Genomic DNA, 52,920 nt, shown 5'->3' on the forward strand with positions numbered 1-52,920 from the left:
CGTCTTGATCACGCCATCAGGGTTGATCACGAACGTGCCGCGCAATGCCAAGCCTTCTTCAGCAATGTGCACGCCGAAAGCGTTGGTCAACTGGTGGGTTGGGTCGCCAACCAGGGGGAATTTGGCCTTGCCGACGGCGTCGGACGTTTCGTGCCAGACCTTGTGCGAGAAGTGCGTGTCGGTGGTGACGATGTAGACCTCGGCGCCAGCCTTCTGGAACTCGGCGTAGTTGTCAGCAGCGTCTTCGATTTCGGTGGGGCAGTTGAAGGTGAAAGCTGCGGGCATGAAGATCAGCACGGACCACTTGCCCTTGAGGTTGGCTTCGGTCACTTCGATGAAGTCACCCTTGCCGTCGCGGTTGACGAAAGCGGTGGTCTTGAAGGGCTGAACATGCGTGTTGATCAGGGACATGGCTGTTTCCTTAGTGGTTGATTAACTGAACAAGGCTGAAGTCTAGGCGCTTTGAACCCATCAAACCAATTAATTGATTGCATTGAATCAATTGTCTATGACTATGTTGCGGCGCATCGCCAATGCCCGCAGTGCGGCATTTGGGATGTTTCACCCCTCGAAGTGCGCCCTCGTCCTGCCGCCAAAAACGGCGCATCCAGGGCGCATCAACAGCGCACGCTTGCCCAACCCTTGCGGCATATCAAACATTCAAATACAACTGATTCGCATTTAGTCATATCATCTGCCGCACTGCAGCAAAGCCGCTTCGGCCTCTGCGTTGCAGCGGCAAGGCCGTGAACACGCGCCATTCTCAAAAATATTGGTCAAAAAGGCCTGCAGCGCTTTATTTATAAGCGCTAGCAGCTCATTAATTTATAGCAAAGACCTGAATTCACCATGTTCCAAACACTGCTCATCTGTTTCCGTGAAGGGCTGGAAGCCCTGCTGGTGATTGCCATCGCCACGCTTTACCTGCGCAAAACCGGGCGTCTGAACTTGCTGCTGCCGCTGCGCGCCGGGGTGGGCGTCGCCGCCCTGTTGTCTTTGGTGCTGGGCTGGGTGCTGTCGCAGGTGGGCGCCGTGTCGCCCGCAGCCGAGGGCGGCATGGCACTGGTGGCCGCCGCTACCGTGGCCTGGTGCGTGGTGCACATGCGCAGCGCGGGCAAAGGCATGGGCCAGGAGATTGCGCAGCGCATGGACCGCGCCAGCGTGCTGGAGGGGCCGCGCGCTGGGCTGGCCGTCTTCCTGTTCGCCTTGTTCATGGTGGGCCGCGAAGGCGTGGAAACCGCCACCATGCTCGCCGCCCTGGCCCGCAGCGCGGAGCTGGGCTACATGGCCTGGGGCGGCGCCGCGGGCCTGGCGCTGGCCATTGCGATTGCCTGGGCCTGGACGCGCTACGGCCGGGCGGTGAACCTCGGGCGGTTCTTCCGCGTGACCTCATGGTTCATGGCGGTATTTGCGGTGCAGTTGGTGGTCTATGCGTTTCATGAGTTCACGGAAGGCGGCGTGATGCCGGGTATCGACAACGCTTACTGGCATGCGGCCACCGAAGAGCTGGCGGAGGGCAGCATTGCGCAGGCCATTTCGCTGGCGTTGGTGTTGGTGCCGACGGTGTGGCTGGGTGTGGCGCATTGGGTGGAGCGGCGCCGCAGCGCGGGTGCCCATGCCCACGGCACCGCTGGCGTCAACGCTGCGCGATAGCTAGGCAGTCAGGCAGTCAGCCCGAGACAGCTGGCAATTTACCGGCCGGCTCAGCCATCGCCTTGTTGACATCCACGCTCAGTATGCGTGGGTCCCGTTGGGCAAACAGCTTTTCAAGCTGGGGTCTGGTGACGAAAAGGTGCACCAGCCCCATGTGCGCATCGGCCGCTGAAAGCACCGGCGGCGACTCCACCCCGGCGGCTTTCAGAATCTCGTTCAACGCGCGGGTGTGGGCATCCATTTGGTATTTGCGCGCCTTGGGGCTTTGGTGAGGGGAATACGTATAAGTCTCGCCACCTCGCAGGAGGATGTGGATTTCCGCGCGGCCTTCTCTTGCGGCGACCCGCAGCGCATCCTCGTGCCAGATGGCCGACGGCTGGCGCACAAAGCCCCGCAGCCGCACCGCGCGCACATGGACGCTGTCCACCAACGCAAAAAACGCCACCCGGTCAATTCTTGCCTGCACGACAGGCGCAAGCTGGGGGTTCTGGCTGCGGTCGATGCCCTTGATGTGCTGCGCAAACGGCTCGGCGAGCAGGCGGTCCAGCATCTCGCTCACTTCCGAGGGGCCATCGAAACGGGTGCTGCCATCGGGTAGCAGGGTGTATGGCGGCTCTTCGGTGGCCAGTACCAAATCCACCTCCACAGTGGGTGCGGCAACGAGCGCATCGTCGATGGCTTCGAAGCTTCCATCCCCGGCCCGTTCACGCCCCCAACTTCTGCCCGTCGGATCTATGAAAAACTTTTCGGCCCGTGGCGTGCGCGAAAGGATGGCGATGCCCGCCGAGTTTGTATAAAACCCAATCCACCCCAATCCGCTGTTGCTGCGACCGGTGGGGAAAGCGGAATCGCCCAGTTCTGCATACAGACGGTCGGCCAGGGCTTGCAGCCGCAACGTCTGTTCTGCTGACCGCGTGTGCCAGGCGCTGCGATCCAGGGTAACCATGACCCGCACCCAGCCTGTACGCTGAACTTGTTGCTGGAGCGTTGCGAGTTCGTAGGGATGAATCTCTGCAGAGGTGGCTTGGAAAGCCACTGTGGCCAATGCCACCAGTAGACCTATGCTGCGCGCCCGCATGCAAGCGACGCCGCCAGAAGCCAAAGACAGGAAATGGGTTGATGGTTCCATGAATGTGCCCCGAATGTTGCGCTGCGTACGTTCTTTCTACTGAGCCACATTTAGCCCGGGGCGACAACCATTTTTTGGCCATCGGCTGCGCGCTGGAGGGCCCAATGCGAAAGCCTGAACGCGAACACCTATCAACCTCACACGCAGCCAGCGCGCGAAAGCAGGGGCTTGCCTTGCACGGGTTGATATTGATCACGACAATCGGGGCCGAATCAACACAACAGAACAAGGAGTCCCCCATGAAAGGTGACGCACAAGTGATTGGCCATCTGCAGGCCCAGCTCAAGAACGAACTCACGGCCATCAACCAGTATTTTTTGCACTACCGCATGCTCAAGCACTGGGGCTTCGACAAGCTGGCCAAGAAGGAATACGCAGAATCCATCGGCGAGATGAAGCATGCCGACTGGCTGATGGACCGCATCTTCACGCTGGACGGCCTGCCCAATCTGCAGGACCTGGCCAAGCTGCGAGTTGGCGAAGACGTGCCGGAGATTCTGGCGTGCGACCTCAGCTCCGAGCAAGGCGCCCAGGCCACCATCAAGGACGGCATTGCCCACTGCGAAACGGTGCGTGACTATGTCTCGCGCGACCTGCTGCAAAAGATCCTGGACGACACCGAAGAGCACATCGACTTTCTGGAAACCCAGATCGACCTGATCGCCAAGGTGGGCCTGCAGAACTACCTGCAATCGCAGATGGGCGAAGCGGAATAACACACAGAGGAGCGCGCCCCACGGCAACCAAAAGCGCAAAAACAAAAATCACTCAACGGGCTTCGGCCCGTTTTTTTGTGTCTGTGTAGTTTGAGGCGGCAACGTAACCCTGCTCTCCAGCACACACAACATCCGCAAGCTGCGCGCCTGTTGTTGCAAACGCACACAAATCAAAACACTGTGCGCATAAACGAATGAGAATCCTTCTCAACTAAGTAAACTACTGCCTTCAGCCAGCAGCGCGATGTCTCCTTGAAGCCGCAGCCGGACCATTCGGCCCCTGCCCAGCTGAAGCGCGCCGCGAAAAATCAGATGCCTGTGCTGTGATAAATCGCCTTGGTCTGGGTTTCACCCGCTGTAACGAAATTGCAGTCCACGTCAATGGCTAGCCTGACGCGCTAGGTCGGCGACCTTTTCCCCCAGTTTCCTGCTTTCCTCCGGGCAGTCGTGACAGCACCATGGTGGCTTCTCAACCGTAGGAGGCACCATGCCCACCCAAATCACTTCAAATCACCTTCGTGACAAGCTCATCCACACCCTCGGTGAGGACGACCGCACGGAAGGCAGGATGCCTCAGATTGCGGCTGCCATCATCATCCAGGAGAGGCCAGACCTCCTCACGGGCCCCAACTGGGACCTGTTGATCTGGTCAGCTATCAATGGCTTGCCACCCGAATGTCAGGCGGCGATTCTCGACGCGGTGAGCGAGGCGAAGGTCGAATATCGCATCCCTGCCCACGTTCTTGGCAGCAGCGCTTTCTAAAACAAGCCTGCCGGTTCTGCCTGGTGATCCCAGTTGTAGATCACCAGCTCGCCCCGTTCAACCCTGTTGGCTCCGCCTCCAACGGTGTAGTCCAGCTTGAGAGCCTCCATGCCGAACCCGGCGAAGCACTCTCGGATAGCCGGGTGGTCGTTGATAGAAACGACCGCCTTGCCTTTGATCTGCCGAAGCTTGGCCGCCATGGCCACGTACTGATCCCACGGGAAGGGCACGCCATAACCCTCGGTCTGCCAATACGGCGGATCGAGATAGAACAAGGTGTGTGGGCGGTCGTAGCGGTCGATGCATGCCGCCCAGTCCAGGTTCTCGATGTAGGTGCCGCTGGCCAGGCGCAGGTGCGCAGCCGATAGGTTCTCTTCGATGCGCAACAGGTTGATGGCCGGAGCCGTAGTGGCGGTACCGAAGGTCTGGCCAGCGACCTTGCCGCCGAAGCTCTGCTGCTGCAGGTAGAAAAAACGGGCGGCGCGCTGCACGTCGGTGAGCGTCTCGGGTCGCGTCTCCTGCAGCCACTTGAACACTTGGCGGCTGGTGAGCGCCCATTTGAACTGGCGGACAAACTCCTCCAAGTGGTGTGTGACGACCCGGTACAGATTGACCAGGTCGCCGTTGACGTCGTTCAGCACCTCGACGTCGGCCGGGTTGCGGGCGAAGAAGACAGCCGCGCCACCGGCAAACACTTCGACATAGCAGCTATGGGGTGGAAACCGGCTCAGGAGCAGGTCGACGAGGCGGCGCTTGCCGCCGATCCAGGGAATGATGGGTGCCATTTGGGCCTTGCAGTGGCGCTCCCTGGCGCGCTGGTAAGGGGCTCGCGGCCCTCAGAGTGTTCATGGCCCCACAGCGGGGGCACTTGATGGTGAGGACGGTGTACTCGCCCTCGCCCAGTTTTCGGCGGCAGGCGCCGCATCGGATTTCATTCATTGCAAGCCGGTTTCCATGGGTGAAACATCCGATAGACTCGCCGCACTCTGTACAGGGTGGCGGGCCTTGTCGGCTTGCAGGCTCGTTCTGCAGGTTGGGGCTTGGCCAGGTGTTACCGCACCTGGCCAGGTCGCCCGTCTTTTTTACTGGCGCTCCCTGTTCTCCGCCTCCACCACGTGGCGCAAGGTGGCAGGGTCCAGGCGATACGCCTGCTCAGGGTCCATGCCCCCGGCTTCGGCTACAAGCTGGCTGCAGACCGTCTTGCGCTTTGATGGCGGCCAGATCACCGTCACCAACCAACCCACGAAGCCCAGGATCAGGCGCCAGCTATAGGGCTCGCCCTCGCGGCGCTTTACGCGCTCTGCTGCCTTGACGGGATCGCGGTGGTACGGCTGCAGGTGCCAGTGCTCAGGTTTGAGAGCGATGCGCTTGAAGCGAACGCCTCCACGTCGGTCAGCTCGGCGCGAGTGCGCGGGCAGCTTCTCCCAGGCCACGCTGCTTGCACACCACAGGGCGCCTGTGGCGTCGGGCTGGCAGCTTCCGTCCGGCATCAGGCGGTCCACGCCGTCACCAGGCTCGAAAACAATCTCTGAGTGGCTCTCCGGTGCCTGCAGGCGGAACTGGATCAAGCGGTTGGCAAGGCCTTGGATGCCGGGGCGGATGCTGATATAGGAAGCGAGCAGCATGTCAGGTCAGTCCCTTGATGTGGCGTTCGTACTCCGTGGTCGGAGTGTCCAAGATGGCGCGGCGCTTGGCCTCGGTCATGGGGCCGCTGCCTGGCCAGATCGGATTTGCCGTTGGGTGGGCCGTGGCGATCAGAACCCCCATCATTAGGGCGATGCGAGGGTCTTTGAGGTCGATGTACTTACGCCCCTCGACCATGCCCACAACGCCCTTGCAAGCGTCGCTCGTGCTGGCGTAGATGGCGGGCGCATCCATACCCAGCCGGTCTTTGAATGGTCCCAGATCAATCCACCACATGCGCGGGTCTCCAGCTGGCTCCGGCGCAGGCGGGGTTGCCACGTAGGGTGCGACCACCCAAGCCACGCCCGTCCAGTTCGAACGCGGCGCGCCGATGGTGCTCGCCACCGACTTGTTGGCCGGTGCCACTGTGGTGGTGCGCAGACCAGGAGTGATCGCCTGGCCCACGTACCACCCCCACAGGTCGAACTCATAGTTCATAGAACAGCTCCTTTGCCGCCAGGTTGATCTCCAGCGGCGGCCCTGAGTTGACCGCCGTGTTCAGAAAGAACGTGTTGGCGCCCACCCGCCGGTACAGGCCGGGCGCGCTGTCCGATACGTTGATGTCGGCATGCGTGCGCCAGGTCACCCCGTTGGCCGTGCTCAGCAGGAACCCGACACCCCCGGCGCGGGCGCTGACGTACAGATGGCCGTCGAGCACCACCGCGTCCGGGTTCACGCTGCCAAAGAACCGCCCCTCGAAGAACTGCCCATAGGCCGCCCCTTGCTGCCAGGTAACCCCGTTGTCGTCGGAAAAAATGGTGGAAAACGTGGTGCCAGACAGGGCCACGGCGATGAACCGTGAGCCCAGCGCATAGATCGCGCTCGGGTTCGCGGGCAGCTTCACCCGCTCGGCTGCATAGCTGGCGCTCATGGTGAAGTCCGCCCCGTTGCTGCTGTACGCCGCCACGCCGTCCACGCTGAAAGCCAGCCAGCCCGCACCGTTGTGCACGACCCCGCCCCAGGTGGCCGCCGCCGGGAAATTCTTGTTCGTCATCACACCGGCTGTGGTGAAGTGGATGAACGCCGCCGAATTGCTGGGCGTCAGGAGGTATCCCAGGCCCCCGGCCGTGTGCATGACGGCCTGGGTGATGCCGACACCGCCCAGGTTTGCCCAGCTCGCTCCGTTATCGGTGCTTCTGTTCAAGGCCAGCGAGCCGCTGAACGCGCTCAGGCCAAACAGGTTTGCCCCCACCGCCAGGCCGCGCATGTTCGTGGAGCCACTGCTGAACACCCGCGCGGTGAAGGTCACCAGGTCCGGCGACGTGTACCAGGTATTGGTGCCGCCAAACCCAAGGTACACGGTCCCGTTGTGGGTCACAGACTCCAGGGCGATCCCCGCCGGGCTGGTCTGCTGCCGGGGCCGGTAGGCGTTCATCTGGCGCACAAGATGGCCAGGAATCGCGCGGTCGGCACCGGTCCAGATCAGGCGCTGGCGCACTGGCACCCCCACACCACCTTGAATGGCGTCGATGTGCGCCTCCAGGGCATTAACTGCGGCCCCCACCTCGCCCACACCCTCCGCCACGCCACCCACGGCCGCATTGACGCCGCTAACGGCGGAAAGCACTGCCGCTCCAACACGCCGCAGCTCGTTGTAAATACCTACAGCCAGGCTCATGGCGCGTTCTCCACTTCGTTGGCCACCATACCGGTCAGCATGCCGGTGTCAGGGTGGTATTGATAGGTCTCGGTGCGAGTGGCGCCACCCGCCACCGTGTAGGTGGACGTGGCCACGCGTCCCTGGGCGTCGAAGGTGAACGTGGTGGTGCGCGCCTGCCCGCCCATCGTTTCGGCAATGGCCGTGATGCGCCCCTCGGCGTCGTAGGTGTACGCCGCCGAGGAGGAACGGGCGCCCGCCCACTCCAACAGGGCCAGACGGGCAGACAGGGCGTCATCGCGGCTGTCCATGTCCAGGCCCATGAGCTGCAGGGCGGTGTCGATCAGCACGAAGGCGGCGCGCAAGCGGGGCACGTCGTCTTCGTGCCAGTTGTCGATATGGGGCAGCGGTAGGTCCAGCGCGTCGGTGCGCTGGTCGATGGGCTCGCCTTGTAGTGTGTTTGGCATGGGCTCCCCTTACAGCACCACCACGCGCAGGTTGTGCACGCGCGGCCGGGCCGTGGTGCTGCCTGTGAGCGTGAGGCGAACGCGGCACCCCGTGGCGGCCGCAAAGTCTTCGAGCTGGTGCGTGATCTCCCGGGCGCCCGCCGTGTTGGTGCTGGCCGACAGGTAGGGCACCAGCACCCACGGCGCGCCCTCGGCGGTCGATTGCACATGAACCTGAACGGCAGAGCCGCCGGGAATGTCGCCCTCGTAGACCACCACCACGCGGGATTCACCCGAAGCAGTGACGGTGCGGGTGATGTAGTCGCCCTCGGGCTCCAGCGTGGCGGCGATCAGCTGCACACCGGGCTGCAGGATGGCCGCCGAATGGGCATCGCCGGTGATGCGCGCGCGCACCTTGAGCTGGCCGGTGAAGGGGGCGGCCAGCCAGACGATCTGGCCGTCTGACAGGCGGGCCACCGCACTGTCCAGCGCGGGCGGAAACTCCACCTCAAACGTGAGGTTCGCCGCAGCGCTCGGCCGCTCGGCCGCGCCCAGGATCATCAAGTCCGTGGCGTTCACCAGGTCCGCCGTGCCCAGGTCAATGACCCGCTCGGTCTCGGTGAACTGCGCGGCCAACAGGCTGAACGTCAGGTCGCGGTCTTGGTGCGGCGTCCATGTCGATGCGTTGGAGCTGGAAAGCAGCACGCCCACCTGGTAGGGTTGGCTGGTCACATAGCCCGCCGTGGCGTCTTGCTTGCCCAGCTCGGCAATGGCTACCGCCGTGGTGCCATCGTCGCAGCCCACCACCAGCGCATATTCGCGCTGGGCCTGCAGCTGCACGGGCACCCAGGCCACGCGGGTGGTGCCACCGATCACGATGTCAGCGGGTGCAATGCGTTGGTCAATCACCACGGTGGCCGTTGGCATGCCATTGACCGTCTCCCGTATCTGCACAAAAACCGGGCTGTCCTTTGCTTCGAAGCGTAGATCCACGCCCGCGCACATGCAGGCTTCGTCGAGCATAAAAGTCTGCGCCAATGGGTCGTAAACACCAATCAGCGACAGCGCAGCCACGCACTGGCTGGTGTTTTGCGCGGCTTGGCCGTTGGCGGGTGGCCCAAAGATGGGGCCGCTGGTGGCGCCGGAACTCCCACCCGATCCCCAGCCCGAGCCATTGCCGTTTACCCAGGTCTCGGTTCGCACGTTCTGGCTGGTGCGCAGCACCGTGGTGCCCTGGCCCACAAACGTCTGCTGGCCCTTGGAGCCCAGCGTGCCGGTGAAGGTCACCACCTTGGTGCCCGCCGTCACATCAGCAGGAATGGTGAACTTACCCGACAGCACGCCCGCCGGGGTAGCCACCAACGAGCCCCCGTCCAGGGGCGCGGCCACCACGGAGATGCCGTCAAACGTCACAGCAGAGAGCGGCTCGCTCGGCCCCCAGCCGCCAAGCACAAAAGTCACATCTACCGGTCGCAAGAACTCGATGGGCGTTGATGCTTCGGACAGCACGCGCGTGGAGTTCGTCCAGTTGGCAAGGATGGTTTCCCGTCCGCTACCGATGTCCAGGCGCTCGGTCGTGGGTGATGCCCAGGCCGTGTTCACCACCGTCCAGCGGTCCACGTTGGGCACCAGCGTGACGGATGCGGGCAGCGGGTCAAAGGCTTGATACGGGTTCACCTTCATCGACCCGGTGCGCAGCGGCTGCGACAGCACCACGCGGTAGTTGTGGGCAGGTGCCATGCGCCCCGTCACGGCGGCGCCCAATTGGTGGACCGTGGGCGTCAGGGGCAGCTGCAGGGCACCGCGCACCACAGCGGCGGTCTGGGGCAGGCCCGCATCGCGCTGGTTGTCCGACAGGAACGGGTCGGCAAACAGGCCCTTCTTGATGCCGGAGTCGATGCCCTGGGCGCTGGTGGCCAGGCGCAGTTCGGCCAGGTCCATCACCACGGCATCTAACCGGGCGCGCTCGCCCACCAACTGGTACATCGGGACCGTTTTAACGCCGTCAACCATCACGCGGCGGTTGCTGTCCCAGGTCTGGTACACGCTGGCAAGGCCCAGCATGTCGTCAGGCACCACGGGCGCGGTGGGCGCCCAGGCGCTGGAGACACCCCGCACCCAGGCGAACGTGCCTTCGCGGGTCAGGCACAGCCGGTCGATGCGGGGCAGCTGCTGGTCATAGGTCACCAGCACCATAGTCCCGGGGATGGCGCCGGACACCGTGAATCCGCGCGAGTCTGGGGCTGTGGGCACCACCACGGCCATGTAGAGGTACGTCACAGAGTAGTTGCTGCCCGGTGCCGGTTCGGCACCGGTCGGGCTCCAGTCCACCTGGCCCGCTGTCAGTTTGAAGTCTGCGGGCGCGTGGTACGTGGTAGCGCCTTGCTTGACTTCCTCCACCTGCATCACGCTGGCATCGGGCAACGGGTCTGCCCCGCCGCCAAACCCGCCACGCACCATATTAATCGTGCGTCGCGCCGTGATACGCACCTGGGGCACGCCCAGGCAGGGCGCGCGGCCCAGGTCGATGCGCTGCGCACTGGCGGTGGCCGACAGGTGCGGCTCGCTGTCGATGTGCAGCAGGTCAGCCACCGCTGCAGACACGATGCGTCTGTCGGTCATGAGCTGGAACGGGTAGCCTCCGACACGCGCGCGGCCTTCCTCCACGGTGTAGACCTGTTCGCCGCTGGGTAGGTCTGCGGCCATGGCCACGCGCAGGCCGCTCACGATGTAGTGCCCGCCGGTGCTGTCCTCATCGTATTGGGCAAGGGCACGGGTGACCGCGTCCAGATTGGGCGGCGCTTCCTTGGCGCGCACATACCCGTCTTCGATCACCCATACGGGGAAGAACTCCCCTGTCTGATCGTCGCCAGCAAACCCCCACACTGGCTGCACCTTGCGGCGCCATGCGCCTGGCTCCTGATAGGCGGGCGTGCCTGCGGCCGGGTTCAGCAGAGTGGTGTCTTCCAGCTCCGTCACGGTGGTGGTCTGCAGGTAGACCCCAACGTTGACCACACCCACCACGGGCACGACGAAGGCACCAGGCGGCACGCCGCGAACTTCACCCTGCAGGTAGACGGCGCCGGATTCGGCTTGCACAGCGCCGGTGTCGGCGTTGACGATGATGCGGGCATCGCGCTGCACATCGCCATCCCGAAACAACGCGTCGGCAATGCCGCGCACGCGGTGGGCGGCCATGGCCTGCATGTCGTTCAGTTCGGCGGACTGCAGCACCTTGTCCTGGCGGAACTCGATGGCGTCGAAGTTCTTGGCCGGGTCGAATCGTTTGTGAATGGTCGTGGTCATGGGTGGCTCAGAAGGGCAAAACGAATTCCTGCACCTGGCGGGTGCTGCCGTTGCGGATGGCGGCCTGCTGGCGTTCCAGCGTGTACAGCTCACCCGGCTCCAGCACCTGGGCGGCGGTGAAGTAGCGCTGGCCTGCGGGCAAGCCCGCCTGCAAGGTGCCGCCAATGAACACGCCCAGCTCGCGTATCGTTTCTCCTGCGGCGTCGGCGTAGTCGAACGTCCAGCGCGCATGCACCCACTTGCTGGGCTGGGCGCTGGCTGTGAATCGGGTTTCATCTGGCAGCTCGATCTCGCCCTCGGCATGAGGCACCACGTACTGCACGGCTGTGATGAGGCGGCGGCCGATCTCGTCCACCAGGGTGGTGGCGGTAGTGGGCTCGGGCGGAGTTGCTGCGTCCCAGGCAGGCAGGCCACGGCCCCAGGCCAGGTAAAGGGGTTGCGCGGCAATGGCGCTGGCCAGCGCGATGCGGCCACGGTCTTGGAGTACGGCCATCAGGTTTCCTCAGTTGAAATAAGTTGGAAGTGCTCGCGCCAGGTGCCGCCCCACGCACCACCCCAGTGGTGTGGGGGGTGCACCGGCACGGCGGATTGATGCGCTGTGGTCTGGGTGGTGGCGCTGATGGGCGCGGGAGCGATCCAGGCGGATGCCCTGGCCTGCGACTGCGAGCGCACGCGCACGCCACCGCCCACGGGTGGCGCGGTGGTGGTGTACTGGGTCAGTTCCATGGCACCGCCGGACAGTGCCGACAACACGCGCGAGTCCAGGCGCCAGGCGTCAAGCACCGCCATGTCGTCGTAGCGGGACACCGACACACGGATCTGGGTGGCGGCGCCAACGGGCCGACCAATGGGGAATGCGTCTAGCGTTGCGCCGCGCCGTTCGCCGAAGGACTCGACCACGCCCGAGTCACCTGGCACGCCGCTGAAGCCGTCAAGCATGCCGGTGTCGAGGGCTGGACCTCGATCCAGCACGATGGGTCGCACGTCGTTCAGGACGTTGTACAAGCGCACGAGGTGTGCACGTGCGGGCGCGGCGAACTGCGCCAGGGTGACTATGGCCGGGACCTGACCCACTTTTGGTGGATGCTGAAGCACCAATTCATAGGCCGCCCACTGGGTAGGCAGGCTCCGCAGATCGTCTGGCACTGCCACCACGCCGATCCAGCTCAATGCCTCGGTAATGGACCACGGCGTGCCCTTGGCCTTGTGCCAAGCGATCGCGCCTAGAATCGCGGCCCGTTGGGCTGCCTCGCCCTGCAAGTGCTGCCACACGGGCCCGGCGATGTTGAACTGCTCGGCCAGGTACGGAAGCGCGGACGCCGCCACGTTGGCAACGTCATAGACCAGCAGCGGGCTCACGTCCAGGTCGGTGATCCGCTCGGGCAGGCGGGCAAGCGCTGCCAGGTTGGCGTCCTGGGCCAGGGACGGCTGTATCAGTACGTCAGCCATCGGACAGTTGCCTTCCGAGCGCCACCGTGAGTCCGGTGAGGCGGGGCCATTCGTGGGCCTGCAGCACGCGCTGGCTTGGTGCCAGCACCTGCATGTCGTACACACCCGCAACGCCGCCCCCCGCAGCGATCACCTGCGCGGGTACCAGGTCGCCACCCAGGCGGCTGGCCTGCTGGCCCGCCCAGGCACGCAAGCGCTGCTCGACGGCGGCGAGCACCAGGTCGGGCACATGACCGGGCGACACATCGACACGCACTGAAATCGCATAGTCCACCGGACTCGCGGCATAGACCGTGATGCGGTCCCCCAGCATGCGGGCTTTGGGGTCGTCCAGGGCCGCCTGTACCTGCGCCACGATCTCGGCACCCGGCACGCCGTCTGCGCCCAGCAGCACCACGCTAATGGAGCCATCTGGCCGAGGGCTCCAAACGCGCACGTCCAGGAGCGACGGCGCTGCCGTCATGGCCGCGAGCCGGTACCGGCCCTCTGAACCCCAGGAAAACGCCTCGGGCGCCATCTTGATGCGCAGGCGGTAGCGGTCGTCCGCCTCTGCAGCCGTGCCGCCACGCGTCACCGATACCGTGCGCAGTGCCGTCAGGGGCGCGGGCGGTACATCGACCGCGCGCAATAGCGAAGGTGGCCAGCCATTGGTGCCCGTGCCTGGTTCCTGAGCGCGAGCCACGAACTCATACACGGTCGTGCCCTGGGCAACGTCGCCGCGCACGTCGGTCACGAACACTTGCCCCGAGGGCAACTCCACACGCCAGCCTGGTTCCAGCGTAGCCGCTTGCACCAGCGGCTCCTGGAACTCCATGCGCACAGTGGCGTAGGCGTTGGAGGCGGCAAGCCGGGTCACTCCCAGCAGCGCGCCCAGGTGGTCCAGAAAAGGGGCGCGGGCGAAAGCGGCCAGGTTCTGCAGCGCCGTGTCCTGGATCAGCTCGCGCGTGAGGCTCTCACGGTAGGCCACCAGGTCAATGATCAGCCGCTCGATCTGCGCCGGGTACAGCGTGCGCCCCGTCATGGCCTCGTACTGGGCCACCAGGTCTTCCACTACCTGCTGGGGGTCGCGGTCGATGAAGCTGGGGGCGCTCACAGGGCCACCTCTGCGTTCTGCGTGGCCCCTTGGCCAGCGACGCGCCATGCGATGGCCACGACGACCTGGTGCGGTTCATCGCCTTGCCGGGGCTTGATGCTTTCGAGCGTGACGCGCGGCTCCCACAGCGTGATCGCATCCCAGCACTCCCGAACCAGGTGTGGCAGTGCCTGGGCAATGGGCCAGTCCACGTACTGCCACACGTCCGAGCCGAAGTCGGGCCGCAGCGGGTCGCTGCCCTTGGGTGTGGTGAGGATGACGCGAAAGCACTGCGCGATGTCGGCCAGGCCGGTCAGGGCCTTGCCGGGCTGGCCTATTGCGAGTTGCCAGTCGCTGGCGGTGATGGTGTGGATGGCGTCCATGGGAGCCCTGATGGTTCCCGTGGACGGCCCCGCCGTATATATGAACGGGGGCACAATTTCAGGCCGTGCCCCCGGCCCATGCACCCTAGTGGGTGTGGTGGTTCGAGTTGCCGCCTTCGTCCATCAAAGTGCCTTCCACATGCACGTTGCCTGTGAACCGCACGGACGGCGCGCGAAACTCGATTTCTTGGGATGCTTCCACCACCACGCGCTCCACGCCACGCACCGTGAGAGTATGCGCCGCGCGGTCATATGCCACCTCGGCGCCATCCTTGAAGCGCACCATGCGCAAGTCCGGGTCATCGGTGGGTGGGCTGTCCTCGTCGGAATAGATGGCGCACACCACCACGCCGTCCTCTAGATTGGCGTCCATGAGGCAGGCCACGTGCTCGCCCACATCGGGCATCCAATAGTCCTTGTCCTGGTGGGTCTTGCGCTGCCCCACCGGGATCATCGCTGTCTCCAGGCCGTCCAGGTCGTCGAAGCGCACGCGGGCCTTCACCCCCTTCGGGTCGATTGCCGACACGACGCCGGTCTTGTACACGGCCTGCTGTTCCTGCAGCTCGTTCATTGCAGCACCACCTTTCCGTCTTTGAGTGCGGCCACCTTCAATTTGCCACCTTGGCCCCGGTTCACGGCCGCAGCGCCTGCCTTGACGCGGCGCAGCTCCAGCTCGGTGGCATAGCCGCTGCTGCGCTCGATGCGGTGGGCGGAGCGCGCTACCTGGTAGAGGCCCGAGAGCTGGCCAAAGCCCTCCAGCGCCACGTTCACGCCTGCAACCAGGCCGGGTGTGCCCCAGAGGGTGCAACTGCAGACCGTGGCCTGGTCCTGGGCTCGCTTGAGCGCAGCACCCGCCTTGGCCTTTGCCTGCCGGGGCGACTCGGCGCGCGAGGTGATCTTGAGAGAGTCCGCCGATGCGCGGGGCACCACGGCGCCCTCGGCGTCGAGCTCGTAGGCCACCACCGCCTTGGTCTTGGGGTCGTGGTACTTCACCGAGGCGCTGGCCGGGGTGTCCTTGATCTTGTCTCGGAAGCCGTAACGGGCCATGTCGCCTGGCCGCAGCACCGTCACGGCAGCCGAGGCGCGCAACCCTTCCAGCGGTACAAAGGTCAGCAGGTCGCCGCGCACGTTGAAGGCGTAGCCGTATTCCTGCGCCAGGCGCTTGAGGAACTTCAGATCCTGCTCATGCGCCTGCGTGATGCGGCGCACGGGAATGTCCTCGATCTCGCCCACCACGCGCAGCTGGTGGCGCGCGGCTACCTCACGCACCACGCCGCCCAGCGTAGTGCCCTCGTAGGCATGGCCCTTGTGGGTGCGCAGCGTCTTCATCACGCCAGCAGCCAGGGCTTTGATCTGTACCACGGCGGGCGGGCCATCAAGCCCGATTTCGTCGATCTCGAAAGCGCCGCACGGTACGAGGGCGCCGCGATAGCCAATGTGCACCTGCAGCTCGTCGCCCTTGACGGGATACCAGCCGCCTTGCCAGCGCCCGTCGCTGTCTTCCAGAGTCAGCTCCATGCTATCGGCCTCGTCGCCGTCGAGGTCGGCCGTCCAGGACAGTGAAATCAAGAACGGCGTCAGGTCGGCGGTGATATCGCGCTTGTTGTAGGCCACCGTGAAAAGCGGCTCGGGGACTGCTAGCGCATCCATGGCGGCAGGTCCTGGGCGTCGATGGCCTCGGCGTCCTCGATGAGGGGCACGCGCACGGGCAATCCGGCGGGCAGCACAGGTAACAGCTTCAGATGCCCATTGGCCTCGGCCAGCGGGCTGATGAGGGCGGCATCTCCGTAGTAGAGGTGCGCGATGGTGTCCCAGCGGTCGCCCTCGCGCGTGATGTGCTCGATGTGTTCCATGCCTTACCTCGTTACCCCGGCGTGCGCTTGCCGTCGTCGTTGACCCAGCCCCGCCCGGCGCCTGCAGGCCTCGCTGGCACGGTGGTCGCGGACTGCTTCGGCGCGGCCGCGCGGCGTGCGCGGGCGGCGCCCTTGACCTGGGAGCGGCGCGTTTCCAGCGTGATGGGCTCGACGTACTCCCGCAGCCACAGGGACGCCTCCAGCGTCAGCAGGTTGCCCTTGGAATCGGTCTGGCGGCTCATGGCCTGGGCCTCCACCGCCACGAACCAGCCCTTGTTGATGCCGTTTCCCAGCACGAACTGGCGGGCTTCGCGCGACCGCACCAAGCCCAGCAGCTTCTGCATCTCGCCTTCCGGGCTGCAATACGCGGCGTGGAAGTACATCTGCAGCCGGTACTCGTCGAGCCGGTCGCCCGTCCATTGCAGACGCGGCTTGCGCCCGATGAGGGCATGCTCGGCATATTCGGCCGCCACCTGCAGCTCCATGCCTTCAACGTAGGTGATCAGATCGAACTGCACCGTTCCAAGGACTGCGAACATCAATTGCTCCTGCGCTGCTTTTGCGCCTGCACACGCTCGATGAGCCGCTCCAGCTCGGGTAGGGAGAGCTGCAGGGCCTCGGTCACTGCGGCTTTCGCGCCAGGTCCGCCTGGCACGGTAATGGTTGGGCTGAAGTGGATGACGACGCCAGCGCCTGGCCCGCCCCCTGGCCCGCCCTGTGGCTGGCTGGCGCGTGACGCCGCTGCGCGGGCGGCCAGCACCTGCTGCGCTTTCGCCTGCGCACCGCCTGCAGGCAGCGCTACGGGGGCCGCGTGGGCACCCGCTGCAGCCGCAGCCAGCGCCATGCCGGTCACCGCCTTTGCCGCCATGGGCGAGGTGCGCTGGATGCCAATGGCAGCGCCCTGGACGATGTTGTCGCCATAGCCCATGAACACGCGGCTGGGCGAGTTGATGCCCAGAGCTGACTTGAACCATCCCTTGATGCTGCTGCCCAGCGCCATCACCGTGTCACGCGCTGCCGCCAACTTGGCCGAGACGCCCGCGATCAACCCGTTGATGAGTTCGCTGCCTGCCGTGAAGAATTGGTTCTTTAGGCCCTTGAGCCAGCCCCAGGCAGCCACAAAGGCGGCCTTGATGGTGCCCCAGTGCTTCCACACCAGGTAGGCGGCAACGCCCACGGCTGTGATCGCCAGACCGATGGGGTTCATGAGCATGGCACGGCCGAGCCACAGCACCGCCTGGCCAGCCAGGCGCAGACCCATCACCAGGCGCCCGCCGAGCAGGCCGCCCAACCACAGTGCGCCCTGGCCCATGAGCTTGAGCGGCGTGAGGAACGTCATGGCCACACCGCGCCCGAAGAGCATCGCATAGCGGCCTACGGTCATAAGGCCGCCGCCGATGGCCTTCATACCGGCGATGACAGGGGCGAATCGACCGGCCTGCCATAGCGCCTGCAGGACGGTCCAGCGGGCCGATACAGCGAGCAACACGGTTTTCATGCCCACCAATGGGGCCATGATCAGGTTCACGCTGTACATCACGCCCAGGATTGCCAGCTTGCCAGCCAGCAGACCGCCCACAAGGCCGATCACACCCTTGACCACCCCGGGGTTTTCCTTCGCCCAGGCAGCAAAGGCGCCCACCACGGGCCGGACAGCCTGCAGCACCTCCATCAAGGGGGGAAGTAGCGCATCGCCGATGGTGATGCCCAGGTCCATCATCCCGACCTTGAATGCTTTGAACTGCTCGGTGGCAGTTTGCATGCGCTTTTTGTAGTCCTCATCGATCACACCTTTGTCGGCCGCGTCGATTGAGCCTTGCTTGATGGACTCCATCTCCTTAGCGTTGGCAATGGCGGGCCGGATGAAGTTCATCGCCTGCATGTCCTGGAACAGCTCGCCCAGAGCGTAAGCCTCGGCCAGCCGCGCAAGGGCCGCCTCGCGCTCTTTGTCGTCCTTGATCTCCAGGGCCTTCTGCATCTCGCCCGCCGCCGCTGGGCCCTTGCTGCCCATGTACGCCGTGATGGTGCCCAGCATGGCCTGCATGGGTGTCATGCCCTGAGCGCGCAAGTCGAGCATGCTCTTTTTGAGGTCGATGCCCGCCTTAGAAAAATCCTTGAGGGTTTCGGGAGAAGTCAGTTTCGCAAGGAAGTTGCGAAAGTTGTTCGCCGCCTCGTCGTTGCTGCCTGCACCCATACGTGCCACCTGCAGCGCCGCGCCAATTTCAGCCACTGCTTCTTTGCCCGTCACTCCTAGTTGCTGGAACGATGGCGCCAGCGCAGGAACCCAGCGCGCCATGTCACGGATCTCGAACTGCCCGCGCTTGCCCGCATAGGCCAGCATGTTCAGCGCGCCGTCCAAGCCCTGTGCAGAAATGCCTAGGCTCTTGTTGAGCGCAATGGCCACGCTGCCCAGGTCTTCCATGCTGGCACGAGTGGCTGTCGCAGTTTTGGCCATCACCGGGGCATAAACCGCCAGTTCCTTAGCGTTTTGAATGCCCCCGGACACCAGCACACCGACGCCTGCAGCCACTTCGGCTTGCGTCTGGTTCCACTTCAAGGCCGATTCACGGACGGCTGCGCCCACCTGGGCTTCTTCCTTGGCGCTGAAGTCGCCCGTGATGGCGATATCGCGCATGCGGTCCTGGTGGCCTGCCGCCAAGCGTACGGACTGCCCAACGGGCGCGCCCAGCGCAATGGCGGTACCTGCCGTCTCCATGACAGAGCCGCGCAGGTCTGCCCGGTGCTGCTTCAGCGCCTCGCCGCGCGCCATGCTTGCGGCCAGGGCGGTTTGCTTGGCAGTCACGCGGTCAATGGTGGCGCCCAAACGCTCGTACTGGGTGCGCAGCGCGCCCACGTTACGCATGGGGTGGGCCAGCGCCATCGCCATAGCGCTGCCCATGCGGTCGTGACGGCTCTTGAGCAGGTCCACCGTCGCCCCGAGCTGGCCCAGCGTTCCCTTGGCAGAGGCGAACGCGGCCTGGAACGACCCGGCCAGCGCGGCACCGATCTTGACGCCAACAATCAGCTCATTTGCCATGTGTGCACCTGGTTGAGTTTTGATCTATGCTTCGCGCCATGTTTGAACGCACCTTCACCGCCCTGTACTGGACCGCAGCCGTCGTTGCTGGCGCCTGGCTTGCCTGGCTGTGCTTTACCAACATGCCCTGGTTGATGGCGCTGTTGGTGTTCCCACTGGTGCTCGGGGTGGCAGCCGCAGCCCTGGCGCCTGCAGTGGCCGCCGCTGCCGCCATTGCGGCAGGTGCCGCCACGGTCGCAGCGGCGGTCATCCGCGCGCTGCGGCGTCAGCGCGTCGCTTGAGCTCTCGCTCGGCCACGCCCGCCCAGCACCAGTAGTCGTCCATCTCCAGCGCGTCGATCTCAGACGGCTGGATGCGTAGCACCAAAAGCAGCACCTCGTCGATCTCGCGCAGCGCGGCGTCAGTCGCCCACCATGCGCCGAAAGGAGTCTTGCAGCACCTTCGAGTCCGCAAGATCGAGCGCATCGATATCCTCCAGTGTCAGGCCCGTCAGGCGTGCAAACAAAAAGTCTTCCTGGTCGGCATCGTCTTTGCTGTGCTTGGCCGCCGCCTTCATGTCGGCACGTTTGCCGCGACGCATGGTCAGCTTGTCGATACGCTGGCCACCGGACTGGATCGGGAACTTCAGGGGGATTTCGACCGGAGTCGAATCGGGAGGGGTCTGTGCCGTTGTCATGGTGGCTCCATAAGGGGTTGGGGAGCCCCGATGATTCCGCCAGCACACACACCCGTCTATTGAACGCGGGCACAAAAAAAGCCCGCGAGCTGTGTGCACGCGGGCTTTTCAGTTCAGCCTTCTCAGGCCTGGATCAAGGCGTTACGCGGATGGGCACATTCGCCAACCCTTGCTCACCTCTGGACGCACCCGCTTCGCCTGACGCAAGACATATGCCCCAGCAGCCACAAACGCCACGCCAGGCGCGGGCAAGTGTTGCGGCTTGGCAAAAGCCTTGGCGACAGCGTCAACGCCACTCGCAACGAGCGTGCGTGCGGCTTTGTAGGCAGCTTTGACGGCAGACAGCACCGGTTGAGCCATATTGACCACCGCCAAAGCCATGGCGGAGGCTGCGCAAAGCAAGAGCCCGATCAGATGGGTTTTTTTCATCGACAACTTTCAAAGGGATGATGCCTCGGCTACTGGCGGGAACCCCTGGCCATAACGGGGAAACTCACGCGTCGGCCAGATCAGCCGCCGATGTTGGCCCGGTATTGCGCCAGCAGGTCTTCGCCGCCCACCTTGAAGATGTTGGCCATGTAGTCCAGCTCCAGCACGTCCTCGCCGTCGATCACCTGCTTGATGTAGGTTGCACCGAAGGCGGCAGGCAGTTCCACGTTGTCGTGCTGCTTGAAGGTGCCCATGGGGTTCTTTTTGAACGTGACGGTGAGGTGCGTCACCAGCGGCAGTTGGGATACCCGGCCGCCAGAGCCATACACGTCGATGCTGGAGCGGCACTGCAGTTGCAACGCCTTGAACGGGTTTGCCATCATGCGGGCTGCGTCGCGGTAGTACGAGTTCCACTTGATCTCGCCCTCCAGCTTGTCGAAGCCGCTGGGCAGTTCGATCTTGCCCATCATGCCTAGGGCCTTGTGCTCGGCCATCATGGCGCTGACGTCGGGCAGCTTGATCTCCTCGGCACGGCCGAGCAGGTTGTTGCCTTCGATGTAGATGTTCGCGTTGGTCACGCGGTTGATTTGGATTTTCGACATGGGTAACTCCGTTGCAGCCGGTGAAATTCTTAGCCAACCAGCTGCTTGAGCAGCTCGATGTTGATGAACGACTCGAACGTGATGCGCTCGGCCGGAGTGGGCGACATGAACTCGATGTCGAAGGTCAGGTGCCCCAGCGCCACCTCCGTGGTGGGGTTCTTGGTGGGGTCGTACAGGCACTGTCCGTCCACCAGCGCCCCCCGTCCTATCAGCGTGCGAATGAATGCGTTCACGCTTTCCTTGATGGCGTCGATCAGTGCGTTGTTGATCGGCATGTCGATGAACTGGAGCATGGCGTACTCCAGCGACTCGTGCAGCACGTCGGCCGTGCGGCGCACGCTGATGAAGTTGCGCGGGTGCGTCACGCTGGGCCAGGCGGCCGAACGGTTGCCCCAGGTGCGCAGGCCGGTGCCAAAGCTGCTGAACACCGTCACGATGCCCGCCTCGTTGAGCTGGTTCACCTCGCTCTGCGGGTCGTTGATCATGGCCGTGAGCTGGGTTTCCACGCCCACCACGCCCTTGATCTCGGTGTTGGACGGGCTCCACCAGTAACCGCGCTCGTTGTCCTTGGCGGCTATCGAGCCCGCAAGGCGTGGCGACATGGGCTCCAGGCGATTTGCGCCCGTGGCCATGTCATACACCTGCAGGTGCGGGTAGCACAGCACGGCGCGGTCGCTGCTGGTGTTGAAATTGATCACGCCTGCAGGCCCGCGCCCGGCCAGCGCCTGTGCAAAGGTGGTGCCCACGGGCGCGTCGATAAGCGGCACCGCGCGGAGCTTATGCGCCATGGCGATCATCTCCGTGGACACCGCGTTCAGCGTGCAATAGCCCGGTGCAATCAGTATCTTGGCGAAGAACCCCATCAGGTTGTAGGTGTCCAGCAGCGCCTGCATGCCTGTGCGATTGCCCGCGAGGTTCATAGCCCCGATCACGTCCGCAGCCGTCACCTTGGCGGGGTCGGCATAGGTGTAGCCCACCGAGAGAGTGGCACCAGGCGGAATCGCACCGCCCGCCACTCGCCTGATCTGGCCGGTGAGCGGGTCGGTGGTGTAGTCGGTGCCGAGCACGTGCGTCACAACGCCAGCCTGGTCCTTGACCGTGGCGGCCCCGATCCATGCGGGGTTGTCGGTCTTGCCGGTGTCGCCATCCAGCACCACGACCTCGCTGGCCACTGTGGTCTTGTGCACAGCAGGGTCCAGCACGTTGATCACGATCACCGTGCCAGCGCCTTGGTCGAAGATGGCGTCCAGAGCCTGGGGGATGCTGAAGCCTGGCACCTGCAGGCCGCCGAACAGGGCGGCCTGCTTGTCCGACAGCACCAGGACGGGCGAGTTGGCTTGCCCCACTGGAGCTGTGCCGATCAAGCCGATCACTGCGGTCTTGACGATGCGCACGGGGCGCGGGCCTTTTTCGATCTCGATGGACTCCACGCCGTGGAGGAAGTTTGCAGCCATGGTTCAGCTTCCGGTGATTGGGGTTGAGGGGGCGGACTTGGGTTTAGGCGCCCTCGCGGCTTTTGGGGCCTGGGGCACGGAAGGCACGGGAACAAGATGCTTGCGCGCGATCAGCGTGCGCGTGTAGTCGTGATCGGCGGGCAGGTGAACGGTGGCGCCGGGAATCAGCACTACCTCTTTCCCGTCTGCCAGCGTCACGCCTGAGAGCGGTCCGCTGTAGGTGTATGGGCTCATAGCGGATGGTCCTCTTCGGTGATGAGTCCAGACGGCTGTTTCACCGTCTCGGTGCGGTCCAGTGGCCCCAGGCGCGTGACATGCCGCAGCAACGGCGCGCTGGGGTCTTCTGCGTCCACGTCTTCAACTGCCATGGCCGGAGCCTCGAAGTCGATGTCGTACTGCCACAGCCCTGCAATCTGGCCCAGGAAGCGGCTGCGCTTGGCCTGAAGGCCGCCCGTGGTGTTGGGTAGGCGAAAGCCCAGCAGCGCCCCGATCACGTCGTCCAGCGCGATCACCGCGCCATCACGGCCATGGAGCTGACGAAACACCAGCGTCACGGTCACCACCGCCAGGCGCTCCTGAGCCTGCATATCGCCCAGGTTTGCCGAAGCGCCATAGCGGCTACCGCCGTAGCCAACCAGCAATGCGCCGCGTGGGTGGTTCAGGCGGTAGTCGCCCGGCGCTTCGGGGAAGTACTCCACCGCGAAGCCTGGCAGGCGAACGCTCAGCCGCTGCACAGCGGCCTGCAGCATTTGCCACGTCAAACTCATACCACCCCCCAGGTGGAGGAATCGGGCAACCCTCCACGGCGGCGGGGCGCGCGCACCTTGTAGGCTCCGGGCTCGCGCTGTGGCGTGCTGGTCACCGGGTCGCCGATGGTCAACTTGCCGTCTCGAATGGACTCCAACAGACGCAGGCTGGCCTTGTAGGTCTGCACCACCGCCTCGGGCAGGCCGCTGCCCTCGGGCCGACGCGCATACAGCGCATGGCGCGCGAGCTGCACCACGATGTCCTTGATCACCGTAGGAACGGGATCGAGCGGCAGCGTGTAGCGACCGCGCAGGTGCGCATCCGCCAGCTCTTCGGCCTGACGGACCGCGTCCTCGACCACCGCCTCGTTGATGTCCACGGCCTGGCTGTCTTCGTTGGACAGCCACACCACGGTCTGGCGAGGGATGGACAGGAGCAGGTCAGCCTGCGTGCAGTAGCGCATGGCGGGGTCAGGCTTCCAGTTCGATCAGCGCTTCAGGCGCCGTGCACATAGCCAGCGGGTTGGACTGGGCTTCCAGGTCCCAACCCTTGCCCATCTTGCGCGCCTCGGACTTGGCGTAGAACGGCTTGCCCAGGGTGTTGACGGTCTCGTTGTAGTTCGCGGGCGCGTTGTACAGCTTGAACAGGCCACGCACCACCGGCACAAGGCGGGCCTTGCCCAGCGGGATGAAGCGCTTGTCACCCACAGCGGCGTTGCATTCGATGTGCTCGATGCCGCCATACACAAAGCCCTTTCGAACGTCGCCGCCCAGGCGGTCAGACGCTTCCTGGTAGTTGGCGTAGGCCTTCTCAACATTCGGGTGCTTGACCAGGGCGTCGAGGTAGTCCTCGGCGCAGTACGCGCGCCACCCCATGATCATGATGCCGGGCAGCTTCTTTTCAGCGTGGCGCTTGGCTTCCATGAGCTTGCCGCGCACGTCTGTACCGGCAGTGGCCAGGGCTGTGACCACCTTCTTGGCGGTCACGTCGAACTCGTCGTACAGATCGAAGAGCACCGAGCCATCGGCGTCCAGAATCTTGCCGCTGATAGCGCCCACGCGGTAGTACTCACGCGTAGCTTCCAGGCGGTCGTTCATTTCCTGCAGGCGGTCGTTGATCACCTTGGCCTGGCTGTCCACGGTTTGCTCCTGGCCAAACCCTGCCAGCCCCTGCAGTTCAGTCGGCAGCACCTGGCCCCCTGTGGGAATGTGCGGCACCTCAAACGTGCGGCGCGAACGGTTGGAGCGCTTGGTGGGCGTGGGGTCGTCGTTGCGACTGACGGCGGGAACCAGCGAGAGTTGGCCGTTCTTGCATTCAACAATCACCGAGGTGCTGCTGATCCCCTTCTCTTCGAAAAGGCCCGAAGCCCCCAGCAGGCTAGGGGCTCGGGGCAGCAGGTTGATGGCGTCGGTCAGGCTCGACAGCGTGAACAGGTCGTCCAAGGTCATAGATGTCTCCAGAAGTGAGGGGGTCAGATGCGAGCCACGGCGACGATGCCGCGACTTTCGAGTTCAGCCAGGGCGGTGGCCTTTTGCGCGTCAGTGATGCCCGCTGGCCAGATCAGCTCGCTGATGTCCACCGTGGCGCCGCGCGCGATGGTCAAGCCCACCGTGTCAGCGCTGGTGGCATCGACACGCTCTGCGGCCACGGCGACGGACACCTTGGCCGCGCCCGCACCTGCAGGGTCAAGCGCCAGGAGCTTGCCGGTCACCTTTGCCAGCACGGTGCCCATGGGGTAGTCCGCACCCGAGGCAAAGGTGGCGCGCTGCTTTGTCCAGTTGGTGGCCACCTCCACGATGAGCAGGTCGGCGAGCGTCTTGGGTTGATTGAAAGTAGGCATGGGGGTCTCTCGGAGTGGCGGGCGTTACTTGCTGGCGGCGCGCTGTTGTGCGTCGGCCGTCAAGGGGTTGGCATCGGTGCGGGGCGCGGCGCGGTCACTGCGCGCCTGCTCGCTGAAACTCACCACGGGGGCGCAATCAGCCAGGAACGCGCGGAAGGCCTCAGCCAAGGGCTTGCGGCCATCGCCCTCACCGAATGAAACGGTCTGTCCATCCGTGCCCGGTGCCTCTGCAAAGTCGAGGAACGCAACCACGGCTTCTTTGTGGACGGGCTTGTACTTACCGGCGTGCTGCTCGGCAAAGGCCACACTGGTGCCGTGGCGCTCGGCGGCTTGCCGCGCTGCGGCCTCTTGGCGCAGGCGCTGGTTCTCGACGCGCAGGCGTTCGGCTTCTTCGGGTTTCACGGTGGTGGTCTCCAGGGGTGGTTCGGCGAACGCCGGGGATGGAGCGCTCTCGGCCTGCTGGGCCTGGTCGCGCAGAAAGTCGATTTCGTAGGCTGGCAGCACCTGGTCGGCCACTTCCATTCCCTTTTCGCCGATGAGCCAGTCGCGCATGCGGCGCCAGAGGCCGGAATTGCTAGTGGCCGCCCAGTCGGCAAACTCGACCACACCAGCGGCGCCGTCGGCAAAGGCCACCGAGCGCAAGCCCTTTACGGCGGGCGGTTGTGCGCCGAGAAAGCCGACGTGCTTGAGGTACCACACACCCGGAACAGGGTTGGCAGTGGCATCGGGGGCGTAGAAGCTGGAACTGATCTTCTTGAATCGCCCTTGCTGAACCATCTCGGCAAACGCTGGGTCAACCTGGGCCGGGTCAGCGTGCAAGTCCTTGCCTTCGGCGAATGCCGACGACACCCAGCCGTAGGCCGGGTCATCGGTGCGCGGGTGGCCGACGACAAGGGGCGCTTCGTGCTTTGCCGGGTCGTAGGCCGCAGCGCTGGCCGCGATGTCGGCGGCAGTCAGGGTGACCTTGTTGCCGCCTTGGTCGGTGTGTGTACCGGCGCAAAAAATGTGCAGTCGCTTCATGCTGCCGATGATCGGCAGCTCAGGCGGTGGCGTCTTTTGAACCGGGGCAGAAATTCGCTGCCGAAAGAATGGGGCGCTGGGATGGGTGCGATGGCAACCGGGATGCCGACCCACGAAGCCCCGACAACCCTTTTATAAACGTTTACAGGCTGCCTGAAGGCTGCAGCCCGGCCAACGGTGGCCTAGCATCCCTGCGGCGCCTTGGTGAGGGACTGGTCCCACGGCCTGCATTATCGGCGCGCGGCGCGCTGCAGGTGGTCGAGCATGAGGGCGAGTATCTCGCGCTCGTCGGCGCCATTCAAGCCCACGAAGTTGCGCGCGGGGATGTCGCCCCACAGGTGCGGAAAGTCCTCCCTCTTGCCGCCAAAGTGCATCATGGCCGCCTGCACCTTGTTGCTGCCCACGGTCACCCCCGAGGGATTCACCACAGAGTGGATTTCCGTGGAGAGCAATCGTGTTTCACCAATGAGCGGTTTCTTGCTGGCCACGCGCTGCTCGCCGCGCTTGTTGAGGGAACCATCCTTCTTGCGCATGTTGGCGCCGATCAGTCGGCCCATGGTCACTGGGCTGTTGGGTTCCCATTGCGTGCCATCGGGCGCGGTGCTGGTCTCGAACCGCCGCAGTGTGGTGTTGACCACTTCCTGCCCTATGTCCTCGTACACCGGCAACAGGTTGACGGCGGCGTGTTCCAGGTTGCGCAGCCCTTGGGAAAATCCCGTAGCGTCCAGTCCGATGACGATCATGGTGCGCCCCCTTTTTCCAGATGCGTGCGCAGCGCTTGTGCCAGGCGCGCGGGGTAGCGCACCAGCTTGGCGTCCACCATGGACTCCAGGCTCACCCCCCCGGCCGCTGCAGCGCCGGGCGCGTAGTCCCACCCGTACTGCACGCCCTTGGGAAGTGTGACGATCTCACCCGTGCCTGGCACGGTGTGTTCATAGGTGCCGTCCTGGGGTGCCTGGTCGGGGCCGGTCTTACCCAGGCGCTGCAGCTCGCGCTCGCCCACCGCCTCTACGATGCACTGGCAACCCCAGCCGTTGGGGCCATAGTGGGTGCGCCACCAAGCATCCGTGGCCAGCAGCACGGTGCCGTGCCAGGCCTTGTGCTCCAGGCGCGGGTTCTCGATGGAGCGGTGCACGTAGCGCCAGTACGGGCGTGACTTCAGCACCTCGGGCTGGGTCATCTGCGCCCAGCGGCCCGCTGCATGGCTCACGCGCAGGTTGGTGGTGTAGATGGTGCGTGTGCGCCACGCCACGCCCTCGGCACTGCCTTCACCCGTCCATCCCGTCCAGCCGTGGCGCGCAACGATGCCGTCGAACTGGGCGCGGAACCAGCCGATGGTCTTGCCGTCGTCAATGGCCTGCTGTACGGCTGCATGGAGGTCGGCCACCAGGTCCGCCCGCATGGCACCTGCGACCACAAAAGCGCGGTCATGCGCCGCACCCATGATGTCGTCGTAGTCTTCAGACGGCAGCGCCAGCTTGGCGCGCATGAAGCTGGCCTGTTGGGCGAAGGGCAGGCGGAACGCCGCCTGCAGCAGCTCATTCGCCATCGGCCACTTCGGCACGGCCCACGAGCTGGGCGCAAGACAAGGCCAGCGTCATGGCGTGCACCAGGTCGGCGTCGTTGAGCTCGGCAAACTCGGCCACCAGTGCATTGGGCAGCTCGGCCAGGCTGGCGGCTTTGTTCACTACGCCCCGGATGCGTGCCACCCATGCGTCCACGGTGGCCTGCCCCAGCGCCGCGAGGGCGGGCGCCACGGTATCAGCGTAGTCGGGTATGTCCTGCGGCTCTGCGAAGGCCACCGCTCCGGACACCTCGCCCACAGGGGTGGTTGGCACTGCAGCCGGAGGCAGCAAGTCGCCTTCCTGCAGTTTGTAGGCGCGGGCGAAGTACTGCGGCGTAAGGCGTGCACCTGCTTTGGCCAGATGCTCGTCGCGCTTGGCCATCACCTGGTTGACCTCGTCTTCGGACCACATGCTGTACACGGGTGCCTCGCCGCCCCAATTCAGATCTACCGTCCAGGAGATGAGTTGGTTGATCGCTGCGCAGGCGATGCCTGCGTCTGCATCGCGGATGTCGTCAGTCACGTCCTGGCCAGCCGTGGCGCTGGCGTGGTTGGTCTCGGCCTCGGTGGTCTGGTTCTGGCCCAACAGCGCAATGGATACCTCGCTCCGCATGTGGGTCAGGAACTCGCGGTACACCTCGGCTGAACCAGCCTTGCCTGCGGCCTCCACGATGGTGATGGATGCATCGTCAGGAATGACAGCCACAGCGTCCTGAATCATCTGTTCCAGCACGTCGAGCAGCTTTTCAGTGGCTTCGTCGTCGCTGCTGCGCGGCTGCTTGCCCACCAGCCAGGGCGTGCCGTACTTCTCCAGGAAGCGAAACCAGAAGTCCATGCCGCCCTGCTTGAACTTGGTAGCCCAAAAGGTGCGGGCTAGGTCAGGCTCTCCATAAGGGTTTTCGTAGCTGGGGTCTTGGCGCGGCAGCAAGAACTTGCGCTCGTCCACGAGTTCACCCAGTCGCCCAGCCTCACGCGACATAAAGCGCAGGCGGTTCTCGGCATCAAAGGCAAACCATTCGGGCGGCTTGCCCACCACGTCCACCGGCACGATCAGACCGCCCACGCGGCCCCACATGACCTCCAAAGGCTGGTAGCCGTAGAGCGGTGCGTCCAGCGCCTCGCCCAGGATGCGCTCCATGTTCAGGTCGCCCAGCAGCGACTCGACCGATTTGGCAACGCGCGACTGGGCTTGGTTGCGGTTCAGGCCGGTTTTCATGCCACGCACAGAAGCCTTGCGACGACGCACGCACCCGCCCACGTGGGCATCGGTGCGCAGATCACGGTAGACCTGCATGTTCTTGCCCAGCTTGCGCAGCACTGGGTCAGGGTTGGGCAGCACGCTCAGGTCGAGAGCGAAGCCCGTGCCGGGCCCAGTGGCTGTGCGGCGTGTGGCTATGGCGGAGCCAGTCAAGGCTTTGCGCTGGGCAGATTCGCTAAAAGAATGAAACCCGCCGTCTGGCAGATAGAGGCCCGTGGGCGAGCGTTTGAGGGTCATAGCCAGCGGCTTCCTTGTGATTGTTTGCCGCGCTTGCGCCGCGACTTGGCTTTGACGGGGCCGAGGTTCACGGCCACGGTGGCGTACCACGCGAGAGCCAGCGCGATGGCGAAGTCCCCGTGCCGGAAAAGGTCGGCGTCCTTGAGGTCTTCCCGGCGCACGGTGGAGACCATGGGAATGCCGTCCACGTCTTCGATGGAGCGCAGGTCCTGCTGGTGGTTGTCATCGCGCGGGATGTCAATCACCGAGTCTTCGAAGGCGGTAATCAGCTTCTTCATCCACTCGCCGTACCAAGAGCGCGATAGCTGAATCTGCGCGATGCGCGGGTGGCCAAACTCGTCTGCGGTGTACTCAGCCAGCGTCTGACCCGAGCCGCCCGCGTCCATGCCAGCGCCCACGAAATTGGGCAGGCCACGAATCAGCGCCCACAGAATCTGCTCCTGCTGGCGGGTAGGCACGTTGTGCATCTCGACCACGAACGGCACCACGCGGCGCAGGTTCATGGCAATGAACATGGGCACGATCACCGAGAAGTCTCGATGCCGGGCGAAATCCTCCCCGATAACGTGGCGCAGGCTCTTGTCGAGCTTCGCCAGCTCTGGCGCCAGATAGCGCTCGATCCAGTCCTTCGCGTAGGATTCCCGCTCGGCTGGGCTCTTGAGCGCGAAGTCATCATCTAGCGTGAGGCGCAGCACGGCCCTTTCCTCGCGCATGGCGTTCTCGATCCAGACCCCGGGCAGCATGACGCCGCCGCCATCGCGCGGGATCGCATCCAGCTCCTCCCGCATGGCCGCCTTGCGGGGGCCGTAGCCGCTACGAATGCGGGCATACCAAGCAGCCTTACCCTCGACGGTGGGCTTCTCGCCCTTCATCCAGCACACGCGCTCGTAGAGGCCGTTCGCCACCGCGTCGTCGAACTTGACGGTGTACACCGCAGCATCCGTGCCGTACAGCCCCGCCTCGATGTCTTTGCAGAACTGCGCGAAGGGGTTCTTGCGACCGTTGTGTGAGCTGATGACCGTGATGCTGCCGCCCCAAATCAACAGCGCGGTCGATGCGTCGATGACGCCTTGAACGTCTGGGTGAAAGGCGGCTTCGTCGATCACGACATCGCCCTGCAAACCGCGAATGTTGGCGGGCCGACTGGACAGCGCGCAGATCTGGTGCCCACTGGCGAAGCGGATGCGGTAGGCCGTGATGTGCCGGGTGTTGCCGGTAACCGGGTCCTGGTCCTCGAAAAGGAACTCCTCGATCCCCGACACCTCCCCTTGGGCGCGCGCGATCACTCGGGCGAACTTGGCGCAATACCCAATGGCCTCCAGGCCTTTTTCTTTCGTGTCGCCGATGTAGTAAACGTTTCGCCCGCCCGCTTCCCTGCTGGCCGCTGCTACCAGCGTTTTTCGCAACATCATCGCGAACGTGATGCCGGTGCGGCGTCCCTTGGGCACGGCCACGATGGATTGCTGTAGCTTCACCACCTCGCGCTGATGAAGCATCAGCACGCCCTCGGCCACAGGGTTGAAGTTGCTCGGAATGCCACGGGCACGGGCTGGCAATTCGTCCCATTCGACGATGCGCACCGTGCTGGCGAGTGGCTTCACTGCGGACATCAGCGCACCCCGAGGAAGTCTTTGATCCAGAAATCGAGCTGCTCTTGGCTCATGCCCTGAGTCTTGGCGATTTTCTCCAGATTGGCCTGCTGCTCGGCCAGCAATTTCTTGCGCGTGGCTTCCTCGACCTTGGCCTGGAATTCCTTCAGGTTGATGCTCGACCTGGTCAGCGTGGCGATGTTCTTGGCGGCCTTACTGAGAAGTGCTACACGCTCGCCGGGGTCTGACTTCTCGCCGCCTTCGCCAATCTCATCGGCTTCTTGCAGCGCCAGGATGGCTTCGAACAGCTCGGTCTGCACCATGGCCGTGAGGGCCTCGCTGCGGGCGTCCTTGTCATCGCCCGCGTGGGCCTGAATGATCTTGGCGGCCTCGGTGCTGGCGCGGATGGCATTGAGACGCCTCTCCAGCTTCTGCCCGTATCGACCGACAGCGGAGCGGCTGGGTAGGTGGCCGGAGCTGGCCGCGACGGGGAAGCGTTCCTGCAGGTCGGTGATCAACTCATCCAGGGTCACGCTGCCAGAAGCGAGCATGGCCAGGATGTACGCCTTGATCTCCGGGTCGAGCCGGTCAATGCTGCTTTTGCGGGCCATGGCTTACCAGTACTTGGCGGGCCGGGCAATGCCTGGCTCGCAGGGGATCGTGTACTCGGCCAGGTCAACACCAATGCGGGTGAGCTCGCCGAACCAGCGACCGGAGGGCTGCTTGTCCACCGTCACCAGCTGGCGGCCTCCCAGGTAGTCCAGCTCGCGCCGCAGTTCCAGCGGAGTGGCGTCGGGATACTCGGACTGGGCCACGCTCAGGATGGGGCCTTCAAACGCGCCGATGGGGCGGGCGTTGTTCAGGGTCAGGATGATCAGCCAGCGCAGGTTCTCGCGGCGGATGCGGGCGGTGTCAATGGCGGTGCTCATGGGCTCCCTCGGTCTTTCATGGATGCGCGCAACTGCGCGTTGTCGATCTTGGTTGCCAGGCCATCGAGCTTGGCTTCCACGATGGATTGGCCGCGAACGTAGTCCTCGCGGCGGACATAGTTCAAGGGCATATCTGCCTGAAAGCGCAGGAAATCCCGCTCCAGATTCGTAATGCTCATAGCCTCCAGTTCTCGCGCACGCTGGAGGGCATCGAAGCGTTCGTTGGTCCGTGCTTCTTCGGCCACCCGCTCAACGCGCATGGCTTCGAAGCGCTCGGATATGCGCTTTTCAAACTGGCCCGCAATGATCCTTCCGGCACCAAAAATGATTGCGGCGAAGCCGCTGAGCAGCGCTGCGCCGAACCCCACCAACTGCCAAAATTCAGCTTGTACGGTCACGGGTTCCTACTCCTCTCGCGGCGCGCTTGGCACGCAACACACATCTGGCAACCAGGCACGGCTTGGCGCCGCGTCTCGGGGATTTCCTCGCCGCAGCCCCGCGCCTGGCAGTGCTCGGCTGAGTCAGCGGCTGTCTTGCCCGCAAGGCCTGCACGGCGAGCCTGATTGCGCAGCGCATCGGAGAGCAGTTCAGCCTCGCGATCGCTGGCGCGGTCAACGTCATCAGTCAATGGCGGCTCCCGAAGTCCCGGCGCGGCACACGTCCTGGGCGAATGCCTGCAGGCCGGTCACTTGGTCTCGGAGCTGGTCAGCCTCTGCTGCCAGTTCTTGATACGCACCTGCGCTTTCTCCGAAAAGCTCTCGGGCGGTGGCGGCTTCGCCAGCGCAGGCGGCAAGCCCGGCATCTGTTGCTGGGTAGGGATGGGGGCGGTCGTTGAGGCGGGCAATCTCGGTGTGCAGGCTGCGCATAGCAGCGGCAGCAGCAGCGTCACGAATGCGGCGCGCGGCCTCGCGTTGGGCGTCTTCATTGGCGGTTCTTTCAGCGTTGCGGAACTTGGTGGCGTTGTCGCGGGCGGTGGCCTGGCTGCGGGCCGCTTCGTCGCGGTCCCAAGCAGCTTGAACACGACCGGCGCCTTGTGCATCGCCCTTGGCGATCAGGTGGGACTGCAGGGCCTTGGCGCCAACGATGGCGGCGCATACAACCAAGCCAAGCCCGAGCACGCGGATGGTGGCTGCGTTCATAGGCCCGGCCCCCATTGCAGGTAGCGCGGCTGCAGCACCACCAGGATGCGATAGGGGTAGCCCAGGTTCTCTTTGCAATGCACGGCCGCGCGGCGGGCTTTGCCGCAGGCCGTATCAACCTGAGTCAGCGTTGGCTGGACCAGCCCGGTACTGGCGGCCTCCGCTTGCCAGTGGCCTAGCCCGCCGTTGTAGCTGCGCAGTGCCACCCACATGCGCTCGTAAGGTGAGTAGCGCTTGGGTGCACGGTCGTAAAGCCAGAGGTCATAGGTGACCAGGGCGCGCAGCGCCCATGCCGGGTTGTAGGGTTGCTGCGCGACTAGCTCAGGATGCAGGCTAGAAATCCAGCGGGTGGTGGCAGGCATGAACTGCGCAAGGCCCTGGGCGCCAACGTGCGACACCGCATCGGGGCGCCAGGCGCTCTCTTGATGCACCTGGGCCGCGAACACAGCCACGGGGGCATCCAGGCCCCACACAGCGTGGGCAGTACGGGTGAGCAGCGCGCGGTGCTGCTGCGCGGCCTGGGGCACCTGCGCATGCGCAGCACGGGGCGCCAGAACCATGACGGCAAGTACCACCAGCAGCACGATCTGGGCGCCTAGCGCTGCGCCCAGGCCCCACAGCACCGCGCGGCACTCGCGCTGCAGTGCGTCGGGCGCATCGGTTTGGCCGTGCTCCATCACAGCCCCGCTGCCATGCCCAGCACCACGGCACCGACCACGAGGGCGCGGCGCAGCATGGCGGCGGTGAAAACACGGATGTAACCCGCAACCACGGGGTAATCCACGTCTCCCTCGGGCTCGTCGGTGCCGTAGCGCCAGTCGCGCGCCAGGTAACCGTCAGGCCGCGCGTATGGGAACAGCGCGCGGTCGAGCCAGTAGCCCAGCACGGCGGCCAGAGCAACGAGGGATGCTTTGTAGAGCACCACCGGCAACTGCGGTGGTGCGATGAGGGCAATGATGGCCAGCAGCAGCGCGGCCAGCACAAGCCAGGTGGTGGTGCGCGGTGCGCGCAGCCACGCGGGGATGATGTCTCTCACGGGCACTCCTTGCAGGATGACGACAGTTGAAAACCATCAGTCTTCCCGCGCGGAGATGCCGCGTCTTTGGAACTAGGCCACTATTTGGGGCTAGCTTTTGCAGTGCGCCGGTTTCGGCTTCGCCACAACTTGGCCGTTTTTGTCCGTTGTGAACACCGTGAGGCACTCGCGGCCTCCGCCAAAGCGCTTCTGTAAGTCTGCCTCCTCAGCCGCGATCTTGGCAGTAATTTGCGCGTCGGTAACAGCCAGTTCTTCGATGCATCGCTGCTTAACGCGCTGAAACTTTCCTTCATCCTGGCGGAAGTACTTCAACGTCTCGGCTGTCTGGGTCTTGTTGGCCGTGTGTGCGAGCGAGACAAGTCGCAGCATCGCATCTTGGCAACTGGAAAAGTGCTGCCGCTGATCGTCCACGTGGCGCGCCATCAGCAGGGGCCAGCGTTCGGATTCTTGCTGCAATGGATTGAGCACCAGCTTGTACAACCCAGCACGATCCGATAAGCGCAAAACATCAGCAAGGGAGTCTTGGGCCTCGTCGACGACCTGCAGCGTCCGTTGAGCGAAGCGCCGCGCATCAGCGCGCCCCATAGGCGGCCACTCGGCTATTTCGGCCTGTGCAGGCTTCGGTGGGGTGACCGCCACTGCAGCAGCTTGCTTTGGCGTGATGGATGCAGACGGCGATACGGCGGTTTTTTCGGCAGCGGCCTCCGCTTTTTCGCCACCGCCGGAGCACATGGTCATCGTGACTGCAACAGCGACCCCCAACCCTACTAAACCAACCAGAGCCTCTTTCAGGCCCGCGCCAGGGCTAGCGACTCCGCAGTGCGGGCATTTTTTCGCGCTGCTTGCGACTTCCTTCTTGCATTCTTTACACGCTACGAGTGCCATTCGCTCCCCCTCTACTCACTTATTGGAAATCTGATCATTCATCACGTCGTCGGCCATCTGGAATATTTTTTTATTGGCCACCACGCGTGCACGATTTCACTTGCGGCGACGAAGCACCAGCACGATCTGATCAATTTCTTGCTGAGCAGCCAGCATCACGTGCCCTTCGATTCGACGCAATTTCTGGAGCCAGTACGCAAAAGGCAAGGCAACCCCAACTATCGCTAACAAGAACAAAAAAGATGGCAAACCACTCTCGACTGGTGTCGTGATGGTTATTCGTAGATGCATTAACTGGCTGATCCCAAACCACAGTAGGCCTAGCGTCCACAACATCAATATCACCCCAGGCGTATTGAACCAAAAGCGCCGCCATGCTCCCCAGCGTTCACTACGGGCTTTTCGTAGGCATTGCTCTAAATCATCAATGCTCAAGTCCCACCATGTCAGCTCTCTATGCAGGTTTGTATGTTCGACGATGGTGATATCTCCCGCTGCGACATGGCCATAGACGGGCGCGTGAATATTTTGGGTAACGACTTTCAAGACTTTCCTCCTCCCTTATTAATTATGTTTCCCCCGGCCACCCCACCGCTGACTGCTGCACGGATGTTTTGTGTGACGGTGCGGTCAGCAAGTGGGCCGCCTCCAGACAGTCCCGCACTCAAAAGCGCCGCAGTCTGAATTAGGTTCACGCGCGCCTCGGGTTTGCAACGGCGATAGCTATCCAACAGCACCCGCTCGGCCGCATCCAGCGCGGGCATGGTCGGGTTGCGCTCGCCCGTAAGGATGTAGAGAACGTCGGCGCCCGCTGCCGCTATTCCCGTCAAGCCCTTAGCCCCTGGCTCTGACCCGCTCTCGTATCTCGCCCACATCTCGCGGCGAATGCCTGCCGCATCCGCAGCTGCCTGCTGTGACCAGCCTAGCCGCTTCCGTTCCTCCAGGATGCGAGCGCCTCTTTGTGCATCTAAATCCACAAAAACCCCTTGACTTGTGCATTTAAATGCACAAAAATCCATACCAACAAGTTTTAAACCCTCATCACTTGCTTCAACAAGTGATCACAAAACAGGACGCACCACCATGCCCCTAAAAACTCGCCAACAGGTCCGCGAAGAGTTCGCCAGCCGTGGCTTGGCATACGCAGACTGGGCACGCCAGAAAGGCTACTCGCCCACCCTCGTCAGCATGATCGTCAACGACAACGAAGGCGCCCCCCAGCGCAAGTGTCTGCGCGGCGAGAGCCACAACATCGCCGTGGAACTGGGGCTGAAGCAAGGCACGGTTTCTCAGCCAATGACGCGGCCTCGTATTCAACTGGCGGCGGCATGAGCGATATGTCCAGCGCGCATCTTACTGGCGCTACCGCTGCCCCTGAGGTTCGCCGGGTGGACGTGGCCTTGCGTGTCACGTTTTGTGGCTGGCACTGGTCGGTGCAGCACTTGCCTGGCGTGCACGTGGGCGACTTGGTGGCGTGCGTTCCAGCGACACAAGGCGACGCTCTGCTTGTTCGAGGCGGGAGTGGATGGCAACAAGGCATTTGGGCATCACGGCTTGAGCCTGTTCACAGTTGCCTGCATACGTGCCGACCATCTTGCACTCGTGCGAATTCGGACAGCTCGACCACTTGGAGTGGGCCACCGCGTGGATGTTCATGCCCTGCGCCTCGTGTTGGGCGCATATATCAAACGCCACATTCCACCATTCCTGCGGATAGCACGCACAGCCGCATGTCGGGCACAGCAGGCGCGGCACTTGGCGCTGGTCCCATTGCCATTTCTGGGGAGGCAGCACAGGCACCGTACTTGTTGCCTGCGTGCCGCAGCCCAGGCATTGATAGACCACAGGGTTCATTGCATTTCTCCATCGGGGGTGAGTCGTGATGGCTGAACTTTACGGCTCGCAAACCCTTGCGGCGCAAGGCAATTCGGCTATTTGTTTGGAAGTCCGGGCAAGGGGGTACATCCAATGACGCGCCGGAATTGGAAAGCCCTGCAGCCCACGAGTCTGCGCAGTGCCCTGGAGCTCTGCAAGGACCACGCCCGCGAGAAGCTCAACAAGTCGGTGGAGCGGATCGCAGAAGAGATGGGTCTGGCCGATCACTGGTCGCTCTACAAGTGGCTGCAAAACGGTCGTATGCCCCTGGTGCTGCTACGCCCCTATGAGCTGGCGTGCGGCATCGACTACGTGACGCGCTGGATGGCCGCAAGCAATGGGCGGCTACTGGTCCAGATTGCCACGGGCCGGAAGCTGACCCATACCGACATCACGGAGCTGCATGAGCACTTCGCCAAGGCAGTCCAGCTGCTCACCAGCTACTACGCCAAGCCCGATGACCCCTTGGCAACGCTGGCCGCCCTGACCACCCACATGGAACACGTGGCCTGGCACCGCCAGAACGTGGTCCAGCACCTCAACCCGGAACTGGAGCTCTGACGATGGACTACTTTGACCAGATAGCCGCTGGCGTGCGCCCCCCGCCGCCACTCAGCACCCAGACCAATGCCGCGCGCCCCATCTCGGAGAAGGAGCTGGATCTGAGCTATGCACTTGCCAAGAAGTTGCCCGACATGGTGCAGCGCGGCTTCACCATCGAAACCGCCTATGGCGAGATCGTGATCGAGCCCGGCCACCACGCCGATGCCATTGCCGCCGCCGTGCGCCGGGTGTTGGAGGTCCAGCTCAAGGCCGCAGCCCTGACACGCCGCGATGCAGCGCCCGACGGGGAAAGCGCATGAGCGACGACAGCAAGACCGGCGCCCAGGTGCTGCGTGCCTTGGACATGCTGGACTGCCTGGCAGGCCGCGTGGTCGATGGCATGAGCAACAAGGACCTGGCCGCTGCCATGCGCTGCCCGCCGCCCTATGTGTCGCGCACTGCTGCCGTGCTGATCGGCAAAGGCTGGGTTGAGAAGGACCCGGCCACCGACCGCTTCCGCATCACCACCCGTTTCAGCCGCCTCACGTTCCGCGTGATGGCGGACTTTGACCGCGCAAAGGCCGACCTGGAGTCGGTACAGCGCAACTACACCTTGACCAACTAAGAGAGAGAACATGGCGCGCACACCGAAGGCAATCACGCCCCCCGCAGAGGGACCTGCATTTAACGAAACTGCCCTGGCCACACTGGACACGGCGCCCGCCCAGCTCGTGGCCGCGCAGGGGGCCATGGATGAGGTTCTGGCCGCTGGCATTGACCTTGGACGTCTTGAGGCATTGGATTTTGTTACGACGGTCGTAAATTCCGCAACCCTCGCAATCTACGAAAACGTAAAGAAATCAAAGGCTTGGCGTCTTCTGAAGAACCCGAAAAGTTCCGACGGTCGTAATTTCGAGAGCCTGACCGAGTTCTGCCAGGTCAAGTTGGGGAAGTCGTACAGCCGCCTCCAAGAGCTTGCATCTGTACGCAATGCCATCGGCCAGGATGCGTTCGAACAAGCCGAGCGCCTGGGCCTGCACCAGCGCGACTACAACGCCATCAAGGCCCTGCCAGCGCCTGACCAGGAACTGGTGCGCCGCGCGGTGGAAGAGGCCACCACCCGCGAGCAGGTGCTCGACGTGATGCATGACCTGGCCGCCCGCAATGTCCAGCGGGAAGCGGCGCTGCAGAACGATCTGCAGCAGGCCAAGCAAGACGCGGACTTTGCGGGCGAGCAACTCCAGAAGGAGCGGCAGCGCGCCGATGAAGCCGAAAAGAAGCTGGCGGGAAAGCGTCCTGTGATGGTGCCTCTGGATGAGCGCATCAGCCCTTTCAAGGAGGAAATTGGCAAGCGGCAGGACCTGATCGAAAAGGGCATTGCAGCGCACCACGAGGCCGCTCTGGCCTTGGAACAGTGGTGGACCGATGAGGTGACCCAGGCTGAGGGCTATGACCCCCAAGCGCCCGCCCCGTTGCCCCGCAGCGTGGCCCTTGTGGCCCTGCATCTGCAAGACAGCATCAACCGCCTGGCCGAGCTGGTGGGCGCGGCGCAGCACGCCTTTGAAGAGCGCTTTGGTGACGATCTGGCCCAAGCGCGGCAGTACCTGATGCAAACGCCCGAGGCTGCTGATGCAGCCGCATGAGGTGAGCGACGACATGGCCGCACTTTCCCCCGAAGCCTGCGACTACGTGCGCCAGCTTGCGCGCCGCCTGGGCGATGCCGAGCATGGCAACGGCACGGCCATGGTGCGCGATGCGGGCGACTTCCTGGGGTTGTCGGTGCAGACGGTGTATCGGCACTTGAAGGCGGTTGCGGGCTGGTCGTCGGGCCGTAAGGCGCGCAGCGACAAGGGCAGCACCAGTGTTTCGACAGAGGTGCTGGTGACCTTGGGCGCGGCGCAGCGCGAGGCGGTGCGGGAGAACGACAAGCAGACGCTGTTCACGACCACGGCACGGGGTTTGCTGGAGCAGAACGGCTATGCCTTCGGCGTGACCAACGGGCACCTCAATCGCTTGATGCGCGACCGCAAGCTGAATGTGGCGGCGCAGCGGGTGGCTGCGCCTGTGCAGGCTTTGCGGGCGCCTTTCCCGAACCACACGCACCAGGTGGACCCGTCGCTGTGCCTCGTGTACTACCTCAAGGGGCGCCAGTACATCATTCGCGATGACGAGTTCTACAAGAACAAGCTGGACAAGATCGCCCAGCTCAAGTTCAAGGTGTACCGGTACGTCTGCTATGACCGGGCGTCGGCCTCGTTGATCCCTTGGTATTGCGAAGCGGCGGGGGAAAACCAGCACAACCTGTTTCGGTTTCTGATGTTTGCGTGGGGCCTGCAAGGTGGGCGCCCTGTGCATGGCGTGCCGTACCACTTGCTGTGGGACAAGGGGAGCGCTAACCAGTCGGAGGCGATCAAGTCTCTGCTGGATGCCCTGGGCGTGAAGCACCTGACGCATGAAGCGGGGAACTCTCGCGCCAAGGGTGGTGTTGAAAACGGCAACAACATTGTTGAAACCCAGTTCGAGAGCCGCCTGAAGTTTGAACCGGTGGACAGTGTGGAGCAGCTCAACGCGGCCGCGTTTTCCTGGGCGAATGCGTACAACGCCAATCTGATTCCCGGCCAGGACACGCGCTTGCGCCGCCCCGGCCTGGTTGCGCCGGTTGCCCGGTTCGATCTGTGGCAGCTGATCACGTCCGGGCAACTGCGCGTGCTGCCGCCATTGGAGGTTTGCCAAGCATTTATGCGCAGCAAAGAGGAGGAGCGCAAGGTGGGGGGCGATCAGTCGTTCACCTTCCGGCATCCGGCTGCGGGCCGCACGATGGCTTACAGCCTGCGTGGCTTTGATGGCATCAATGTGGGCGACACGGTGCTGGTGCGAGGCTTGGTGTATGGCGACTGCGCTGTGCAGGTGCAGGTGCCGCGCTACGACGGCGAGATGCTGACCTACCGTGTGGAGCCGGTGCAGGGCTTTGACCAGTTCGGCCAGCTCGAAGCCGCCGCAGAGATTGGCGCGGAGTACAAGTCTGCGCCCAGGACCGAGGCCGAACAGGCCGCCGCCACGATGGATGGTGCCGCGTTCCCTGGTTTATCGGCAGACGAAGTGAAGAAGGCCCGGCAGAAGCGGGCCACGCCGTTCGAAGGAAAGCTCAAGGCACACAGCTATTTGCACGACGTGGAGCTGCCTACCTATCTGCCGCGCGCTGGTACCGAGATTGCCACGCCTCAATCGGCAACCGCTGCGCCTTCAATGCTGGAAGCCACTGACGCGATGCTGCGCATCGTTGCTGCCACCAAGCAGCGGCTTACGCCTGACCAGAACGCATTCTTCATGCAACGCTATGCCGATGGTGTGCCCGAGGACCAGATAGACGCGCTGATTGCGCAGTTCACCGCGCCTGCGGCCGATCAACCCATGCGCGCCGCTGGTGGCCTGCGCTCAGTGTGAGGTGTCCGCAATGATGAATTTGCCGCAAGACCTCGCCTATGTGGGCAGTAACCAGTCGCAGCTCGCGCGCCACATCGGCATTTCGCGTGCTGCGGTCACCCAGATCGTGAAGTACCAGATATGGCCCGCAACGCGCGGCCTGAGCGAAGTGCTTCTCAAACAGCGGATCACCGCGTATCTCACAGCCAAGGGCTTGCCTGCTGAACGGCTGGCAAGGACCTTTGACGAAGCACCTGCAGCACCGCGCGCCAACGCGGAGCTGCAGGCGATGGCGAAAGCCACTCACTCCGGCCCACAGCCCGGCAACAACCAAGAAGAGGACCCCTTCATGCTACTACGCAAGTACACGATCAACCGAGAGGCCCGTGCGCACTTCAAGATAGCGCGCGACCCATTCACCGATGAAATGGCGTGCGAAGCCGATGTTTTTGTCAGCGATGACATTCGGTATGTTCGCTCTGCGATGCGCCAGACGGCCAAGCATGGCGGCATGCTGGCGGTGGTGGCAGAGTCGGGCGGTGGCAAGAGCACGCTGCGCCAGGACTTGGCGGAATGGATCAACACCAGTGGCGAGCCCATCACGGTGATCGAGCCGTATGTGATTGGAATGGCCGCCAACGAACGGGATGGCCGCCCGCTGCGGTCTACGGACATTACCGGGTCGGTGATTCGCGCTGTGGCGCCCGGCGCCACACTGCGTGCCAACCATGGCGACCGCGCCGCCCAGATGCACAACGCGCTGCGGTCGAGCGCCCAGATCGGCCGCAAGCATGTGCTGATCATCGAAGAGGCCCATGCCTTGGCGGTGCCGACGCTCAAGCACCTCAAGCGCTTTTACGAGCTGCAGGACGGCTTCAAGAAGCTGCTGGCGATCATCCTTGTGGGCCAGACCGAACTCGACGGCAAGCTGTCGGAAAAGAACCCCGAGGTGCGGGAGGTTGTGCAGCGGTGCGAGGTTGTGCACCTGCCAGCAATTGACAACCACGTGGAGGCGTACCTGCGCCACAAGCTCAAGCGCGTGGACATGGAATATGACGCGCTGTTCGCGTCGGATGTGGCGGATGAGATTCGCAACCGGCTGCGCCACAGCGTGATCGATGTACACCGTGGAGAGCGCAAGACTCGCAGCGAGTCGCTGTGCCACCCATTGGCGGTAAACAACCTGGTGAGCGCGGCCCTGAACGAGGCAGTGAAGATCGGTGCGCCCAAAGTGACCGGAGCGTTGATCGCTGCAGCGGCGAGGGCGGAATGATGCACCTCTACCGCATCACGTTCACGATGTCGGATGGCAGTCAAGGCCACCACGAGGACAAGTACGAGGACGCTTTCGAGGCCGTTGCTCGCGCCCGCCGCTTGTTCCCAGACGCTGTAGCCATCGACGTGGAGGCTGCATGAAGCGCCGCCACCCGATGACCTGGCTGGTGGTCTGGCTCGCCGTCGCGCTCCTGGCCGCTCTGTTCGCCTTGGTGGCGGTGGTGGCGCAGTTGCCCGCCGACAAGCAGCTCGACAGCGCCCACCTTGCGGGCATGGAGCTTGGGCAGCAGATGTGTCTGGGCTTTCGCTCCGAGATGGGGCGCATCGCCCGGCCCGCTTCCGCGCCTTCGCAGCCACAACACGGGGGTCTGCTCTGATGGCTGCGTTGTTCATCAACACCTGCCCCAGCTGTGGTGCGGAGGAAAGCCTGGACGCGTTGCTGCTGCGGATGATCGACGACGACACGGTGCGCCGCCTGATCGCTGACGTGCTGACTGCGTCCTTCCCCTTGGGCGGCATCGTGGTGCGCTACCTGCGCCTGCATAAGCCGCTCAAGCAGCAGCTTCGCATGGACAAGGTCGCCCGCCTGCTGGCCGAGCTGGTGCCAGATGTGCAGCGCAATGCCATCGAGCGCAATGGGCGCAGTTGGCTGGTGTCGGTTGACGACTGGAAGGGAGCCTTTGCTGCGGTGTTTACCGCTGTGGATAAAGGAACCCTTGCGGTGCCGTTGACTGGCAACGGCTACCTGTACAGCGTGCTCATGCGCAAGTCCGACAGGACCGAGGGCGAGCAAGAAGCGCAGCGCGAGCTGGAGCGCCGCGTTACACCGCAGCGCGACACGGTGCAAGTGCGCGGGCAAACGCTGCCCATCGGCGAGGCCCTGCAGGTGGTCTACGGCGACAAAGACCCGGCCCTGGCCGAGATCGACGCCCGCAGCCAGAAGGCGGCACCGATGACCTCGGACGTGCGCGCCAAGGTGGCCGAGTTGTTAGCAAAAAAGAAAGGCTGAAAGCCATGAATCTGACCCAAAACCAAACCCTTACCCGCGCGGCGCTGAACGATTTCATCATCGCCCACCTGGCCGGTTCTGCCCGCGCTTTGAGCCTTGATGAACTGCACAGCGACGTGTACCCGGGCAAGCCGCTGACAAATGCCTCACTGGTGGCCTTGCGCAAGCGCTTGAACTACCTGGCTCTGGATGGCCGCGTGATCTTTGAGCGGCAGGGCAACGCACGCCTTTGCAGTGCGCCCACCGAGGCACAGCGCAAAGCCCAAGCGCAGGCTGACCGCGCAGCGGCGCAGTCAAACCCTGTGGCGCTGCCGCGCCGCGTCAATGTGATGCAGGGGACCTACACGCCGCCCTGCGGCCCGGCGCTGCGCCCCGGCTCGCTGGATTTCCGTGCCTGCCCCAGCGTGGGCTTTCGGTGCTAACAGGAGCAACCATGAAAACCGTATCTCATGAGAGCCTGACTTCCATCACGCCAGCCCAGTTTCAGGAGCAATCCCAGCTCCTGGCAAACGAGATCGTCGAGAAGGTGCTCCGGCCGAAGACGCCGCTACGTACCACCGTAGTGATGCAGGCATTGATCTCCCTCTATTGCCATCACGCGGAGTCGCTTCCTTCCGAAGCAAGGGGCGACGTTGCCATGGCCCTCGCCGGTCTCGCGGGCGAGTTTCTGAAGGCGTCGTCCGCCCCTCAAACCGCGCCCGCTGGCGCACCCATCCACTGAAAGGAGCTTCCCCATGAATCAATCCACAGTACCCGATGGCTACATGCGCAACGCGCAGGGCCACCTTGTTCCCCTTGAACTGGTGAAGCCCATTGACCAGGAGCGCGACCGTCTGGTGCGCGAACTGGTGGCGCTGGCGAAAGACCTGAATGCGCGCCTGGTTGCAGGCAAGTCCAAGATGTTCGGCGATGTCGCCGCCTTCGTTGAACTGAGCGCCGAGCAGTACGGCGTGAAGCGCGGCGGCGCCAAGGGCAATGTCACGCTGCCAACCTACGACGGCGCCTTCAAGCTGCAGATCGCCACGGCGGAGAACGTCACCTTCGACGAGCGCCTGCAGGCCGCCAAGACCCTGATCGACGAGTGCATCAACGAGTGGGCCAAGGGAAGCCGCCCAGAGATCATGGTGCTGGTGCAGCAGGCGTTCCAGACCGATAAAGAGGGCAATCTCAACGTGGGCCGCATCCTGGGCCTGCGCCGCCTGGAGATCGGCGACCCGCGCTGGCAGGAGGCTATGAAGGCCATCAGCGAGTCGGTGCAGGTGATCGGCACCAAGCAGTACGTGCGGCTCTACGAGCGCTTGGGCGACACGGACCGCTATGTCCCCATTGCTTTGGACATGGTGGCGGTATGAGCGCCCCCGAGACTATGGAACGGCAGGGCATGGGGGCCTATGCCTCCTACGCCAAGAACATGAACCGCGTGATGGGCTGGGAAATCAAGCCCTGGTCCAAGCTGCCCAGCGATCAGACGAGCAGCTGGACCCATGCGGCGAACAACGTTGTGGTGCGGGTTGCTGCCTTCGGCTTTCCCCGGCCTCTTGGGACGGTGGAGGACGCCCGAGAAGCTGCTCGGTGCGCTGAGTGGCTGGTGCACCTGGCTGATGGTGGCGACGCTGGCAGCGAAGTGCGGACGCGCATGCTCTTGCGGACGGCAGCGGCACTGCTCACGAGCAATGCTTCGGCCGCCGGGGAAATACAGGAGGCGTCCGGCGACGCAGTGAAGGCTTTCCGTGAGTACCTAAGCGTGCACAGCGTGGGAGGGTTGCTTACTGGGCACGAGAAGGACGATCTAGCGCTGGGTCTGGCCCGGCTTGCCTTGAGCTTCCAGGGAGGCGCATCGTGATCCAGACCCAAGCTCAAGCCAACGCCTATTGGGCGGACAAGGATGTGAAGAAGTGGGTCGTGGGCTTCTTCGCTGGCCCTCGCCACAAGCGCCGCACCGCGCAATCCCTGGTGGCTGCGCGCAGTTCCGCTCGCGCACGCGCTGCCGGTATCCAACACCAGGCCGAGGAATTGGGCAATGGCTGGGTGCGCAGTGCCGCCGCGACGGTTCGCTTGGCCACGGCCCAGGACCTGGGTTGTGTGCAGGTGGGCCAGGAAGGCGGAGCGGCATGAGCAATGTGAAAACCTATCGCGTTTCCGCCGACTGGTTCAGCGATGCCGAGATCACCCTACAGGTTGATCACGACGTGCTGACGCCTGAGTTGGCCACGCTGATCAATGATTTTTGGTCCGACGCGGCTGATCGGCTTCAACAAGCGGATGGCGATGTTGTGCGTGCCGTCATCCGCCTCTTTGGCGCAGCCACGATTTCCTTCTTCATGGGAGACGGTGGAGCCTCTTTTGGCCCTAAAGCCAAAGGAGACGACTACTGGACCAAGGCCGTCCTCGAAGCCCAGCACGAAGGCTGGCCGCCGCTCGATGCGCTTGGCATCCTGATAACAGCAGCCGAGGTTCCAGTGGTTGGGTACGAAGACGTGACGCTGGTCGCAGGGTGATTCACACGCGCACCGGCCGCCTTGGGGCGCGTCAGGCCGGTGGGATTTGCGGTGTGTGCCCGAGCCATCCATCAACTACCGCAGGTCGGGAGCGTTTCCTCCAGTCACTGCCCGATCCGGTCCCCGGTGCCGCTCCACCGGTTTCCTCAACCCTAGAAAGTAATTCATGAACAAGTCTGATTTGATCGAACGCATGGCCGACCAGGCCGGTATCTCCAAGACCGCAGCGGGCGCCGCCCTGGACGCGGCAACCGAGGCCATCAAGGGCACGCTGAAGAAGGGCGGCTCTGTCACGTTGGTGGGCTTTGGCTCGTTCACGGTGACGAAGCGCTCGGCACGCGTTGGCCGCAATCCGCGCACGGGCGATCCGGTCAAGATCAAGGCCAGCAAGGCGCCCAAGTTCACGCCTGGCAAGGCGTTCAAGGAAGCGCTGAACTGATCCAGCCGGTTTTCTGGAGCCCCTGCTTGGGGGCTCTGGTGAGCCACCTGGAACACCCGTTTATGACTACAGCCAAAGCACCCGCCAACAACCGCCGCGCCTCACTGATCAAGCTGATCCACGTGGCAAAGCGCGAACTCGGCCAGAAGCATGGCCTGGATGAGCCGACGTATCGGTCCATCCTGCTTTCCATTGGAAAGTCCGAGTCACTCACGACGATGGGCGTTCCAAGCATGGTGGATGTTTTGGAACACCTCAAGACCAAGGGCTTCCAGGTGCGTCCAAAGGCCGGGGACCGCACCCAAACCATCAACCCCGATACCAGCAAGGTGCGGGCGTTGTGGCTGTTCTTGCATGCGCTTGGTGTTGTGAACGATCCCTCGGAGCGTGCCCTGGCTGCATATGTGAAGCGGATCGCCAAGGTCGATGACCTTCGCTGGGTGCGTAGCAGTGTCACTGACACCTTGATCGAGACCCTCAAGAAGTGGGCCATGCGGTTCCTGCCCGCCGCCGTGGCGGCGCTGCGCCAAGAACTGATGGAGGCCCGCCGAGCTGCGCCCTTATCAGAACGGCAGATCGAGCTCGCCCAACGTGCGGAACTGTATTTGATCGAGGGCGAGGGCTTCGACAAGCACTGGTGGGCTTGGGAATGCTTCATGGGCGCGCTAGGACGCCCGATCCATGCCAATTTGGCTGTTCTCAAAGCCAAGGAGGTCACATGCTGAACCCAGAGTCCAGGATGGCAGAGCGGCGGAACGAGCTATTCGAGGACCTCGTGGCCTTCGTTGAGAAGCGTCTTGAGGAATATGGCTTGGCGGAAACAGCAGCCAATGTCATGGCCAATGCGCTTGCAGATCACATCGCCGACCACTGGGGTGGTCAACTGATCAACATCCCCAAGGACCAGCGCCGCAAGCTGTCCCTGATGGAGGTCGAGATCTATCGCCATTTCAACGGCGACAACTACGGCGAGCTGGCGCTAAAGTACGGCATGGGTGAACGCGGCATGCGCAAGCTCATCAGCCGGGTAAAGGCTCGCCTCGCCAGACAGACTCGCGACGACCAGATGCAGCTGATGGTCTAGCTTCTGGGGGCCGCTTGGGTTTCACCCAATGCAATCAAGTTACAGCGGCCCGTTTCACCCCATCCCCCAACATCCCCTTAAATCCCGATTTATCGCGACGTTTTGGGTTTGTTTATCTCAACTCCCTTCACCCAGCTTCTGTCTTTCTGCCAGCCAACGTCCATACCGGAGTGTTCTGACACTCCGCGCCGCGCCAATGCGCGGCACTGCCCGTTGGCTGCGTGTCCTGCACTCGCCGCCTACGTTTTTCTTTGTCTTTTCGACCGCCTGCGTCTGCCCGCACAGCGCTAGCCATGGCCGAAAAAAAGACGCTAACAAACCGCACGCCAGGGAGTGAATGACATGCACCGCCGCCAAAACCACCTAACCCCCCTCGCAGCAGCCGCGCTTGTGGTCTGCACCAGCCTGGCCCATGCGCAGCAGGCCAACACGCAGAGCCAAACCGCACCCACGGTGCTGAAGGAAGTGACCGTCAGCGGCGAACACGACTCGACCACGGAAGGCACCGGCTCGTACACCACCACCGCACCGCTCTCCAGCGCCACCAAACTCGGACTGAAGCCGCGTGAGACGCCGCAGTCGCTGTCCATCATCACGCGCGAGCGCATGGAAGAACAGGGTTTGCAAACGCTGTCGCAAACCATGCAGGCCACGACCGGCGTGTACGCGACCTATAACGACAGCGAGCGCGTTGCCTACAGCGCACGCGGCTACAACATCACTAACTTCCAGGTCGACGGCATGCTGAACACCTTCGGGGGTTCACTCAAGACCAATGGCGACAACGTGGTGTATGACCGCATTGAGGTGGTGCGCGGCGCCACCGGCCTGACCACCGGGGCGGGCGACCCATCGGCCACCATCAACCAGGTGCGCAAGCGCCCCACCATGCAGTTCCAGGGCAGCGCGGCGGTGCGGCTGGGCACCTACGGCCTGCGCCGCGGCGAGATCGACCTGAGCGGGCCGCTGGCCTTTGACGGCAAGATCCGCGGGCGGTTTGTGGCCGCGCAGCAAAAAGCCGACTCGTTCCGGCCGTTCTACTCGCAGCAGCTGGATGCGCTGTACGGCATCGTCGAGGCCGACGTCGGCCCGGACACCACGGTATCGCTGGGCTACGAGCGCCAGAAATCCGACCCGCGCGGATCGACCTGGGGCACCGTGCTGTATTGGAACGCCGACGGCACGCCCGCCAACATGCCCTACAACCAGAACCTGTCCACGCCCTGGGCGTCGTGGAACATGGTGGAGAACAAAACCACGGCCACGCTGGAGCACCGTTTCAACACCGACTGGCGTATGCGCGCCGCGTTCACCCACAGCGCACGCGAACAGGACGGCCACCTGTACTTTGGCTACGGCGGCAACCCGCGGCCCGATGGCAGCGGCATCACGGTGGCCTATGGCCGCTTCCCCATCGAAGAAGCCATGAACGTGGTCGACGTCAACCTGGATGGCAAGTTCGACGCCTTTGGCCGCCGCCACGATGTGGTGTTTGGCTGGGGACAGAACAAGCGCACCACGGACAGCCTGCGGGTCACCAACGGCGCCGTGCCCGCGGGCTACGGCGTGATCCCGGATTGGCGCACCTGGACCGGCAACGTGCCGATCTTCCCGACCACCATCGGGGCCGTGCCCACCAGCATCGGCACCATCACACAAAAGGCGGGCTACGCCGCCACGCGCCTGCACATCACCGACCCGCTCAAGGTGATTCTGGGCGTGCGCTATAGCGAATACGAGACCACCACCAACGCCTACGCCGCGACCGGTGCACTGACCTCCACATCCGGCTACCGCAACAGCGGCATCTTCACGCCCTATGCCGGCGTGCTGTACGACATCGCGCCGCAATGGACTTTGTACGGCGCCTATACCGACATCTTTCAGCCCCAGAACTATCGCGACGCTGCCAACAACATCCTCGACCCCGTGGTCGGCAAGAGTGTGGAAGCAGGCATCAAGGGCGAGGTTTTTGACAAGCGCATGAACGTGTCGGCGGCAGTCTTCAAAAGCACCAAGGACAACGTGGCCGAGATCGATGATTCGGTGGCGCCCAACTCGCTACCCGGCGGTGTGCAGGCCTACCGCGCCACCGGCAAGGGTAACAAGGTTGACGGGTTGGAGTTCGAGGCGTCGGGCCAGATCACGCGCCAGTGGAACCTGTCGGCGGGCTACAGCCACACGCGTTCGCGCACGGCCTTGGGCGTGGCCAACAACACCGTCATCCCCCGCAACCTGCTGCGCGTGTTCAGCACCTACAAGTTTGGCGACGGTCAACGCTGGACGGTGGGCGGCGGCATCAACTGGCAAAGCAGCTTCTGGAACACCGCTCTGCGCCCCAACGGCACGCTGAACGCCAGCGGCGCCGCCGCAGGCACCGTCACCTCGCGCATCGACCAAGGCGGCGTGGTGCTTGGCAGCCTGATGGCGAGCTACCGCATCAGCGACCAACTCACCGCCAGCGTCAACGTGGACAACCTGCTCAACAAGCACTACTACAACCGCGTCGGTTTTTACAACGGCGTGCACTGGGCTGATCCGCGCACGGTCACGGTCACGCTGCGCGGGACGTTTTGATGCCCGGCCAGTGCCGCCCGGCCAGCGCTCCAAAAATTTAAGTCTTTTTGGCCTCTAGCGCTTTATCCATAATCGCTATTAGCTATTAAAACTATAGCAAATACAAAACCCCGAGGAGAAATCACCATGCGATTGCACCCCCTGGCCGTTGCGGCCGCACTGCTGGCCACGCTGACCAGCGCCCAGGCACAACAAACCGGCGCGGCCCCCAATGCCTCGCTGCCCGAGGTCAAGGTGACCGACGGCGCCGAAGGCCAGGCCACTGAGGGATCGGGCCAGTACACCGCCAGGGAGGTGAGCGTGGGCAAGCTGGTGCAGTCGCCGCGTGAAACGCCGCAGTCGATCAGCGTCATCACCCGCCAGCAACTGGACGATCGCAATGTGACCAAGGTGGAGGACGCCATCAAGCTCAGCACCGGCATGACGGTGACACGGCTTGACGGCGCGGGCAACTACAACTCGTTCCAGTCGCGCGGGTTCGACCTGGGCTCCATCCAGCTGGACGGCGTGCCCATTCCGCAAGGCAACTACAGCACGCTGGACACGGCCATGTACGACCGCCTCGAAGTGCTGCGCGGCCCGGCCGGGCTGCTGCAGGGCGCGAGCGAACCCGGCGGCACGGTGAACCTGGTGCGCAAGCGCGCACCCGCCAAGCTGGCGATTGGTGCCGATGCGGCGGTAGGCTCGTTCGGCCTGCGCCGCGGCACGGTGGACGTGGGCGGTGGCCTCAATGCCGAGGGCACGATTCGCGCGCGCGCCGTGGCCGTGGTGGAAGACCGTGACAGCCACATCGACACGCTGTTCAACAACAAGCGGCTGGGCTACGGCACGCTGGAATGGGACATTGCCCCGTCCACCACCCTGTCGGTGGGTGCTGCGCAGCAGCGCGTGCGCGCCGCCATCGACCAAGGCCTGCCCACGTATGCCGATGGCCGCCTGGCCGACCTGCCGCGCAGCGCCTTCGCCGGCCTGCGCATCAACCGGCAAGACCTGGAGACCAACGACGTCTTCGCAGAGCTGGAGCATCGTCTGGACGGCGGCGGCCTGGTGCGCCTGTCTGCGCGGGACATCGACCGCACCGCGTTCTACCGCTCAGCCCGCTCCAACAGCGCCCTGGCTGCCAACGGCAGCTTCACCATGGAGACGGTGGACGGCGACTTCCGTGTGCACACGCGCAACTACGACCTGTTCCTGGCCACGCCGGTGCAGGTGGCAGGCCGCACCCACAAGCTGCTGGTGGGCGCCAGCCACAACGAAGGCAAGACCTGGGACGGCAACTACGCGTACGGCCCGAGCCTGCCGTTCAACCTGCTGCAACCCAACTACGACCTGGCCTACCCCGACATCCGGCTGCCGGGCTTCACCTCTCTCGTCACACGGCGCGAGAACGCGCTGTACGGGCAGGCCCAGATCGGGCTGACCGACACCGTCAAGCTGCTGGCGGGCGGGCGCCTGTCGTGGGCCGAGGTCGTGACGCGCAGCACCAGCACGGGTGCAGTCACCGCATCGGCAGACCCAGGTCGTCAGTTCGTGCCGTCAGTGGCGCTGATGTGGGACTTCCATCCGCAGTACACCGCCTATGCCAGCTATGCCGAGACCTTCGTGGTGCAAAGCCAGCTGGACGCTGCCAAGCAGTTGCTCGACCCGCGCACCGGCAAGCAGGTGGAACTGGGCGTGAAGGGCGAGTTTCTGCAAAAGCGGCTGCAGGCCCATGCAGCGCTGTTCTGCATCATTGACGAGAACCGCGCCATCGCCGACCCGGTGGTGACGAATGCGTCTATCGCCGGTGGCAAAGTGCGGTCGCAGGGTTTTGAGGCTGAAGTGAGCGGCCAGCCCATGCCCGGCTGGGATGTCGTGGCCGGCTACGCCTACAACGACACGAGCTACCTCCGGGCGCCCGTGGCGCAACAAGGCCAGGTGTTCAGCCCCATCACGCCACGCCACAGCGTGAACCTGTTCACCCGCTACGCATTCACATCGCCTGCACTGCGCGGCTTCAGCATCGGCGGCGGTGTGTCGTACCGCAGCGAGTTTTATTCACAAAGCGGCGCGCTGCGCATCACCTCGGGCGATTACGCGCTGCTCAACGCCCAAGTGGGCTACCAGATCAACGACCACCTGTCGGTGAACCTGTCGGTGGACAACTTGCTGGACAAGACCTACTACGAGAAGGTGTCTAGCGTTGGCCGCCAAAACTTCTACGGCGAGCCGCGCCGCGTGACGGTGGCGCTCAAGGCAAGGTATTGAACCCGCACGTCAAGAAAATGGGTAAGGCCCTGGGTACCGCCCCGTGTAGCTCACGTGGCTGACCAGGCCTTGCTGAGGATTCCAAAGGTGCAGCAAACACGCGGGTGGCCCCAGAAACGACTGGGGCACCGCACCAGGCGCCAACTGCAGAGCGATCTCGGTCGCCGTGCTGGGGCACGCCACCACCACGGTGCCCGCCCAGCGCCGCACCATGGTCCGGTGCACATGGCCGCACAGCACGGCCTCGATGTGCTGGAACTGCCGGATGACGGCCGCCAGCGGCTCTGCGTCGATATAGCGATAGTCGTCCAGATACGAAATGCCGCTTTCAAACGGCGGGTGGTGCAGCAGCACGATGGTGGGTTTGAGCGGATCTGCCGACAACGTGTGTTGCAGCCAGCGAAGCCCGTCGCTGTCGATGTGGCCATGGTGCTCGCCCGGCGGGCATGAGTCGAGCGCAACGATGCGCACCGGGAAATCGTCCACACAGTAGTGCAGCGGTCCGTGCGCGGGCAGATAGGGGTGGGTGGCCCCAAACGTGGCCAGGAATGGCGCACGGTGGTCGTGGTTGCCAGGCATCAGGCGGTAAGGCAGTTGCAGGGTGTGCAACAGCTCAGCCGCCATGGCGTATTCCTCGGGCTGGCCTTCGTCCACCAGGTCGCCGGAGATAAGCACCAGATCGGGTGCGCGGTCCAGAGCATGCAGGTGAGCAATGGCCTGGGCCAACAGCGCGTTCGAGTCGACCACGCCTTTGTAGAGCTGCCCCCGAGGGCGCACATGGATGTCCGACAGCTGGGCGATAAGCATGGGGATTGAGGTTTTGCAGGGCTGGGGGGCGCGGGTGCCCCCATGGATGGAGGGGCGCGTGCACAAAACATGCCCACAGCCGAGTCCGCCCTTCAGCGTTGTGCATGCGACACACTCATAACGCCGCAAAACGGAATCATTCCTATTTGCAATGTAAACTTACGTATCCGCAAGCCACGGCCCGCTCTCTTTGCGCGGCTGCAGCCAGCACTCACCGTCCCTCTTCCGACGTTTCCGGGTTGCCTGGCTTGACTTCTTTTGCCCCTTCTCTTGCCACCGCTGTGGCGCCTTTGCTGTGGCTGTGCGCGTGCGCACCGTGCAGGGGCTGGGCGTGCGCGCAGGCAGCGCGCAATCCAACTTTGTCGAAACCATGAGCCCCACCGCCCTGCGCCGCTGGTCGTGGACCCACAAGTGGTCCAGCCTGGTGTGCACCGTTTTCATGCTGCTGCTGTGCCTGACCGGCCTGCCGCTGATCTTTCACCATGAAATCGGCCACCTGCTGGGCACCGAGGTCGAGTCGCCCGCCATGCCGGCCGACACGCCGCGCGCCAGCCTGGACCAGGTGCTGGCCGCCGCGCACGCACTGCACCCGGAGCGCGTGGTGCAGTTCGCATCGCAGTCCGACGACGATGCCAATGTGTGGTTCGTCAC

The 52,920-nt window shown here is 64.0% G+C and carries 70 protein-coding genes (1 of these 70 only partly in view); 26 read left to right on the forward strand and 44 right to left on the reverse strand.

Annotation, left to right across the window (positions count from 1 at the left end; genetic code table 11):
* Nucleotides 1-411: redoxin domain-containing protein (locus ACK41V_RS08765; protein WP_409780740.1), on the reverse strand; the 411-nt coding region annotated here is incomplete at its 3' end.
* A gap of 438 nt (nt 412-849) precedes the next feature.
* Here ACK41V_RS08765 and ACK41V_RS08770 point away from each other — a divergent pair.
* A complete protein-coding gene (locus ACK41V_RS08770; RefSeq protein ID WP_409780742.1) occupies nt 850-1,653 on the forward strand; it encodes an FTR1 family protein in 804 nt (267 codons plus the stop codon).
* 16 nt (nt 1,654-1,669) lie between these two features.
* Here ACK41V_RS08770 and ACK41V_RS08775 read toward each other — a convergent pair whose 3' ends face one another.
* On the reverse strand, nt 1,670-2,599 hold the full coding sequence (locus ACK41V_RS08775) for a hypothetical protein (protein WP_409780745.1): 930 nt from the start codon (nt 2,597-2,599) through the stop codon (nt 1,670-1,672).
* A 422-nt stretch (nt 2,600-3,021) separates the two neighbouring features.
* On the opposite strand from ACK41V_RS08775, the gene bfr reads away from it, so the two are divergent.
* On the forward strand, nt 3,022-3,498 hold the full coding sequence (gene bfr / locus ACK41V_RS08780) for a bacterioferritin (protein WP_409780748.1): 477 nt from the start codon (nt 3,022-3,024) through the stop codon (nt 3,496-3,498).
* 487 nt (nt 3,499-3,985) lie between these two features.
* Entirely contained in the window at nt 3,986-4,261 is a 276-nt protein-coding gene (locus ACK41V_RS08785) for a hypothetical protein (RefSeq protein ID WP_409780751.1), read from the forward strand.
* Here the strand turns inward: ACK41V_RS08785 and ACK41V_RS08790 are convergent.
* From ACK41V_RS08790 to ACK41V_RS08865, 16 genes are all read right to left on the reverse strand, one after another.
* A complete protein-coding gene (locus tag ACK41V_RS08790) occupies nt 4,258-5,046 on the reverse strand; it encodes a DNA adenine methylase (RefSeq protein ID WP_409780753.1) in 789 nt (262 codons plus the stop codon). The genes ACK41V_RS08785 and ACK41V_RS08790 overlap by 4 nt on opposite strands.
* Nucleotides 4,970-5,200: a Com family DNA-binding transcriptional regulator gene (locus ACK41V_RS08795; RefSeq protein ID WP_409780756.1), complete on the reverse strand. Its 231-nt coding sequence runs from the start codon at nt 5,198-5,200 to the stop codon at nt 4,970-4,972. Before ACK41V_RS08795 ends, ACK41V_RS08790 begins: the two co-directional genes overlap by 77 nt.
* Before the next feature lie 143 nt (nt 5,201-5,343).
* Nucleotides 5,344-5,886 carry a hypothetical protein gene (locus tag ACK41V_RS08800; RefSeq protein WP_409780759.1) on the reverse strand — a complete coding sequence of 181 codons (543 nt, stop codon included), beginning with the start codon at nt 5,884-5,886 and terminating at the stop codon, nt 5,344-5,346.
* Between the two features lies 1 nt (nt 5,887).
* Complete coding sequence (locus tag ACK41V_RS08805; protein ID WP_409780762.1) at nt 5,888-6,382, reverse strand: hypothetical protein; 495 nt, start codon at nt 6,380-6,382, stop codon at nt 5,888-5,890.
* Nucleotides 6,372-7,562, reverse strand: a complete 1,191-nt coding sequence (locus ACK41V_RS08810; RefSeq protein WP_409780765.1) for a sialidase family protein — start codon at nt 7,560-7,562, stop codon at nt 6,372-6,374. Before ACK41V_RS08810 ends, ACK41V_RS08805 begins: the two co-directional genes overlap by 11 nt.
* Nucleotides 7,559-8,008: an RHS repeat domain-containing protein gene (locus ACK41V_RS08815; protein WP_409780768.1), complete on the reverse strand. Its 450-nt coding sequence runs from the start codon at nt 8,006-8,008 to the stop codon at nt 7,559-7,561. The genes ACK41V_RS08810 and ACK41V_RS08815 overlap by 4 nt, the downstream gene beginning before the upstream one ends.
* 9 nt (nt 8,009-8,017) lie before the next feature.
* The gene (locus ACK41V_RS08820; protein ID WP_409780771.1) at nt 8,018-11,293 is read right to left on the reverse strand and encodes a DUF4815 domain-containing protein; all 3,276 of its coding nucleotides are present in this window, start codon (nt 11,291-11,293) and stop codon (nt 8,018-8,020) included.
* A 7-nt stretch (nt 11,294-11,300) separates the two neighbouring features.
* Complete coding sequence (locus ACK41V_RS08825) at nt 11,301-11,786, reverse strand: hypothetical protein (protein WP_409780774.1); 486 nt, start codon at nt 11,784-11,786, stop codon at nt 11,301-11,303.
* On the reverse strand, nt 11,786-12,742 hold the full coding sequence (locus ACK41V_RS08830; RefSeq protein WP_409780777.1) for a phage tail protein: 957 nt from the start codon (nt 12,740-12,742) through the stop codon (nt 11,786-11,788). The genes ACK41V_RS08825 and ACK41V_RS08830 overlap by 1 nt, the downstream gene beginning before the upstream one ends.
* Nucleotides 12,735-13,835: a baseplate J/gp47 family protein gene (locus ACK41V_RS08835; RefSeq protein ID WP_409780779.1), complete on the reverse strand. Its 1,101-nt coding sequence runs from the start codon at nt 13,833-13,835 to the stop codon at nt 12,735-12,737. Before ACK41V_RS08835 ends, ACK41V_RS08830 begins: the two co-directional genes overlap by 8 nt.
* Complete coding sequence (locus ACK41V_RS08840) at nt 13,832-14,197, reverse strand: GPW/gp25 family protein (RefSeq protein ID WP_409780782.1); 366 nt, start codon at nt 14,195-14,197, stop codon at nt 13,832-13,834. The genes ACK41V_RS08835 and ACK41V_RS08840 overlap by 4 nt, the downstream gene beginning before the upstream one ends.
* Before the next feature lie 85 nt (nt 14,198-14,282).
* A complete protein-coding gene (locus tag ACK41V_RS08845; RefSeq protein WP_409780784.1) occupies nt 14,283-14,768 on the reverse strand; it encodes a phage baseplate assembly protein V in 486 nt (161 codons plus the stop codon).
* Nucleotides 14,765-15,847, reverse strand: a complete 1,083-nt coding sequence (locus ACK41V_RS08850) for a phage late control D family protein (RefSeq protein ID WP_409780787.1) — start codon at nt 15,845-15,847, stop codon at nt 14,765-14,767. Before ACK41V_RS08850 ends, ACK41V_RS08845 begins: the two co-directional genes overlap by 4 nt.
* Nucleotides 15,835-16,050, reverse strand: coding sequence for a tail protein X (locus ACK41V_RS08855; protein ID WP_409780789.1), 216 nt, complete (start codon nt 16,048-16,050; stop codon nt 15,835-15,837). The genes ACK41V_RS08850 and ACK41V_RS08855 overlap by 13 nt, the downstream gene beginning before the upstream one ends.
* A gap of 11 nt (nt 16,051-16,061) precedes the next feature.
* Entirely contained in the window at nt 16,062-16,589 is a 528-nt protein-coding gene (locus ACK41V_RS08860; protein ID WP_409780792.1) for a phage tail protein, read from the reverse strand.
* A complete protein-coding gene (locus tag ACK41V_RS08865) occupies nt 16,589-19,087 on the reverse strand; it encodes a phage tail tape measure protein (protein ID WP_409780795.1) in 2,499 nt (832 codons plus the stop codon). Before ACK41V_RS08865 ends, ACK41V_RS08860 begins: the two co-directional genes overlap by 1 nt.
* Before the next feature lie 38 nt (nt 19,088-19,125).
* Here ACK41V_RS08865 and ACK41V_RS08870 point away from each other — a divergent pair, with 38 nt between their 5' ends.
* A complete protein-coding gene (locus tag ACK41V_RS08870) occupies nt 19,126-19,368 on the forward strand; it encodes a hypothetical protein (protein ID WP_409780798.1) in 243 nt (80 codons plus the stop codon).
* Nucleotides 19,369-19,487: 119 nt separating this feature from the next.
* Here ACK41V_RS08870 and ACK41V_RS08875 read toward each other — a convergent pair whose 3' ends face one another.
* From ACK41V_RS08875 to ACK41V_RS08990, 24 genes are all read right to left on the reverse strand, one after another.
* Complete coding sequence (locus tag ACK41V_RS08875; protein WP_409780801.1) at nt 19,488-19,763, reverse strand: phage tail assembly protein; 276 nt, start codon at nt 19,761-19,763, stop codon at nt 19,488-19,490.
* A gap of 141 nt (nt 19,764-19,904) precedes the next feature.
* Nucleotides 19,905-20,192, reverse strand: coding sequence for a hypothetical protein (locus tag ACK41V_RS08880; RefSeq protein ID WP_409780804.1), 288 nt, complete (start codon nt 20,190-20,192; stop codon nt 19,905-19,907).
* A gap of 80 nt (nt 20,193-20,272) precedes the next feature.
* Nucleotides 20,273-20,794 (reverse strand): phage major tail tube protein, encoded by a 522-nt coding sequence (locus ACK41V_RS08885; protein WP_409780807.1) that lies wholly within the window; start codon nt 20,792-20,794, stop codon nt 20,273-20,275.
* A 29-nt stretch (nt 20,795-20,823) separates the two neighbouring features.
* Complete coding sequence (locus ACK41V_RS08890) at nt 20,824-22,248, reverse strand: phage tail sheath subtilisin-like domain-containing protein (RefSeq protein ID WP_409780810.1); 1,425 nt, start codon at nt 22,246-22,248, stop codon at nt 20,824-20,826.
* 3 nt (nt 22,249-22,251) lie between these two features.
* Complete coding sequence (locus ACK41V_RS08895; protein ID WP_409780812.1) at nt 22,252-22,482, reverse strand: hypothetical protein; 231 nt, start codon at nt 22,480-22,482, stop codon at nt 22,252-22,254.
* On the reverse strand, nt 22,479-23,015 hold the full coding sequence (locus ACK41V_RS08900; protein WP_409780815.1) for a Gp37 family protein: 537 nt from the start codon (nt 23,013-23,015) through the stop codon (nt 22,479-22,481). The genes ACK41V_RS08895 and ACK41V_RS08900 overlap by 4 nt, the downstream gene beginning before the upstream one ends.
* Nucleotides 23,012-23,458: a gp436 family protein gene (locus ACK41V_RS08905; RefSeq protein ID WP_409780817.1), complete on the reverse strand. Its 447-nt coding sequence runs from the start codon at nt 23,456-23,458 to the stop codon at nt 23,012-23,014. Before ACK41V_RS08905 ends, ACK41V_RS08900 begins: the two co-directional genes overlap by 4 nt.
* A gap of 7 nt (nt 23,459-23,465) precedes the next feature.
* Complete coding sequence (locus tag ACK41V_RS08910; RefSeq protein WP_409780820.1) at nt 23,466-24,443, reverse strand: major capsid protein; 978 nt, start codon at nt 24,441-24,443, stop codon at nt 23,466-23,468.
* Between the two features lie 23 nt (nt 24,444-24,466).
* Nucleotides 24,467-24,835 (reverse strand): head decoration protein, encoded by a 369-nt coding sequence (locus tag ACK41V_RS08915; RefSeq protein ID WP_409780823.1) that lies wholly within the window; start codon nt 24,833-24,835, stop codon nt 24,467-24,469.
* A gap of 24 nt (nt 24,836-24,859) precedes the next feature.
* Nucleotides 24,860-25,855 carry a peptidase gene (locus ACK41V_RS08920; protein WP_409780826.1) on the reverse strand — a complete coding sequence of 332 codons (996 nt, stop codon included), beginning with the start codon at nt 25,853-25,855 and terminating at the stop codon, nt 24,860-24,862.
* Between the two features lie 230 nt (nt 25,856-26,085).
* Nucleotides 26,086-26,598 (reverse strand): phage virion morphogenesis protein, encoded by a 513-nt coding sequence (locus ACK41V_RS08925; RefSeq protein WP_409780829.1) that lies wholly within the window; start codon nt 26,596-26,598, stop codon nt 26,086-26,088.
* A complete protein-coding gene (locus tag ACK41V_RS08930; RefSeq protein WP_409780832.1) occupies nt 26,595-27,404 on the reverse strand; it encodes a phage minor head protein in 810 nt (269 codons plus the stop codon). The genes ACK41V_RS08925 and ACK41V_RS08930 overlap by 4 nt, the downstream gene beginning before the upstream one ends.
* A complete protein-coding gene (locus ACK41V_RS08935) occupies nt 27,394-28,914 on the reverse strand; it encodes a DUF935 domain-containing protein (RefSeq protein ID WP_409780835.1) in 1,521 nt (506 codons plus the stop codon). Before ACK41V_RS08935 ends, ACK41V_RS08930 begins: the two co-directional genes overlap by 11 nt.
* Complete coding sequence (locus ACK41V_RS08940; protein ID WP_409780837.1) at nt 28,911-30,524, reverse strand: hypothetical protein; 1,614 nt, start codon at nt 30,522-30,524, stop codon at nt 28,911-28,913. The genes ACK41V_RS08935 and ACK41V_RS08940 overlap by 4 nt, the downstream gene beginning before the upstream one ends.
* On the reverse strand, nt 30,524-31,114 hold the full coding sequence (locus ACK41V_RS08945; RefSeq protein ID WP_409780839.1) for a DUF3486 family protein: 591 nt from the start codon (nt 31,112-31,114) through the stop codon (nt 30,524-30,526). Before ACK41V_RS08945 ends, ACK41V_RS08940 begins: the two co-directional genes overlap by 1 nt.
* A gap of 3 nt (nt 31,115-31,117) precedes the next feature.
* Complete coding sequence (locus ACK41V_RS08950; protein WP_409780842.1) at nt 31,118-31,432, reverse strand: hypothetical protein; 315 nt, start codon at nt 31,430-31,432, stop codon at nt 31,118-31,120.
* Nucleotides 31,429-31,830 (reverse strand): hypothetical protein, encoded by a 402-nt coding sequence (locus ACK41V_RS08955; RefSeq protein ID WP_409780845.1) that lies wholly within the window; start codon nt 31,828-31,830, stop codon nt 31,429-31,431. The genes ACK41V_RS08950 and ACK41V_RS08955 overlap by 4 nt, the downstream gene beginning before the upstream one ends.
* Nucleotides 31,827-32,060, reverse strand: coding sequence for a TraR/DksA C4-type zinc finger protein (locus ACK41V_RS08960; protein ID WP_409780848.1), 234 nt, complete (start codon nt 32,058-32,060; stop codon nt 31,827-31,829). The genes ACK41V_RS08955 and ACK41V_RS08960 overlap by 4 nt, the downstream gene beginning before the upstream one ends.
* Complete coding sequence (locus ACK41V_RS08965; protein ID WP_409780851.1) at nt 32,053-32,571, reverse strand: hypothetical protein; 519 nt, start codon at nt 32,569-32,571, stop codon at nt 32,053-32,055. The genes ACK41V_RS08960 and ACK41V_RS08965 overlap by 8 nt, the downstream gene beginning before the upstream one ends.
* Nucleotides 32,568-33,131, reverse strand: a complete 564-nt coding sequence (locus tag ACK41V_RS08970; protein ID WP_409780973.1) for a transglycosylase SLT domain-containing protein — start codon at nt 33,129-33,131, stop codon at nt 32,568-32,570. Before ACK41V_RS08970 ends, ACK41V_RS08965 begins: the two co-directional genes overlap by 4 nt.
* A 116-nt stretch (nt 33,132-33,247) precedes the next feature.
* Entirely contained in the window at nt 33,248-33,607 is a 360-nt protein-coding gene (locus ACK41V_RS08975; RefSeq protein ID WP_409780854.1) for a putative holin, read from the reverse strand.
* Between the two features lie 90 nt (nt 33,608-33,697).
* Nucleotides 33,698-34,492 (reverse strand): hypothetical protein, encoded by a 795-nt coding sequence (locus ACK41V_RS08980; protein ID WP_409780857.1) that lies wholly within the window; start codon nt 34,490-34,492, stop codon nt 33,698-33,700.
* Between the two features lie 96 nt (nt 34,493-34,588).
* Entirely contained in the window at nt 34,589-35,038 is a 450-nt protein-coding gene (locus ACK41V_RS08985) for a hypothetical protein (protein WP_409780860.1), read from the reverse strand.
* Entirely contained in the window at nt 35,035-35,511 is a 477-nt protein-coding gene (locus tag ACK41V_RS08990) for a helix-turn-helix domain-containing protein (protein WP_409780863.1), read from the reverse strand. The genes ACK41V_RS08985 and ACK41V_RS08990 overlap by 4 nt, the downstream gene beginning before the upstream one ends.
* Before the next feature lie 64 nt (nt 35,512-35,575).
* Between ACK41V_RS08990 and ACK41V_RS08995 the strand changes: the two genes are divergently transcribed.
* Nucleotides 35,576-35,824 carry a DNA-binding protein gene (locus tag ACK41V_RS08995; RefSeq protein ID WP_409780866.1) on the forward strand — a complete coding sequence of 83 codons (249 nt, stop codon included), beginning with the start codon at nt 35,576-35,578 and terminating at the stop codon, nt 35,822-35,824.
* Between the two features lie 75 nt (nt 35,825-35,899).
* Here ACK41V_RS08995 and ACK41V_RS09000 read toward each other — a convergent pair whose 3' ends face one another.
* Nucleotides 35,900-36,346, reverse strand: coding sequence for a hypothetical protein (locus ACK41V_RS09000; RefSeq protein ID WP_409780869.1), 447 nt, complete (start codon nt 36,344-36,346; stop codon nt 35,900-35,902).
* Nucleotides 36,347-36,460: 114 nt separating this feature from the next.
* Between ACK41V_RS09000 and ACK41V_RS09005 the strand changes: the two genes are divergently transcribed.
* From ACK41V_RS09005 to ACK41V_RS09100, 20 genes are all read left to right on the forward strand, one after another.
* Nucleotides 36,461-36,928, forward strand: a complete 468-nt coding sequence (locus ACK41V_RS09005) for a hypothetical protein (protein ID WP_409780871.1) — start codon at nt 36,461-36,463, stop codon at nt 36,926-36,928.
* Nucleotides 36,929-36,930: 2 nt separating this feature from the next.
* Nucleotides 36,931-37,230, forward strand: a complete 300-nt coding sequence (locus ACK41V_RS09010) for a hypothetical protein (RefSeq protein ID WP_409780874.1) — start codon at nt 36,931-36,933, stop codon at nt 37,228-37,230.
* Nucleotides 37,227-37,535, forward strand: a complete 309-nt coding sequence (locus tag ACK41V_RS09015) for a helix-turn-helix domain-containing protein (RefSeq protein ID WP_409780877.1) — start codon at nt 37,227-37,229, stop codon at nt 37,533-37,535. The genes ACK41V_RS09010 and ACK41V_RS09015 overlap by 4 nt, the downstream gene beginning before the upstream one ends.
* A 10-nt stretch (nt 37,536-37,545) precedes the next feature.
* The gene (locus ACK41V_RS09020; RefSeq protein ID WP_409780879.1) at nt 37,546-38,553 is read left to right on the forward strand and encodes a hypothetical protein; all 1,008 of its coding nucleotides are present in this window, start codon (nt 37,546-37,548) and stop codon (nt 38,551-38,553) included.
* Between the two features lie 13 nt (nt 38,554-38,566).
* Nucleotides 38,567-40,354, forward strand: a complete 1,788-nt coding sequence (locus tag ACK41V_RS09025) for an integrase (protein WP_409780881.1) — start codon at nt 38,567-38,569, stop codon at nt 40,352-40,354.
* 13 nt (nt 40,355-40,367) lie between these two features.
* A complete protein-coding gene (locus tag ACK41V_RS09030) occupies nt 40,368-41,606 on the forward strand; it encodes an ExeA family protein (protein ID WP_409780883.1) in 1,239 nt (412 codons plus the stop codon).
* Nucleotides 41,603-41,749, forward strand: a complete 147-nt coding sequence (locus ACK41V_RS09035; RefSeq protein ID WP_409780886.1) for a hypothetical protein — start codon at nt 41,603-41,605, stop codon at nt 41,747-41,749. The genes ACK41V_RS09030 and ACK41V_RS09035 overlap by 4 nt, the downstream gene beginning before the upstream one ends.
* Entirely contained in the window at nt 41,746-41,985 is a 240-nt protein-coding gene (locus ACK41V_RS09040) for a hypothetical protein (protein WP_409780888.1), read from the forward strand. The genes ACK41V_RS09035 and ACK41V_RS09040 overlap by 4 nt, the downstream gene beginning before the upstream one ends.
* Complete coding sequence (locus tag ACK41V_RS09045) at nt 41,985-42,617, forward strand: hypothetical protein (RefSeq protein WP_409780891.1); 633 nt, start codon at nt 41,985-41,987, stop codon at nt 42,615-42,617. Before ACK41V_RS09040 ends, ACK41V_RS09045 begins: the two co-directional genes overlap by 1 nt.
* A 5-nt stretch (nt 42,618-42,622) precedes the next feature.
* Nucleotides 42,623-43,039, forward strand: coding sequence for a hypothetical protein (locus tag ACK41V_RS09050; RefSeq protein WP_409780894.1), 417 nt, complete (start codon nt 42,623-42,625; stop codon nt 43,037-43,039).
* Nucleotides 43,040-43,050: 11 nt separating this feature from the next.
* Nucleotides 43,051-43,338 (forward strand): hypothetical protein, encoded by a 288-nt coding sequence (locus tag ACK41V_RS09055; protein WP_409780897.1) that lies wholly within the window; start codon nt 43,051-43,053, stop codon nt 43,336-43,338.
* Between the two features lie 13 nt (nt 43,339-43,351).
* Entirely contained in the window at nt 43,352-43,969 is a 618-nt protein-coding gene (locus ACK41V_RS09060) for a DUF3164 family protein (RefSeq protein WP_409780900.1), read from the forward strand.
* Complete coding sequence (locus ACK41V_RS09065) at nt 43,966-44,460, forward strand: hypothetical protein (protein WP_409780903.1); 495 nt, start codon at nt 43,966-43,968, stop codon at nt 44,458-44,460. Before ACK41V_RS09060 ends, ACK41V_RS09065 begins: the two co-directional genes overlap by 4 nt.
* A complete protein-coding gene (locus tag ACK41V_RS09070) occupies nt 44,457-44,732 on the forward strand; it encodes a hypothetical protein (RefSeq protein WP_409780906.1) in 276 nt (91 codons plus the stop codon). The genes ACK41V_RS09065 and ACK41V_RS09070 overlap by 4 nt, the downstream gene beginning before the upstream one ends.
* The gene (locus tag ACK41V_RS09075; RefSeq protein WP_409780908.1) at nt 44,729-45,115 is read left to right on the forward strand and encodes a DUF2528 family protein; all 387 of its coding nucleotides are present in this window, start codon (nt 44,729-44,731) and stop codon (nt 45,113-45,115) included. The genes ACK41V_RS09070 and ACK41V_RS09075 overlap by 4 nt, the downstream gene beginning before the upstream one ends.
* Nucleotides 45,116-45,281: 166 nt before the next feature.
* Nucleotides 45,282-45,554 carry an HU family DNA-binding protein gene (locus tag ACK41V_RS09080; RefSeq protein WP_409780911.1) on the forward strand — a complete coding sequence of 91 codons (273 nt, stop codon included), beginning with the start codon at nt 45,282-45,284 and terminating at the stop codon, nt 45,552-45,554.
* Nucleotides 45,555-45,616: 62 nt separating this feature from the next.
* Nucleotides 45,617-46,279, forward strand: coding sequence for a gp16 family protein (locus ACK41V_RS09085; protein WP_409780914.1), 663 nt, complete (start codon nt 45,617-45,619; stop codon nt 46,277-46,279).
* Entirely contained in the window at nt 46,273-46,638 is a 366-nt protein-coding gene (locus ACK41V_RS09090; protein WP_226444439.1) for a Mor transcription activator family protein, read from the forward strand. Before ACK41V_RS09085 ends, ACK41V_RS09090 begins: the two co-directional genes overlap by 7 nt.
* 342 nt (nt 46,639-46,980) lie before the next feature.
* Nucleotides 46,981-49,215 carry a TonB-dependent siderophore receptor gene (locus ACK41V_RS09095; protein ID WP_409780917.1) on the forward strand — a complete coding sequence of 745 codons (2,235 nt, stop codon included), beginning with the start codon at nt 46,981-46,983 and terminating at the stop codon, nt 49,213-49,215.
* A 126-nt stretch (nt 49,216-49,341) separates the two neighbouring features.
* Nucleotides 49,342-51,462, forward strand: a complete 2,121-nt coding sequence (locus ACK41V_RS09100) for a TonB-dependent siderophore receptor (protein ID WP_409780920.1) — start codon at nt 49,342-49,344, stop codon at nt 51,460-51,462.
* Between the two features lie 9 nt (nt 51,463-51,471).
* Here the strand turns inward: ACK41V_RS09100 and ACK41V_RS09105 are convergent, their stop codons facing one another.
* On the reverse strand, nt 51,472-52,269 hold the full coding sequence (locus ACK41V_RS09105; protein WP_409780922.1) for a phosphodiesterase: 798 nt from the start codon (nt 52,267-52,269) through the stop codon (nt 51,472-51,474).
* 370 nt (nt 52,270-52,639) lie between these two features.
* On the opposite strand from ACK41V_RS09105, the gene ACK41V_RS09110 reads away from it, so the two are divergent.
* On the forward strand, nt 52,640-52,920 hold the start of the coding sequence (locus ACK41V_RS09110) for a PepSY-associated TM helix domain-containing protein (protein WP_409780976.1). The gene runs 919 nt beyond the window's last position; 281 of the gene's 1,200 nt are visible here — the first part of the coding sequence; it begins with the start codon at nt 52,640-52,642; its stop codon lies beyond the right edge, outside the window.

Source organism: Acidovorax sp., assembly GCF_046291265.1.
GTDB lineage: Bacteria > Pseudomonadota > Gammaproteobacteria > Burkholderiales > Burkholderiaceae_C > Acidovorax.

Bases quoted from the DNA above. Each gene is read 5' to 3' on its own strand.
- ACK41V_RS08805 (WP_409780762.1), bottom strand. From the start codon at position 6,382: ATGAACTATGAGTTCGACCTGTGGGGGTGGTACGTGGGCCAGGCGATC.
- ACK41V_RS08845 (WP_409780784.1), bottom strand. From the start codon at position 14,768: ATGAACGAGCTGCAGGAACAGCAGGCCGTGTACAAGACCGGCGTCGTG.
- ACK41V_RS08920 (WP_409780826.1), bottom strand. From the start codon at position 25,855: ATGAAGCGACTGCACATTTTTTGCGCCGGTACACACACCGACCAAGGC.
- ACK41V_RS08880 (WP_409780804.1), bottom strand. From the start codon at position 20,192: ATGAAAAAAACCCATCTGATCGGGCTCTTGCTTTGCGCAGCCTCCGCC.
- ACK41V_RS08800 (WP_409780759.1), bottom strand. From the start codon at position 5,886: ATGCTGCTCGCTTCCTATATCAGCATCCGCCCCGGCATCCAAGGCCTT.
- ACK41V_RS08870 (WP_409780798.1), top strand. From the start codon at position 19,126: ATGTTTGAACGCACCTTCACCGCCCTGTACTGGACCGCAGCCGTCGTT.
- ACK41V_RS08770 (WP_409780742.1), top strand. From the start codon at position 850: ATGTTCCAAACACTGCTCATCTGTTTCCGTGAAGGGCTGGAAGCCCTG.
- ACK41V_RS09080 (WP_409780911.1), top strand. From the start codon at position 45,282: ATGAACAAGTCTGATTTGATCGAACGCATGGCCGACCAGGCCGGTATC.
- ACK41V_RS09090 (WP_226444439.1), top strand. From the start codon at position 46,273: ATGCTGAACCCAGAGTCCAGGATGGCAGAGCGGCGGAACGAGCTATTC.
- ACK41V_RS08860 (WP_409780792.1), bottom strand. From the start codon at position 16,589: ATGTTCGCAGTCCTTGGAACGGTGCAGTTCGATCTGATCACCTACGTT.
- ACK41V_RS09060 (WP_409780900.1), top strand. From the start codon at position 43,352: ATGAATCAATCCACAGTACCCGATGGCTACATGCGCAACGCGCAGGGC.
- ACK41V_RS09055 (WP_409780897.1), top strand. From the start codon at position 43,051: ATGAAAACCGTATCTCATGAGAGCCTGACTTCCATCACGCCAGCCCAG.
- ACK41V_RS09020 (WP_409780879.1), top strand. From the start codon at position 37,546: ATGGCGCGCACACCGAAGGCAATCACGCCCCCCGCAGAGGGACCTGCA.
- ACK41V_RS08895 (WP_409780812.1), bottom strand. From the start codon at position 22,482: ATGAGCCCATACACCTACAGCGGACCGCTCTCAGGCGTGACGCTGGCA.
- ACK41V_RS08980 (WP_409780857.1), bottom strand. From the start codon at position 34,492: ATGGCACTCGTAGCGTGTAAAGAATGCAAGAAGGAAGTCGCAAGCAGC.
- ACK41V_RS08790 (WP_409780753.1), bottom strand. From the start codon at position 5,046: ATGGCACCCATCATTCCCTGGATCGGCGGCAAGCGCCGCCTCGTCGAC.
- ACK41V_RS09095 (WP_409780917.1), top strand. From the start codon at position 46,981: ATGCACCGCCGCCAAAACCACCTAACCCCCCTCGCAGCAGCCGCGCTT.
- ACK41V_RS08925 (WP_409780829.1), bottom strand. From the start codon at position 26,598: ATGATCGTCATCGGACTGGACGCTACGGGATTTTCCCAAGGGCTGCGC.
- ACK41V_RS08830 (WP_409780777.1), bottom strand. From the start codon at position 12,742: ATGGCTGACGTACTGATACAGCCGTCCCTGGCCCAGGACGCCAACCTG.
- ACK41V_RS08950 (WP_409780842.1), bottom strand. From the start codon at position 31,432: ATGAGCACCGCCATTGACACCGCCCGCATCCGCCGCGAGAACCTGCGC.
- ACK41V_RS08885 (WP_409780807.1), bottom strand. From the start codon at position 20,794: ATGTCGAAAATCCAAATCAACCGCGTGACCAACGCGAACATCTACATC.
- ACK41V_RS08900 (WP_409780815.1), bottom strand. From the start codon at position 23,015: ATGAGTTTGACGTGGCAAATGCTGCAGGCCGCTGTGCAGCGGCTGAGC.
- ACK41V_RS08820 (WP_409780771.1), bottom strand. From the start codon at position 11,293: ATGACCACGACCATTCACAAACGATTCGACCCGGCCAAGAACTTCGAC.
- ACK41V_RS08795 (WP_409780756.1), bottom strand. From the start codon at position 5,200: ATGAATGAAATCCGATGCGGCGCCTGCCGCCGAAAACTGGGCGAGGGC.
- ACK41V_RS08965 (WP_409780851.1), bottom strand. From the start codon at position 32,571: ATGAACGCAGCCACCATCCGCGTGCTCGGGCTTGGCTTGGTTGTATGC.
- ACK41V_RS08930 (WP_409780832.1), bottom strand. From the start codon at position 27,404: ATGGCGAATGAGCTGCTGCAGGCGGCGTTCCGCCTGCCCTTCGCCCAA.
- ACK41V_RS09040 (WP_409780888.1), top strand. From the start codon at position 41,746: ATGAAGCGCCGCCACCCGATGACCTGGCTGGTGGTCTGGCTCGCCGTC.
- ACK41V_RS08945 (WP_409780839.1), bottom strand. From the start codon at position 31,114: ATGGCCCGCAAAAGCAGCATTGACCGGCTCGACCCGGAGATCAAGGCG.
- ACK41V_RS09000 (WP_409780869.1), bottom strand. From the start codon at position 36,346: ATGAACCCTGTGGTCTATCAATGCCTGGGCTGCGGCACGCAGGCAACA.
- ACK41V_RS08935 (WP_409780835.1), bottom strand. From the start codon at position 28,914: ATGACCCTCAAACGCTCGCCCACGGGCCTCTATCTGCCAGACGGCGGG.
- ACK41V_RS08855 (WP_409780789.1), bottom strand. From the start codon at position 16,050: ATGGAACACATCGAGCACATCACGCGCGAGGGCGACCGCTGGGACACC.
- bfr (WP_409780748.1), top strand. From the start codon at position 3,022: ATGAAAGGTGACGCACAAGTGATTGGCCATCTGCAGGCCCAGCTCAAG.
- ACK41V_RS08940 (WP_409780837.1), bottom strand. From the start codon at position 30,524: ATGTCCGCAGTGAAGCCACTCGCCAGCACGGTGCGCATCGTCGAATGG.
- ACK41V_RS08775 (WP_409780745.1), bottom strand. From the start codon at position 2,599: ATGGTTACCCTGGATCGCAGCGCCTGGCACACGCGGTCAGCAGAACAG.
- ACK41V_RS08840 (WP_409780782.1), bottom strand. From the start codon at position 14,197: ATGGACGCCATCCACACCATCACCGCCAGCGACTGGCAACTCGCAATA.
- ACK41V_RS09045 (WP_409780891.1), top strand. From the start codon at position 41,985: ATGGCTGCGTTGTTCATCAACACCTGCCCCAGCTGTGGTGCGGAGGAA.
- ACK41V_RS08875 (WP_409780801.1), bottom strand. From the start codon at position 19,763: ATGACAACGGCACAGACCCCTCCCGATTCGACTCCGGTCGAAATCCCC.
- ACK41V_RS08785 (WP_409780751.1), top strand. From the start codon at position 3,986: ATGCCCACCCAAATCACTTCAAATCACCTTCGTGACAAGCTCATCCAC.
- ACK41V_RS09035 (WP_409780886.1), top strand. From the start codon at position 41,603: ATGATGCACCTCTACCGCATCACGTTCACGATGTCGGATGGCAGTCAA.
- ACK41V_RS09085 (WP_409780914.1), top strand. From the start codon at position 45,617: ATGACTACAGCCAAAGCACCCGCCAACAACCGCCGCGCCTCACTGATC.
- ACK41V_RS08905 (WP_409780817.1), bottom strand. From the start codon at position 23,458: ATGCGCTACTGCACGCAGGCTGACCTGCTCCTGTCCATCCCTCGCCAG.
- ACK41V_RS08995 (WP_409780866.1), top strand. From the start codon at position 35,576: ATGCCCCTAAAAACTCGCCAACAGGTCCGCGAAGAGTTCGCCAGCCGT.
- ACK41V_RS08825 (WP_409780774.1), bottom strand. From the start codon at position 11,786: ATGGCCGTACTCCAAGACCGTGGCCGCATCGCGCTGGCCAGCGCCATT.
- ACK41V_RS08990 (WP_409780863.1), bottom strand. From the start codon at position 35,511: ATGGATTTTTGTGCATTTAAATGCACAAGTCAAGGGGTTTTTGTGGAT.
- ACK41V_RS08815 (WP_409780768.1), bottom strand. From the start codon at position 8,008: ATGCCAAACACACTACAAGGCGAGCCCATCGACCAGCGCACCGACGCG.
- ACK41V_RS08810 (WP_409780765.1), bottom strand. From the start codon at position 7,562: ATGAGCCTGGCTGTAGGTATTTACAACGAGCTGCGGCGTGTTGGAGCG.
- ACK41V_RS09030 (WP_409780883.1), top strand. From the start codon at position 40,368: ATGAATTTGCCGCAAGACCTCGCCTATGTGGGCAGTAACCAGTCGCAG.
- ACK41V_RS08850 (WP_409780787.1), bottom strand. From the start codon at position 15,847: ATGGATGCGCTAGCAGTCCCCGAGCCGCTTTTCACGGTGGCCTACAAC.
- ACK41V_RS09065 (WP_409780903.1), top strand. From the start codon at position 43,966: ATGAGCGCCCCCGAGACTATGGAACGGCAGGGCATGGGGGCCTATGCC.
- ACK41V_RS09075 (WP_409780908.1), top strand. From the start codon at position 44,729: ATGAGCAATGTGAAAACCTATCGCGTTTCCGCCGACTGGTTCAGCGAT.
- ACK41V_RS08890 (WP_409780810.1), bottom strand. From the start codon at position 22,248: ATGGCTGCAAACTTCCTCCACGGCGTGGAGTCCATCGAGATCGAAAAA.
- ACK41V_RS08970 (WP_409780973.1), bottom strand. From the start codon at position 33,131: ATGGTTCTGGCGCCCCGTGCTGCGCATGCGCAGGTGCCCCAGGCCGCG.
- ACK41V_RS09005 (WP_409780871.1), top strand. From the start codon at position 36,461: ATGACGCGCCGGAATTGGAAAGCCCTGCAGCCCACGAGTCTGCGCAGT.
- ACK41V_RS08910 (WP_409780820.1), bottom strand. From the start codon at position 24,443: ATGACCTTGGACGACCTGTTCACGCTGTCGAGCCTGACCGACGCCATC.
- ACK41V_RS09100 (WP_409780920.1), top strand. From the start codon at position 49,342: ATGCGATTGCACCCCCTGGCCGTTGCGGCCGCACTGCTGGCCACGCTG.
- ACK41V_RS09015 (WP_409780877.1), top strand. From the start codon at position 37,227: ATGAGCGACGACAGCAAGACCGGCGCCCAGGTGCTGCGTGCCTTGGAC.
- ACK41V_RS08865 (WP_409780795.1), bottom strand. From the start codon at position 19,087: ATGGCAAATGAGCTGATTGTTGGCGTCAAGATCGGTGCCGCGCTGGCC.
- ACK41V_RS09010 (WP_409780874.1), top strand. From the start codon at position 36,931: ATGGACTACTTTGACCAGATAGCCGCTGGCGTGCGCCCCCCGCCGCCA.
- ACK41V_RS09050 (WP_409780894.1), top strand. From the start codon at position 42,623: ATGAATCTGACCCAAAACCAAACCCTTACCCGCGCGGCGCTGAACGAT.
- ACK41V_RS09025 (WP_409780881.1), top strand. From the start codon at position 38,567: ATGGCCGCACTTTCCCCCGAAGCCTGCGACTACGTGCGCCAGCTTGCG.
- ACK41V_RS08915 (WP_409780823.1), bottom strand. From the start codon at position 24,835: ATGCCTACTTTCAATCAACCCAAGACGCTCGCCGACCTGCTCATCGTG.
- ACK41V_RS09105 (WP_409780922.1), bottom strand. From the start codon at position 52,269: ATGCTTATCGCCCAGCTGTCGGACATCCATGTGCGCCCTCGGGGGCAG.